The sequence below is a fragment of the Chlorogloeopsis fritschii PCC 6912 genome, from assembly GCF_000317285.1.
Taxonomy (GTDB): Bacteria; Cyanobacteriota; Cyanobacteriia; order Cyanobacteriales; family Nostocaceae; genus Chlorogloeopsis; species Chlorogloeopsis fritschii.
Window position 1 is genome coordinate 115,343 of record NZ_AJLN01000100.1, and the last position, 57,671, is coordinate 173,013.

A 57,671-nucleotide genomic window follows, 5' to 3' on the forward strand; every position below is an offset into this window, starting at 1 on the left:
GATTACTGGTGTTAACATTATTTGGTTTAGCAGCAACTAATACTTGACCGTAGCTACCTAATTTTGCTAATCTTGCCCATTCTTGCAGCGGATCTGGCGTCGGTGTTGGGGTGGGTTGAGTATTCGCTACTGGGGATTGGGGTGGGGATGGTGGCAACTGGGGAATTACTGGTGGCTGTGGAGTTTGCGGTACTTGAGCGGGGCGTTCTACTACCCTAGTCACGTAAACTGTTCGCACAGGTGTTGGTGTTCTTTGCAGTGCTACGTTTTGTCTTGCTCTGGGAGTTGGTTGAACTGGCGCTGGTGTTGGTGATGCTGGTTTGATATTTCTAAGTTGTTGTTGTGCTAATTTGACTGCCTGTGCTTGTTCGGCAAGGGCTAATTTAGTTTTGAGAGTTTCTACTTCTCCTTCGAGTTGTTCTAAGCGAGTTTCTGTGGTTGGTTGCGATCGCGTTTGAGGAGCAACAATATTATTTCTGCTTGGTTTTTTAGTACTACCATTCATTAACTGCGTTAAGAATATACCGGCAAACAGCACCAAAATCAGAGTACCAGTTCCGACTAAAGCCAACTTAGCAAAAGGATTGGATGAGAGGGGTTGCTCGGTGGGATCGGCTGGTGCTGGTTGTACTGGAGAAGGAGTTGGCTTTAAGTTGGGTGAATCTTCTACTTGTTCAGTCTCGGTAGGTGGAATTTCTTCTTCAAAACCAACCAATCTTGCCATCCGTAATTCCCAATCGGAAAAATCTATTTCTGATTGGTAATTTTCGGTGGTGGAAGTCACTAGATTTTCTGGGTGAGTGTCTGAAGGAATTGAATATCGAGTCATAATCAAGTGCACTTTGATTTAAGAACAATTTTGAGCTTTGATATCACAGATATTGTAAATTTCTAGTCTGGCTTCGCCTAGTCGATAAGTTGCTAGGTGCCAAGGAAGTGGTAAATCGGGTAGTGAAGTGGCTTGCGTTTCTGTGGATTGAACTAAAATTTGCTTGTTAAATGGGATTGATTTTCCTAGCTTGTCGGAATTACTAAAAATTAATTGATTTGCTTGCATCTCTACTTTCCACTTCCCATCCTCAATTTTAGTCGGTTGAGAAATTCGTTGTACAATCAAAACACTTTCAGCACCTCTATTTGCAAATTGGTTTGCTGAATTTGAATTCATAACTTCTGAGTGAATTTTTTGTTTGGCGTCGGCAGCCAACAATTGAGAACTAATTTCCCATACCGTTTCTGGTGGTTGTTGCTGTGACCAGGTTAGCATTAAGGTCATGCTTTGACCGACAAAGCGCCGAATTGTTTCTGGATAACGTTCTAAATTTTGACTTGGATCTACTGTGATTGCCCTACCGTCGGCAAGTTGCACTAAACTTTGAGGTGTTAAGCGCCGACTTAACTGCTGCAACAGGGTGCCGTGGAACATGAGTAATAGTAGGGTCAAAATATGTAAACTAAAAGTTCCTACCGCAAACAGTGGTAAGATACTTTTTTGATTATTTTCCCGCTTTAGTAACTGCATTAATAATTCACTCAATAAATTTATATAGACTTAATAAGCTAAAAAATTATCTTGTAAAGTTTTCTGTACTTTGGTTATTTCCGCACCGCTGCAATTGCTCAGAACTGAGATTATTATATTCATCCAGCAAGCATAAATTTCGCATTTCATAAATTTCTAGTCTCTCAGTACGAACGCCATAAATTGCTTTTTGGAGAACGCTGCTATTACTGTCTAACGGATAAGCAAAATAATCGACTGCACGGACAAGTAAATCTTTATTAAACGGAACGATAACTTTTCTATTATCTGCTCGTTTTTGTTGAATTAAATCGGCTACTATCCCAACTCGCCATTTCCCATCGGCAATTTTTTCGGGAGGATAAACCCGCTTGATATTTATCTGCGCCGACATGGCTTGCTTGGGATTCCTAGCGAAAACTTCTGGTGGTGTCATCGCCGCTATTTCGCTCAAAAAACCTTTGCGAAAATCTTCTGATAAAGCAAAGCTGGCAATCCAACTGCTGGTGGTAACTCTTTGACTATTGCCTTGTGGTGTTTTAATCAGTATTCCCAAATCTGGTTTGGGTTTTGTTGCTTCTTCAATATTTTGTGGCGGAAGTGTCCCAGACCAGTTAAACATAGATGTAATCGTCTTACTGACAAATTGGCGAATCGTCTCCGGATCTCTTTCAGTATCATCTACCGCTGCTACTGGTTGCCCATCTACTAACTGTACGAAGGCAGGGGGCTTTCTCAAGCTGAGTTGGCGAATGGTTAAGCCTTGAAATATCAAAAAAAATAGAGCCAACGCGTGCAAACCAAAGGTGGCGATCGCAAAGGTTGTCAAAAGGCTGACTGTTCGCTGTTGTTTTTGTAATAAACGCACCATTTACCAATCTCTCCTGCTACTAGTTATATTCTCTCCCTCGTCCAAGAAGTCGTGTTACTAACTGCATTAAACACTGCAAATCCCCCAGCACCAGCCAAAAGCAAAGATAAAATTGGTGCCAAAATTCCCATAAAAATCATGAACCACATCAAGTCGGGATCGGCACTCGCATTTTCTCCAGGGCCGTTTACAATCACTGTAGCCGTTAATACGGCAATGATGTTGAAGGAAATTTTGGCAATTGCTAGCGATAAAAACCCTGTCAGCCAAGCAAAAATTGGTTTTCCTGCGATCGGTAACAAAGAACCACCTACAGCCAAGGGGCCTAATGCGGCTATCAGTAACATCGTAGCTTCAATTAAATTTTGGAATGCGTATTGTAAGGAAACTAAAAAGTTTTTGATACTAGTTTGAACTGTGGAACCCAACAAAGCATTAAACGTATTTTCTGATACACTTCCGGTACCGTAAGCTATCTGATTTACCTTATTTTCCAATCTGTTAATCCAATTTCTATCCCCGTATAAATTTCTATACTCTTGCCAAAGAACTTCGATTTTTTCCCTAGCTCTGACAAAGCATTGATTTTGTTGTTCGCCTGTTAACGATTGGCAAGGGCGCAGCGCAGAACCAGCCACTTCTTCAGCTACACCCATATTCAATGCTTGCTGGTAATTTCTATTGGCATCTGCTGTAGTCACTACTTGTTGGTTGACTGTATTGAGGAAATTCCGTACTCCTAGTGTTAGATTTGCTAACACGCTGCCATTTCCTGTATTAGTTAATAGGATGACGACGATAAAAGGCCAAATCAAAGCCGAAATGGGGCGGGAATAATCCTCGTGTATAACATCTCTCAACCATTGCACCATAAAAAACAGCAGAGTTCCTACTGCAAAAAATATGCCTAAATTTGTCAGTGCTGCATACAAATTTTCACTGCTATTATTTTGTAATAAATCTATCCATTGTTGATCCCAACTTTCGGTAATACTTTGAGCAGTGGTAACACCATTATCGAGAATATCAGTAATACCAGCTTGGGCAAAAAAAATTAAATTATCAAGCTGCATTTTTCATCCAGTGGCTTGACTTTAAAAAGTGGTAAAAGGACTTTTAGAATTGACAATCACACATAAATTTTATTGATTATTGAGCTTAGTTTTCTTCCGTTCGCCCAAATAAATCAATTTGAGAAGTGGTTCGCAATAGCCGTGCTGCCTCTGCGGATGTATCTACTCTGCGAGCGCGGTTTGCTTCTTCCACTTGTTGAGAAATATTAGCCAAGTTTAAATTAGAGTATTGCATAAATTGGTTCATCTGCATTGTTTGCCCTAAATTTTCACCTGTTATTTTTAGTTGATCGCGTTGAATTCTAATACTTTGCTGTTGTAAGGTAGACTGATTGATACCAAGAAGTGCTGATATCTGACCTAGAGGAGTAGTATTCGCGATAGTATTAGCAATATTTCTCGCTTCTTGGAGCAAGTCATTACTAATTTTGTCAGTTTCTTCAGAATACTCGTCAACTTCTCTCAAGTTTCTTTCTGTTTCTTCTAATTTTGTTTTTAATCTAATTTGTCCATCTTCACCCATCACACTGGCAACTGCACCACGAGTAATTAAGCGATTCACTTCATTACTAGCTAAATTTGCTCTGACTGTCGCATTATTGTCGAATTTGTCTGAAATATAGTACCAAACCATGCCATCGCGAACATTTTGTCCAGCAGCGATGGGGTTAGGTATATTCAATTCTCCTGTAGCATTATTAATGGCACTTTGAGCTTCTGATTCTATGGGTTTTAATGTGTCTGTAAGATTATTTGTCAGATAAGTTTGTAAATCTCCAGCGTAAGATTGAAAATCAGTCCAAACCGATCCTAGTTGTGCCGTTGCTGGTAAAACGACCAAAAATGTGAGGGAAATAGTTAGAAGAGTTGTTTTGCGCATAATAGTTCTACCCTCAAAGGTAAACAATTTTTTCCATTAACCACGTAGCGAAGCAATTAACTGACGTGCAAATTTAGAAATCGCTTCATATTTATCGCTGTATTGCAACATGGCTTTTTGACGTGCAGTTTGCTCTTGCGGATTATTAGCAACTACTGCTAATTGTTCGTAACCTGGATAATAGCGACAGAATGTGTAAATACCGTTGTCATCTAATAGCCATTGACTGTAAATACCTTCTTTGCGGGGGAAAAAACTTTCTGATGCATTGCGAGCAATAATTTCGCGGGGATATTTTAAAATTTCTTCAAAACTATCAACTGCAACTGGTTGAATACGACCTATTAAGCGTGTAGTTAAGTTTTGTAATATTTTTGATGCCGCTTTGGATCTGGCGATTGTATCAGGATCTTGTGCTGATAAGATGACTCTAATTCCAGCTTTTGCACCGTTAGCACAAATTCTGCCTACTAGGTCAGAAATTTGGTCAAATTCAAACAAAATTGGTGCTTCATCGATGAAGAATATGGAAGCTGGGCTGCTTAATGCCCGTCGCAGTGCTGCTGAATAGGCACTTAAAGACAGCACCGCAGCATCTTCGTTATCTGAGAGGTTGCGCAGAGCGAACACTAAAAGCTGGGCATCAGTGGGAAAGCTAGAGGGGGCAGAAATCGCTTTACCTACGCGGCTAGAAAGCCAAAATCGCAAGCGCAGCTGAATTTGATTTAAGGCATCCTCAACCCTGCCTCCGATAGATTCCAACTGCAAATGTTCAGGTGAGCAGAAATAGAGGAAATCTTGTAAGGTAGGGGTTCTTTGCCAAGCTAGACTGCCAAATCCTCCTGCCATCGCTTCTCGATATCGCTCTTTGATACTTTCATCGCTAAAGAAAGCTCCTAAAGCCAAGTTGAGAAGCGATCGCACGGTTTGGGAGAGCAGTTGATTTTCACTCGATGAACCTAAAACCATTGTCATTAAAGCTGATTCTAGGAACGAGACATAATCGAGCATCCGATCGCGCTGTTGTTCTGGACTTAAAAAGCGCAAATCTGGCTGCTCAAATAAGTTATTCGATTGTTTAGAAATATCAAAATAGGCTCCATTTCCTTCCATAAACTCCGTATAGTCGGTGAAGGTAGATGTGCCATCAGGTTTAGGAAAGTCCAACGCCACGACAGGAATCTTATGTGCCAAAGCCTGAGTTAAAATTCCCGATACCAATACCGATTTACCAGCACGAGTTGTGGCAAACAGTGCTAAATTTTTATGCTGGTTAAATAAATCCAGGTGGATTGGAGTTCCTCCTTCTTCGGCAATTAACTCAAACCCTTGGCGATCGCCTTCTCTTGTGAGTATCAAAGGCATTAATCCCGGCACTTCACTTGTCAAATACAACTGACGGCGATTGAAGGGTTTTGCTAACAAACCTTCCCAAACAATCGGCAGGGTTTGCAACCAAATTTTCCAGGCATACTCTGTTTCCCTAATCACACTTGCTGGGCGTTGGAAACAATTTTCTATATATCTTGTTGCCTCATCTAATTTCTCTACACTGGGACGATGCACTAAAATTACAATCCCTGCATAAATTGGCACTGCTCCTTCATATATTTGCTCTTGTGCTGCCACTGATTTTTTCAGCTTTAATTGAGCACCAACATCGATGGTTCTACTTTTTTCTTGTGCTAACAAAGCTGTAACATTTGACTGCTTCAGCACTCGTTGCAGGGTAGTTTTGACTATTGCCGGGTTTGCCGCAGTCAGCTGACAAAAAATTTCTGTATCTACTACGCTTTCTCTAGCTAGCAGTTCCCACAAATAACGTAACTGACTAGATTTATTTAGCCAACCACCAGGTTTTTCCAGAAATGTCAGCGCTCCAACGTAGTTGTTGTTAACATTGATCCAACGGCGATCGGCACGAGGTACTCCAGACTCTACTAATAAAGTCGTACTGTGAATATTTTCTACAAGTAATTTGGTACTAGCTAAATCTGAATAAACTTGTTCGTGCAGCCCATTCTCATCTAAAGTCATTAACTGTGGGATTTCTATTGGCTGTGAATCATTAAATCTTCTCCAGACTTCTCCCCACAGTTCTTCTGCACTCAAGGGCTTGATATCCAATCCCATTTTGTTAGACAAAAGTTGTTCCCAGCGACAAAAGCCATTTTTGTATGCACTGGCAATAATTGTTTCGATACGCTGGTTTTCAACTTCTGCAAAATCACCTTTAAATTTCGACCACCACAGTTCACCTTTAGCCAGCATTTTCTCGATCCAATCATCTGTGTTTGTGGTATCTGGTTCAATGGTGTAAGTTACATAAATTCGCAGAAATTTCGGCTTGCGAATACCGGAACGAGTTAATTCTTGTACCCTCGCTCGTTCTGACATTAATAGATATTTAATATCAGGTGAACCTGTGCTTTTTACCAAAGCAGCTAGTTCTTTTTGTCGCTGTCTATCCGAACTAAAAGACCCCAAATGTAACGTCATTCTTTCGCCATTTGGGATGTCTTTTAAACCAGCTTCAATATTATTAAAAATAGTGTTTATTTGTTCTGGTCTTAAAGTTGTATGAATACCTCGACAGTCAAAACCAAAAACAAAGCAGAACCTATCTTTTTGGGTTCCTTTTGTCAAAATGTAAGCGCCAATATCACGTCCGTCGAGCGAGACACGCAGCATTGTCGCTAGGTGTAAAGCATCTTCAAACGGTGTTAATCTTGTTTCGCTTCCTGCGATCCCGACGCTTTTTTTTCCGATTTTTTGTTTCATGGTTAACTTCCAGCAAGCTTTGATAACGAGCAAAGCCTCTAGTCCAAGTGGGTACTCCAATAAATTTACTTAAAAAGCGCCAACTCCTACCACCTGTTAATATCCACCAAGTTGCCATCCCCCAACCAGCAATTAGTAATGTCCAAAGCCATTTTTGAAACTCATCTGTAAAAAAACCACCAAAAACGCCATTGATGATAAAGTAGGAAGTTAAAGCAATGATCGTCCAAGGCAGAACTTGATCGGCTGGGATAGGCCCTAAAGAAGGTTGAGTTCCTAAAATTTGATTTACAGGTCTAAATTCTTTTTCTGGCTCTTGAGACATAACAGATATCTGGATTTTTCATCTTTCGTATCAGATGTTCAATTAGTACTGCTATCACCAATGACAAAGCCTGTGAGTACATCAGCAATGGTGACAGCAACAACTACTAATAAAGGAGTTCGAGCTACACTTTGCCAATCTTCATCTTTACGAACTGCGTTAATCACACCAATGAGAGAAACAGCTATATAAAGTAAATAAAGAGCGCGTAAAACGTTGAATATTAAACTAACTGCTGCTTGAGTGTTGCTATCTGCGGTCGCTGCTTGTGTTAAATTATTCTTAAAAAAATCTTCTGCTTTCCTAAAAAACTGTGCTTGTGCTGGATCTGCAAAATAGTCCAACCAAAATGCACACAGGATCACAGCGGCTGCGAATATTTGTAACAAGATCAGATATCGCTTCGGTAAATTTACCTGCTGCCCAATTTGCTGCATCACCACTACTATCAAGCTGCCAAACAGCAAACAAAACAGCAGTATAGGACTTTTTAAACAGATCGCACCCAAAAATACTGTGCAAGCAATTAAAAACGGTGCCGATTTTAACACGCTATTCCAACAATACTCTAGTATGTTCATCAAGCTGCAAGATACTTTCCTTACCTTGTTAGTTATAGACCATAACAAGCTCATTTGACAGGAAAATTGCCGAGGCATTTGTAAAATTCCTTATAGTTCATTCCCATTAGTTAGTTGGCTAATGTATCATAAATTTAACACAACTTAATAAATAATTTTATAGAATATAAAGTAAAACATATTACAAATCTTACTCAGTAACAAAGAAACATTGCTTTTTACTAATGGGTTTTTGATAAATTAATTAATTGATACAATTTTATTTTCATGCCAGCTATTAGTTGTTGTTGCACAAACTACTTTACTACATAAATCTAGATTTAAATGTATGAATACATTTTTGAGATTGCAATTGCATTTAGTCAAAATCTTTACCTTTAATGACAATACTTGGCTTTTATTGACTCTCTTTTTAAAAGAAAATTTTCTAGCAAGTTATGTATCTAAAGTCAAGTTAGATTGCAAGTAAGACATCGCCTATAATCAAGAATTACTCCTGACAGTTTAACAGAATTCTTTTCCGCTGCACCAAATTCAGTTAAATACGTCAGTTATTTGCATTTGCGAGAGTGTAAAAATTAAAACCAAAGAATTTTGATTTGATGAGAACAAAGTGGGATATTAACTATAATCCTGCTTTTAAAGCGGTTTTTAGTTGTATAAGGTGGACATCTTCTCAAAGCACAAGATTGATACCTGTTTTACTTGTTTATCCTTGCTTCTCACTTCTGCTGTATTTTGACAGCTAAAAGTTAAGAGTTTGGCAACTTTGTCAACAAAGAACTCAGAATACAGAAAATTCTATACAACTGGGTGATGAGTAATATGACATAAATGGCATCATATTACGCTTATTATTTAGATTTTAAGAAATATAAATAGATATCTTTTTATAAAAAGGTCATTCTGATAAAAAACCGATAAATATCTCCATAAATAGTTGTTATTTAACTGCTTCTTCACCTGAAGTTAACCGTAGATTGATAGGTTCTGGGGGAACAAAGTGAAGTGAATAGGATAAAAGCACGTGTCTTTCTCGCGACGTAAGTTTTTAACTCTAGCTGGTGTCTCCGCTGCTAGTGTTACAATGGTTTCCCCTCTAGAAGCCTTTTACACCAGAGTTGCTCGTGGCCAAGTTGCAAAGGGAACTGGCTTTGGGTCACTAGAGCCTAAGCTACCTGTGAATGCACCTGAACTCACGAATACTATCTATGGTGACTTAAGCCAAAAACCACTGCTGGAACTTCCCCCTGGCTTTAACTACCGTGCTTTTTCTATTACTGGTCAGATGATGAGCGATGGCTCCCTTGTTCCAGACAGGCATGATGGTATGGCTGCGTTTCCGGGGCCTCGGAATACGACAATCTTGGTTCGGAACCATGAATCAGGTACCTCTTCCCCATATCCAGTTTCTGGCTCACCAAGATATTCGGCAGGTGCTCAAGGTGGAACAACCACATTGGTGATTGGGCCTAACCACGAAGTCATTAAGCACTTTGCTTCTCTTGCCGGCACAATTCGTAACTGTGCAGGCGGGCCAACGCCTTGGGGTAGCTGGATTAGCTGTGAAGAAACTTTCTCTGTCAGTACCAATGTTCTCACAGATGATACCAAGCATGGGTATAACTTTGAAGTTGTTGCTGATGCTAACAGTGGTTTAGTAACTCCAGTTCCCCTCAAAGATATGGGACGTTTTAGTCATGAAGCGGTTGCGGTAGACCCCAAAACGGGCTATGTCTATGAAACTGAAGACCGGGGTGATAGCTGCTTTTATCGATTCGTACCTAAAGTCAATGGTAAGTTGGCTGAAGGTGGTAGTCTCTGGGCTTTAAAGATTAAGGGTGCAGAGAACTTCGCTTTAAACACAACTAACAACCCAAATCTTGGTGGTCAGTTGGGAAGAGTACAGGTTGGTCAAACTTTCGATGTAGAGTGGGTCAAGATCGATCAGCCCGATCCAGAAACTGATACAGTTCGCAAAGAAGCTCAGTCTAAAGGAGCAGCTATTTTCTTCCGGGGTGAGGGAGCTTGGTATGGTAATGGTCTAATCTACTTCGTTGCCACCCAAGCTGGGCCTCCGGCTGTTGATGCTACTAATGGTAGGGGTAATGGTCAGGTTTGGATTTACGATCCTGGCAAAGAAAAACTGACATTGTATGTTGAGGCATCATCAAGTGGAGAACTGCTGGATGAGCCAGACAATGTTACAGTTACTCCCTTTGGAGACATCTTTTTGTGCGAAGACGGTGGCGGTGTTCAATATGTTGTAGGGGTTAACACAAAGGGTGAACTGTATCAGTTTGCGAAGAATGTTGTCTCTGATGCTGAATTTGCTGGTGGCTGCTTCTCACCAGACGGTAGAACATTCTTTGTGAATATTTATAATCCTGGTATCACCTGTGCCATCTGGGGGCCTTGGCAACGTAGCCGCTCCTAGATGAATAAATTTTCATTGGAAAGCTGGCGAGAATACTAACGGAAGCTCAGAGACAATCTAGACGCTTTCATGCGATCGCGTGAATTCATAACCAACAATTAGAGTTCTCGTCATCTAGAACCCTTATTATCTGGAGGAAGAATATGAAAACTCGGTTGAATAGGCGTTTATTTTTGGCTCTGAGCACGATTAGTGCCAGCTTAATTCTGGGATCTAAATGGCTTGAACCAGCTTTTGCAAGATTCTCTTTTGGACAAAGCGATCCAGTTCAGTCAGGAGATGTGACTGACACCAGTGCAACAATCTGGGCACGGAATAATGATGAGAAGAATGCTCATCTTGTGGTTAGAATTTCTAAATCGCCTAATTTCCAAGGAGCGGTACAGATTATCAGGGGTTCTTTGGTAAGTACAGCGACAGACTACACTGGCAAAGTGAATCTTACAGGATTGCGCCCGAATCAAACCTATTATTACCGAGTATTTTGGGAGCAAAGCCTGTTTAAAATCCGCCCAGGTGGAACTGGTAGTTTTCGCACTGCGCCTGCTCCAGAACAAGCACGTCCTGTTCGTTTTGTTTGGGGAGCAGATTTGGCTGGACAAGGTTGGGGTCGCAATCCTAATTTAGAGATTACTGCCTACGATGGTGATGTGATTCGGGGAGGATACGTCATCTTCGATGTGATGCGAAAGTTCAAGCCTGACTTTGCTATCTTTGCTGGAGACATTATCTATGCTGATAATGAGATTCCATCTGAAAAAGAAATCCCGGCGGAAGTAGGCGGTGGCAAGTGGATAAACAATCCAGCAAAGGATTTTAAGGCAGTTAAAATCGAAGAATTTCGGGAGAACTGGAAATATAACTTGGGAGATGACAAGTTCCGACGTTTTCTAGCAGAAACTCCCATCTATTCTCAGTGGGACGATCATGAAACGGTCAATAACTGGTATCCAGGTGAGATTTTAACAGAAGCACCTTACAACGGATTGTCTGCTGATGTTCTAGCAGCAACAGCCAAGCAAGCATTATTTGAATATAATCCAATCCGGGGAGATAAGATTTACCGTAGATATCAATACGGTAAGCATCTAGATCTGTTTCTACTAGATGAACGATCCTATAGAGGGCCAAATCCTGATAATAGTAATCCAAATGGGCTAGAAATGCTTGGTCAGGAACAGTTTGAGTGGCTCAAACAAAGTCTAAAAAATTCCCAAGCTACCTGGAAGGTAATTTCATCGCACGATCCACTGTCTATAGTTACAGGAGGAGAAGGCGATCGCGATGCTTGGGGGCAAGGATTACCAGAAGTGTTAGGTCGTGAAGTCCAACTTAGTCAATTGCTGCAATTTATCAAATCTCAGGATATCAAGAATGTCGTCTTCATTACAGCAGACGTACACTATCCGGCAGCAATATTTTATGAGCCAGCACGGGCATTTTTTCAGGACTTCAATCCTTTCTGGGAGTTTGTAATCGGGCCTATCCATGCTGGAGCTTTTGGCCCTAACGATCTCGATCCTAGCTTTGGCCCCAAGTATGAATTTCTTCAGGCTCCAGGCACCCAAACACCAAAGCTTCCTCAAAATTCACCACCGCCAAATGTTCATTCTTTCGGTTCAGTAGAAGTGAATGCTCAAGGTGAATTGACAGTTTATATTCACGATATCACTGGCAAGGTTTTGTACAAGAAGGTATTGAATCCAGAAAGGTAAGTAAAAGGCAGATAGCAGAGGAGCCACTACGCCCTTGGAGGTTCCCTCATTGAGTGCAAGTGGCGTGGCAGATGGCACAAGGGAAAAGACTGGCAGCTTTACGTTAAATTGTCTCGACTTAACTTGAAAAGAAAAAATCCTCTACCTGCTAACTGAGGGGAAGAATAGATTCCCTCAGTTTTTCTTCTTTTTCAACTGCGTATACTAGGGACTAGGAAAAAATCTTTCCCAATCCCCTTAACTTTAGGCGATCGCTGACCTCAAAGAAGCGATAAGTGTGTACACTTTCTTCACAACCACTCTTTTCCTTGGCGACTGGAAGTCGCAGCTAAACAAACCTAGTCCGCGTAGGCGGACTATAGAATAAAAAGGATAATTTAACCGGATTTGGTATAACATCTTCTTTGATAGCTTTAGGGGAAACAAACTTACTTTACGATCGCTCCTACTGATGTGATGATTTTCGTATAGTCATTTCTAAAAAATTCCCAGTTATGACTGTTATCGTCTTTGGCAGCATTAATATAGATTTGGTGGCAACAGTATCTCGCTTACCACTGCCTGGAGAAACATTGCTGGGGCGTGATTTTTTTCAAGCACCAGGCGGTAAAGGTGCAAATCAAGCGGTAGCATTAGCGCGGTTGGGAATTCCTACTCAAATGGTGGGACGTATTGGTGCAGACAATTTTGGTGCAGAATTGGTTAAAAGTTTGCAGGCATCTGGCGTACAGACTGAAAATGTGTTTGTGGATCAAACAGTTAGTTCTGGTGTCGCCGCGATCGCTGTTGATGATGCTGGTGAAAATCAAATTATTGTTATACCCGGTGCTAACGGATGCGTTAATCAAGACGATGTTGAACGCTTATCGCGTTTGCTACCACAAGCTTCAGCCTTACTTTTACAATTTGAAATTCCCATGTCTGCGGTAGTTGCTGCTGCACGAGCGGCAACAGAAGTGGGAGTCAGGGTAATTCTCGATCCTGCACCAGCACAGTCTCATGTACCAGATGAACTTTATCAGTTGGTTGACATTATTACTCCCAACGAACTAGAAGCAAGCCAGTTAGTTGGTTTTTCTGTGACTGGAGCAGAGTCGGCAAAAAAGGCAGCGCTGCAACTGCGGCAAAGGGGAGTAAAGAATGCGATCGTTAAATTAGGCGCACAGGGGGTAGTTTGTGCCACCTCTAACGAAACTTTCTTTGTGCCTGCATTTCCAGTAGATGCAGTTGACACGGTTGCCGCAGGAGATGCATTCAATGGTGGTTTAGCAGCTGCACTTTCAGAAGGACTTTCTCTACATCAAGCAGCGATTTGGGGTGCGGCAGCAGGTGCTTTAGCAGCAACCAAACCGGGTGCTCAACCTTCACTTCCAGATAGAACCACGTTCGATGCGTTTCTGAAAGAAAGGGGAATGATGAGAAGGCTAAAGTGTGAAGGATAAAGGATGAAATTTTTATTAATTCAAACTACCTTCCGGGAAGTCACTTTAACAAACGTCTACAGACTTCATACTTCATACTTTATTTACCGATATCCTCGTTCCACAATTCGGGATTCTCCTTAATAAACTTTGTCATCATTTGTTTACACTCATCCGAGTTTAAATCAATTACTTCTACGCCGTGAGATTCCATAAATTCTTTCGCACCAGAGAAAGTTTCCGATTCTCCAGCAATAACTTTTTTAATACCAAATTGTACTACTGCCCCTGCACACAAATAGCATGGCATTAAGGTTGAATAGAGTGTTGTTCCTCTGTAGCAGCCGATTCTACCAGCATTACGAAGGCAATCTATTTCGGCGTGAGTGACTGGATCGGCGTCTTGTACGCGCTTGTTGTGTCCTCTGCCAATAATTTTGCCATCCTTAACAAGCACAGAACCAATGGGAATTCCACCTTCTTGTCTGCCTTGTTTGGCTTCGTCTATAGCAGCCTGCATAAATTCGTCCATTTATTAAATCTCCTCTTATGTTTAAACAACTTGTGTTAATGGATCATGATGGTGGTGTAGATGATTATCTTGCAACTATGCTGCTGATGACGATGGATCATATCGAACTTCTCGGTGTCATCGTCACTCCTGCTGATTGTTATGCACAACCTGCTGTTAGCGCTACACGCAAAATTCTCGATTTGATGGGAGGTTCGCATATCCTCGTTGCCGAAAGTACAGTGCGTGGCATTAACCCGTTTCCCCGTCTTTATCGCCGTGATTCTTTTGTCGTGGATCATTTCCCCATTCTCAATCAAAGCGAAATTATTCGCACGCCTTTGGTTGCAGAACCTGGTCAAGATTTTATGATAAAAGTGTTACGAGAAGCAGCAGAACCAGTAACTTTAATGGCAACCGGGCCATTAACAAACATTGCATATGCACTAGACAAAGCACCAGATATTGAAGCAAAAATTCAAAAAATTGTTTGGATGGGAGGTGCATTGAATGTCCCTGGAAATGTTGAGAAAAATTGGGAACCAGGGCAAGATGGTTCGGCAGAATGGAATGCTTATTGGGATGCAATTTCTGTAGCGAGAGTCTGGCAAAGTCAGATAGAGATAATTATGTGTCCTTTGGATTTAACTAACAATGTCCCTGTGACATCCGAGATAGTCAGAAAAATGGGACGACAACGTCACCATCCAATTTCTGATTTGGCAGGACAATGTTATGCGCTGGTTATCCCTCAAGATTATTATTTCTGGGATGTATTAGCAACAGCTTATCTTGCTCGTCCAGAAATATATCAATTGCGAGAGTGGGAAACAGAAATTATTACTACTGGTTCAAGTCAGGGACGTACAAAAATTGTGTCTGGAGGTCGTAAGATTTTCGCTATGGATAAGGTAGATAAGGAGGCTTTTTATGCTTATATTTTGCAGCAATGGGCAAGATAGATTCTAGATTAGAGCTTTGAAAAAAACAAGACCCCTGACTTCTCAAAAAGTAAGCGATCGCAACCTTTCAAAGTCTACTGGATTGGCTCAGAGTGGATAGGTTGGTTATTTTATTTCACATCTTGCTGCAATCCACAAATCCTCGTTACCAGGTTCAACCTGGTAACGAGAACTAGAGCAAGAGTGCTTGTAGGGCAAAACCATTACTGTAGGGTATGGTGCAAAATATTAGTTATCTTTCCGATTTTTATTGCCTGCCACAACACCAGAAGTTTAAGAACTGATAGCACCTAATAGCAATTTGTGATCTACTATTTGCAGTAGCACCGAGTTGATAGAGAGATTGAGAAAATGCCTCTTCTCAAAGGAAATGACAACGTTATGCGTGACGTGTTAGCACGGGCGAAAGTTATAGCAGTTGTTGGCCATTCTGATAAACCAGAGCGCACCAGTTATCAAATCGCCCAATTTTTAAGGAGTGTGGGTTATACAGTTTACCCCGTCAATCCTACTGTAAAGGAAATCGATGGTCAACTCAGTTATTCTTCGCTTCAAGAAATTCCAGAAGCAGTAGATATTGTCAATATATTTCGTCGCTCTGAGTACTTAGGTGAAATAGTTGATGAAGCAATAGCCATCAACGCTAAAACTGTATGGGCACAACTGGGTATCTCAAATCAACAGGCAGCACAAAAAGCCCTGGATGCCGGACTAAACATCGTTATGGATGCTTGTATTAAAGTTGAGTATCTGCGATTGGGGATTGGTTAAATTAGGTAGTACTAGCCAAAGAACGTAGACTATTTCAACTTATAGTTTTTCGCTTCGCACTATGAACTTTGTACACCTGGACGACCATCCTCAACAACAAACGAAGCCAAAGTATAGACAGAGGCATCTGGACGACTTACAGTTGTGACGATACGTAAGTCCGTCTGCCAGCGTTGGTGATTAAGGTTAACCCGGAAGTAGCCACGGCGATCGCCATCGAAAAATTTAATGTGTGGATTCTCTGGAATCATTGGGCCGTAGTAAGGGCCATAAACATTCGCATCACCATTGCTTGTAAGTGAGGGAGTGACGAATTCTGTGGCGACAGTAGGAGAGTTAGGATCTTTGAAGTTCAGTTTTAGATCGTTAACAAACGTAGAGTGCCAATCTCCAGTAATCACAACTGGATTAGTTATTTGCCTAGTTGTAATGTGGCTTAAGACGCGATCGCGTGCAAGAGGATATCCATCCCAGGAGTCGTTCCAAAACACCTCCCCTGAACCGATTTTGTGATCTAGCTCTGCCATCAATATTTGTTGGGCAAGTACGTTCCAACGTGCTTGGGAGCGATCGAGACTGTCAAGCAACCAGCGCTCCTGCTTTTTACCAAGCATGGTTTTCGATGGATCTAGCGCAGCCGAGCAACGGGGTGTCTCACCATCTCCACAGGGGTGATCGCTGCGGTATTGGCGTGTGTCAAGTACGCTGAACTCAGCCAAATTACCAAAGGTCAATCGACGGTATAGAAGCATATCTGTTCCCTGTGGTTGGGAAAACTGGCGCAGCGGCATATGTTCGTAGTAAGCCTGATAGGCGGCTGCACGTCTGTTGAGAAACAACTCTACCGGATCGTTTTTTTCGGATATCTCATTAGTGTAGTCGTTGTCCACTTCATGGTCATCCCAAGTTACCACAAAGGGGAATAGGGCGTGAGCTTTTTGTAAGTCTGGATCGGTTTTGTATAAGGCGTACCGAAGGCGATACTGTTCGAGTGTCTGCGTTTCTTGAGAGAACTGCTCTGGTAAAGATACTTTGCGCGCACCACCTGTAGAAGGGATGCCATATTCGTAAATGTAGTCGCCCAGGTGGAAGACCAAATCTAAATCTTCTTCGGCAAGGCGGCGGTAAGCACTATAGTAACCATCCTCCCACTTTTGGCAGGTAACAAACGCAAAGTTAAGTTGATTAATTGGAGCGCCAATGGCTGGAGCGGTACGGGTGCGACCAATCGGGCTAACTTCATTGCCTACCTTAAACTGATACCAATACCAACGCTCAGGTTGCAAACCACGTACATCTACATGAACAGAGTGTGCAAATTCGGGAGTTGCCATTGCCACGCCCCGTTGTACGACTTTTCTCATGTTTTCATCCAAAGCAACTTGCCACCGCACTGGTACTTGCACGTGTGGCATACCACCGCCATTTAACGGATCTGGAGCCAGCCGCGTCCATAGCACTACACTATTTGGTAAAGGATCGCCAGAAGCAACACCAAGATTGAAGGGATCGGCAGAAAATCTCGGTTGTGCAACCACTTTGTGAGTCCAACTAGCGATCGCACTTGCGGCTACTGTTCCAGCACCAATCAGAAAGCGTCGCCGTTGTGCTTTGGTGGATAACAAGCGCTCGAAATGAAAACGCTCCATAAATATCCTTTGTGAAATTTTTAGAATAGAAGGGAAATAACAAGCTAACTAAATAGTTGCTAAAATAATTGACTATCAAATCCGGTTTAAAGAAAGTCTAAGAAATGATTAATAGTAGAATAAATGTTCAACAAAAAATAGGAAGATTTTAAAGAATATTCATACTAATCTATTTTAATAACTTATTCTTTGCTGACAATATTAATAACTGATATCTTGATTGTTCTAGTTCTTGTTATCAGGTTGAAATTGGTAAAGAGTACTTGTGGATTGCTACATTTAGGCTTTGGGAACTAGTATAAAATGTTAATATAGTAAATTTATATATTTTTATTTATTTAAGAATATAAATGTATTTTTAATTATTTAATATAGCAGATTAACTTTTAGTGAAAAGAACTTTCTCGTAAAATAGTGAAACTTTAACTAATAATATCTATTTTAGATAGAGATTTTCATCTTTCCATAAATTATCTTTAATATCCACGTAAAATATATTTAAATTACTAGATACATCTATTTTATATAAAACTTTAATGCTTTCAGATTCTAATTTATTTTTATGTTCAGGAACATACGCTAATAAATTGCCTTTAGAATCTAATATTCTATGTATTGGATAATTCAAAGTAGAAGTTTTTTTAATGTACATAGGAATAGCTCGCATATAGCTATTATCTACTCCTATGGCTTTGATAATCTCTTTATAAGTCACGACTTTCCCATGAGGAATTTTGATGATAAAATCTAGAAAACGTTGATAGGGATTTTCAGATAATGCTGGAAACTGATTAGTTTGAATTTGAAATTTACTACCAACTTTAATTTTACCTGATGCAATAATTACACCTAAAATTCCTCTTTTACGTTGAATAGTTTTTACTGATTCTACTAAGCGAGCTATGCGTTTACACGGTTCGCAGTAAAAAGTGAGACGAATTGCAGCACCGCTTTCAAATTTTATCAAAGAGCCAGGTACGAATTTCTCAAGTTGGATGCCTGCAACTACGAGATTTTCTCGTAACTCACCCGGTTTAATAGAAAACTCTAAAATATCTTCGTATCTGACAATTAAAACTTGTCTGGGGCTGAGAGGATTAGCATTAATATCTCCTTCTATACCATGACCCACTTTTAAGTTTAATGTTGTCCGCTCTACCATTACATCACCTTGTTTTAGCTTAGTAAAAAGATGCAGGACAAAGCCATATTCACTAGACATAAAATATCTTGTTTACATCAATAAAAGTTAATAAATTCTATCTTAAAGATTAGAGTAAGACTACCATGCCGAAATAACAATTACAATTGCAATCACAAACCGCCAGGGTACACTACCGCTGGCGGTTTTATTGTATTATTTAGACTTTTGTAGATAACACCCTGGTGCAAATAGTACTACTGCCTAAAAGCTAGTTGTAGTATGTTTTTTCTGCTTCTAACTGACGAAGCAAGTTTTCATCTCCGTTAGTTTTAGCAACTTGTAAACGATGCTCTAAGCTTTTTAGGATGTTAGCACGATGAACATCAACCGCTGTTTGCAAGCGTTGTTGTGTATTCCTTTTCATGGCTATTGCTGATACCAATGCTCAACTTTTATGTATCAATTCCTAATTCTGATGCTGCCCGATGCAACATTGTTTGTTGCCGATTTTGCAGCTTATGACGGCTTCGGCTCATCAACAAACGAGCTTGTGCACTGATTAGCCTAGATTTGTCATCAGATTGTGTATCGAGATAGTTTGATTTCATGTCGCCTCTTTCTGGTTTATGTACTGTTGAATGAGGCGCGTTCCTTCAGGTAAACTTCCCTTACTTCCGTCTCTCAACACGAGAGATGAACGATTTATCCTTTATTCATACTATATTGCTCTTGTGACAATTTTAGCTTCTGTCGTTAGAGGGAAAACCGTAATATTCTTGTAAAGATTTACCCCAAGGGAAATGGCAGAGGTGACGGGTGAATAGATGATTTGGTGTGAGGTGAACCGACAACTCGCGGCGGGCAACCAAAATGACCGAAAATAAGGGAAATGCTATTCAAGCCTTGAGGAGTAAATTTATAATGTCTCGTCTGTTAACAGCGATCGCGCAGCGAATCCTGTGGAGTATCGCCCTTGCAATATTTCTAACCATAACAATACTTCCTGCTGCTACTTGGGCTTCTGGCTTGGGAGTTTATAATGGTCATCTTAGTTCTTGTCCAGCTTCAAACAACTGTGTTATGAGTCAAGATGCCGATCCCAAACACGCCATTGACCCGATCGCTTATCATGTAGATCAAGACACAGCACTCCAAACCTTACTAAAAGTTCTCAGCGTTGTTCCCCGTACAGAAGTTTTAGAACAGACTCCTAATTATATCCACGCTATTTCTAAAAGCCGCATTTTCAAATTTGTTGATGATGTAGAGTTTTATTTCCCTGCCAATGAGTCAGTAATTCACGTGCGATCGGCATCTCGTGTGGGAGAGTCGGATCTCGGTGTCAACCGCAGACGAGTTGAGCAAATTCGTCTGGCTTTACGTGATTTAAATATTTGATTTTAAGAAATTAGTTGAATTCGTAGTGGACTGACACAGCTAAAATAGTGCATTAAACCTCTTGCACTCATTCTATTTTCAAATAAATCGACCACGGATGCACACAGATGGACACAGATAAAATCTATGTTTATCGGTGTGCATCTGTGGTTGTAATTAACAATGCTCGTAATTGCTGCAAGAAGTCTAGGATATAGGTAGTCAAATTTTGTTCAAGCCTTTTCCATGGCATCATTTTAGTTGTCTCAATCTACTACTTAATAAACTACCCCAGAAAATTTAATCCTAGAAAGAGAGCAGCGACAGTACCTGCAACAGAAATTTCCCCTTGGGTGATTTTATCTAAAACTGATTCTATAGGAATCAAAACAATTTCTATTTCTTCTGTAATGTCTAACTCTTGTCCACCTACCTTGACCACATTTTCTGCTAAAAATAAATGTATTTGATTAGTCTCTTTACTAGGCTTATCGTAGAAAGTGGCGATTTTTATTATTTTTTCGGCGCTATATCCTGTTTCTTCTTGTAATTCTCTTTTTGCTGCTGTTTCAGCGCTTTCTTGAGTTGGATCGAAGCTTCCCGCTGGTAATTCTATGAAAAACTCTCCGATCGCATGGCGATATTGACGAACAAAAACAATTTCCCTGCTGCTAGTAATTGGTAAAACTAAGGCTACTTCTGGCTTAATATAAACAAAATAATCATCTATGATGTTTCCATTTGGTAATTTTATTTCATCCTGCCTCACTTTGCACCAATAATGGTCTATAACTAGCTTGGATTGCAGCAGTTGCCATTTTTCTAAGTTTTTCATAGAGAAATAGGATGCTCTAGTCAGTGACAAAGCAATAATTAAAATTAAAGGGTGTGAAAAAGTATAACAAAGGCATAATCTCGACTCAAAGTTGAGATTAAACTTAAACTTGCCTTAGACCATCTCAAGTATACTTATGCAAATTGAGGCGGAAATCTTTACAGTTAACAAGCGGTTCCCCTTAACAATCAGTCGTGGTACGACAGCACAGACAAAAAATGTGTGGGTAAGGATCGTCCATGATGATATTGAAGGCTGGGGAGAAGCTTCTCCGTTTAGTGTGGGTAGTCATCCGCAATCGACGGAGCTGATCAAAGATTCTTTGCAGCAAATCACGCCGTCTCTGGAAGCATTCAGCCCGTTGCAGCGACAGCAAATAGAAGGCATTTTCACAGAAACCCAAATTCCCTCTGCGGTAAAAGCAGCTTTGGATGTGGCGATGCATGACTGGTTGGGAAAGCGTGTGGGGTTACCGCTGTGGCAAATATGGGGATTGGATAGAAATGCTATAGTACCAACTTCGGTGACTATTGGTATTAATTCACCAGAAGGGGCAAGGACAAGGACGCGAGATTGGTTAGAATTTATGGATGTCCGTGTTTTGAAGGTGAAATTGGGTAGCCCAGATGGTATTGAGGCAGATCGGAAAATGTTAATGGCGGTGCGAGAAGAAGCACCAACGCAAGATTTATATATTGATGCCAACGGGGGTTGGAGTTTGGAAGATGCAATTGAGATGTGCAGTTGGCTGGCAGACTTGGGGGTGAAGTATGTAGAACAACCGCTGCCACGGGGAAAGGAAAAAAGTTTAGCAGAATTAAAGACGCGATCGCCTTTACCCATTTTTGTAGATGAAAGTTGTTTTACGAGCAGCGATATTCCCCAATTGGCAAACTTGGTTGATGGCATTAATATCAAGCTAATGAAATCAGGGGGGTTAACCGAGGCAATACGGATGGTACATACAGCTCGTGCCTGTGGATTGCAAGTGATGTTCGGTTGCTATTCCGATAGCACGCTTCTGAATACAGCGGCGGCACAGCTTGCACCACTAGCTGACTATTTGGATTTAGACAGCCACTTGAATTTAATCGACGATCCCTTTACAGGAGCATTCGTGCAAGAGGGAAGAGTTTTGCCAAACAATTTACCAGGCTTGGGGGTACAACGCAGTGCGTTTGCTGCTTGATCGACGGATAGCTATTTTATTACACGAAGGAATTCGCGGAACTCATGGTAAAACTGGGTTGTCACTTCTACGTTACAGTGAATCTCCAATTGTAGCTGTAATTGATCGCGAGTGTGCAGGACAATCTTTGTCAGCATTAATGGGTATTAAGCGTGATGTGCCGATAGTCTCCTCAATGGCAGCAGCGTTAGACTACAATCCGGAAGTCTTGATAATTGGCATTGCCACCAAGGGGGGTGTTTTACCAGATGATTACTGGCATGACATCAAAGATGCGCTAATGGCAGGAATGTCCCTAGTCAACGGTTTGCACGTACCAATGTCAAGTATGCCAGATTTAAAGGCATTGCTGAAACCAGGACAATTAATTTGGGATGTGCGTCAAGAACCACCGAATTTAGGAATTGGTACTGGCATGGCACGTACCCTTTCCTGTCGGCGAGTGCTAACTGTGGGAACTGATATGTCAGTCGGCAAAATGTCTACTAGCTTGGAGTTAGATTCGGCTTCACGAGTGCGGGGCTTACGTTCTAAGTTTATAGCGACGGGACAAACAGGTTTGATGTTAAAAGGAGATGGTGTGGCATTGGATGCGGTGCGAGTAGACTTTGCTGCTGGTGCTGTAGAAAAAATGGTTATGCAATATGGCAAAAACCACGATATTGTGCACGTTGAAGGACAAGGTTCATTACTACATCCCGGTTCTACAGCAACTCTACCGTTGATTCGTGGTTCCCAACCAACGCAGCTGATACTTGTACATCGCTTCGGGCAAACTGAAGTCGTCGAGGGAGTACCCATTCCGCCTTTACCAGATGTAGTCAAGCTTTATGAAATGGTTGCCAGTGCTGCTGGTGCTTTTGCACGAGTACCTGTTGTGGGTATTGCACTGAACACCTGGCATCTAAATGAGGAAGCTGCGAAGGGGGCGATCGCTCAAGTTGAAGACGAAACAGGCTTGCCTTGTACCGATGCAGTTCGTTTTGGTGCCCAGAAATTATTAGATGCGATTATTCAGGGATAATACGGAAGTGCGTGGCCCTGTCGCTGCTGTAATCTACAAGTTGAAAATTCTGTAGCTGTTTTTTAGGAAATTTAAACTGAATTATTCCCATTTTATCCTAGTCCTAGATCAGATCTGATACCAAATTGGTATAAGGAATCTAATTTCAAAATTCTGGAAAAATCCAAACCCTCGTTACCAGGTTCAACCTGGTAACGAGAACTAGAGCATTCTGGCTCTTCTTGAACACGGTGCAAGACATTCATGAGCAGAGTTCACAACAAAGAAATGAAAGTGAATCTTTCCCTTCTGCCTACCTACTTCTATCCGCTCCGCGTCTACTACCACGCCAGTCGCTACAACGCGCTTAACCCGCGCAACGAACCCGCTGGCTCCTCAGCATAGCTGCCTTTCAAGACAGATAGCAGAGCAGGAGGAATCTGTTCTCCAACATCTTGCTACACGTTAATCTCTTCCTCATGTCATCATCTGCAGTCATCTGAAGGAGAACCTTGTTATTATGCGTATTTCAAATGTTATCTATGCATTAGTTTTATTTTATACAATAATTATACGAAATAATTAGTATTTAGCTTCGCATTTTAAATATTCAAATTAGTTTCATATTAACTGTATTCAATATTACACAGATAGAAATATTCGACTTCTATTTTAGAGTAAATAAATTACATCTGTTTATCAAAATAATACGCAATTAGCTTATAAAATACTGATATAATTTTATACTAAAAATGAAATCACATCTGTATTAATAGCTTAATTTACCGTTTTATTGACATATATATACTTAAGCAAATTCGTAATTAATCACACTTATATGTCGAAGATTGAAATTAATGCTGCTGTTTAATTTATCTTAAATCAGAAAAATAATACTTAAAAAGTATCAAAGATATGCTATTTCTGTATACAAAAGCGAAGTCATCATATATACTCATAGGCTGTATATAGGATTTACGTAAAACATATAATAAATTCCTATCTGCTGTATATTTGATGTATATAAACCATATAATTGTTCTAATGGAAAACGTATGTATACAACTAGATGAAAAAATAGTAACTTATTTGCCTAAGTGTAGTTTAAATTACATCCCATTCTGAGCAGTCAAACTAAAATGAAACACGAATTTGATTGCTTCGAGTGTTGAAACTAATTAAACATAGTTTCTGCAAGTCCAGTTACATTAATTGCAGTACTTGTTTATAAAGCTCAAATCAGGAATCAATTATTGTTATGAGGCTTTGACAGTGAATTACATTAGACACAAATTAAATCGAAATAATCCGAGCATCAATCAATCGTGTAGTCGTGAAGGTCTAATTCTCATAATCTTCTGTTAAAATTATTCTGAAACTAGTACAAATTTCTCAGTTGAAACGAGAATTAAAAATAATTAAATTCGACTTTTTTAATACTGATGGAGTAGAGCTTTGACGGTCTTTTGATCTCAGTTCCTCCACCGTAACCGTCTTCTGTGCTGCTATATGCTTGTAGCTAAAGATGGTCGCACTACAGGAAAACTGTCACTAAAATCAGCAACTTTTCAAGCAAGCAGCAATTGCTCTCCAAAAAATCTTTACTACCGGATTCAGTAATAAATTTAGATTAAGTAACGCTTAATGACTATTGCTGTACCAACTATATTAAGCTTTAAATTTTTGTCCACGTTTATTATTTTTTGATTAGTTTACTTAAGGGATGAAACCTTAAACTGTAGAGTGCTTTACGGCTAATTCTCATTGTTCTTAAGCTCTCAAATTATGGCGTCGTCGTAACATATTTACCATTTATCAACAGTGCCCTATTCTCTATTTTCAAGTGAGTTAATTGTGAACAATTGATGTTCCTGTTGTGTTACCTGCTTCCTAGTCTTGCATCTACCCATTTTAAGGAGGCTTAATTGCAAAGAAGGTGTGACCGAAATCGCAAACGCTCAAAGCGTCGGGCTATCTACTGTCCAGTTCATGGATGCCATCTTGATAGCGTAAGTCAAAAATATCCGTTGTTTGCCGATCGCTCAGGACAACTCCAGCAGCGAGGGATGGGACGACAGAGTGCTTTACTATTGCTAGCAAGCAAAACAGCAGTTTCTTTAGAAGGTGAATGGTTGGAAGCTTTTTGGTGCGATCGCTGTCAAGAAACGAAATGGTATCACGTCCAATGCCACCTTAGCAAAGATACTCCTCAGCAGATTCGCGCCTACAAAGCATCAGTAGCGTCTCCAGAACTTTGGCAGCAGGCGATCGGGGTACTTCATCCCGACGGAAACCCTTCCGTGAGTGAATTTACTCGCAGACACGCAAGGATGGTTAGCCATAAAAGCAGCAAAGATTTTAGAACTGTCAACTAAGCGACTTGCGATCGCGCGTAGACATCTAGCAGCAACTCAAATATAGATTTGTACTCATAAACTATGGACTCAATCAAACATACTCATTCTTTAGAAGAGATAGATTTCCAAAAGTACTGGCTTGTGCTGCAACGACGCTGGCTACCAGCAGTGGGAATTTTTGGAACTGTCTTAACCCTGGCTTCAGTATATGCATTCTCGCTCAAACCTTACTATCAAGCACAAGCAAGCCTGTTAATTAAAACTAATCGTACTTCTTCTCTCACAGGATTGGGTGAAGATTTAGGAAGATTAGAGGCTTTAGTAAGTCAGAGCAGCCCAGTTGACACTCAGGTAAAAATAGTAACTTCTGTTCCTGTGTTACAGGAAACCATTAAAGCTCTAGATCTTAGGGATAGTTTAGGCAATCCCTTGAGGATTGAAGATTTAGCCGCAGCATTAAGCGTAGTGAGTGTCAAAGGCACAGATCTTTTGGAAATTTATTATGCAGACTCCGATCCGATCATGGCTGCGAAAGTAGTCAATAAATTAGTTGAAATTTATATAAAGCAGAATATACAAACTAACAGAGCAGAGGCAGTTTCGGCTCGGAAGTTTATGTGGGAACAAGTGCCCAAAACCGAGCAAGCAGTTAAGCAAGCAGAGGCAAACCTACGCAAATTTAAAGAAGCAAACAAAGTAGTCGTTCTGCAACAAGAAGCTGCCGAAGCAGTTAGTACTATTTCTAAGCTAGAAGATAATATTGCAACAGCCCAAGCTCAGTTAGTTAACGTCACAGCGCAATCGCAAAAGTTAAAAGAGCAGATAGAAGTTGAATCCCAAAAAGCCATCACCTATGCTGAGTTGAGCCAAATACCTGGAACTCAGCAGTTACTCAGTCAACTTCAAAAAACACAAGCTGATTTGGAGGTGGCACGAACCCGTTTTCAGCCCGAACATCCTCAGATTGTTAATTTAGAAGAACAAATTTCTGCTCTCAGCCAGGTATTGCAACAACGGGTAGAGCAAGTAGCTGGCAAAAACCAGCAAGTTTCTCTCAAGAATTTGCAAATTGGAGGGGTGCGACAAAATCTAATTCAAGATTTGGCTAACACAGAAAAAGTACGTCTTGGTTTAGAGAAACAAATTGCCGATCTAAACAATACTCTGTTTGAGTATAAACAACGAGCAAATATTTTACCCAAGTTAGAAGAAACTCAGCGGGAGTTAGAACGAAAGGTAAAAGCAGCGCAAACAACTTATGAAAATCTCTTGACAAGGATGCAAGAGGTAGATGTGGCAGAAAATCAAAATGTGGGTAATGCCACTATCATCTCTCCTGCATTGATACCAGATAAACCGAGTGGCCCTCGCAAGACATTGCTCATCGCTGCTGGAGGAATTTTAGGCATCTTGTTAGGGGTAGTTGCTGCCTTTAGCTTAGAATTGGTAGACCAATCTGTGAAAACACTCAAAGAAGCTAAAGAGTTATTTCAGTACACTCTGTTGGGAGTCATTCCTAATTTGAGTCGGTATGGCAAAACTCTGACAGGAAGGTTAGATCGGCCAACACCCAGAGTCATAGGTAGAGATATTCATTTGTTTGCGATTCGCGATGCATATCAAATGCTGCAAGCAAACTTAAGGTTCCTTTCAGACAAACAACTAAAAGCGATCGCTGTCACTAGTTCTGTCGCCAAGGAAGGAAAGTCTGAAGTTTCTGCTAATTTAGCCGTAGTTATGGCACAAGTCGGTCGTAGAGTGCTGTTAGTAGATGCCGATATGCGTCGCCCATGCCAGCATCACATCTGGGGATTAACCAATGCTCAAGGTTTAAGTAATGCGATCGTTGACGATCAAATTCCCTTGAATACAGTAGTACAGGAAGTGATGCCCAACCTGTATGTACTTCCCTCTGGAGTTATACCTCCCAATCCACTCGCGCTCCTAGATTCTCAACGCATGACGGCATTAGTCACTATCTTTGCGAGAAGCTATGATTGCGTCATTTTTGATACGCCTCCTCTAGCAGGAACAGCAGATGTTTCAGTTCTAGGTAAGTTAGTTGATGGCCTTTTACTGGTAGTCCGCCCAGGCGTGGTTAACGCTGCTAACGCTAATGCCGCGAAAGAATTCTTGACACAGTCAGGTCAAAAAGTGTTGGGAATGGTAATTAATGGCGTGAATGTGAAAAACGAACCTGACAGCTACTTCTATTACACTCAAGAATCGCCTGAGTCATTCAGTATTTCTCAAGATTCTGCACGTGTTCGACAAAAACGAGAAAAGGGTACTGGCTACTAGGGATTAGGTACTGGACAATTCAATTTTGGATTTTGGAAAGTTAAAACTTCCTCTCATGCAATCATCTAAAGAATCATCAAATTTGCGACAAAAGGCAGTAAAAGGTGTAGTTTGGTCTGCAATTCAGAGCTGGGGTAGCCAAGTAATTTCCTTTGCTGTCTTTTCTCTACTTGCTCGCCTACTTAGCCCTCAAGATTTTGGATTGGTAGCAACAGCTGGTGTTGTTGTTACTTTCATGCAGATTTTTCTAGAGCAGGGGTTTAGTGAGGCGATCGTACAACGGGATGAACTAGAATCAGAACACCTTGACACTGCTTTTTGGACAATTCTTGGCATCGGCACATTACTAACAATAATTGGCTTTTCATCCGCAGACATAGTAGCTAACTTCTTCAATCAACCACAGCTAACATTAATTGTTCGTTGTTTATCTTTTAACTTCTTATTCAGCGCTCTAAATAGTGTTCAAGCAGCAATTCTCTCACGCCAACTTTATTTCAAAGCTTTGGCTATACGTTCGCTATTAGCTACGTTAGCTGGTGGTACAGTTGGCACTGTGATGGCATTTCGAGGCTTTGGAGTATGGAGTCTTGTCTGTCAGCAATTAAGTTTTGGGTTAGTCGCAGTTATAACTTTATGGCGAGTAAGCGATTGGAGACCAGGGTTTAGATTTTCTAAAAAGCATTTTCTGGAAATGTTTTCCTTTGGTATCAACATTGTAGGTTTTAATTTTCTCAACTTTTTTAGTCGTCATGGTGATGACTTGTTAATTGGATATTTTCTTGGTGCGATCGCGCTGGGATATTACAATGTCGCCTACCGTATATTATTGGTAATGACACAGCTTTTGGTTCGGATCTTGACTCAAGTTGCATTACCTACATTTTCAAGATTAAAGCAAGAGCCAGAGAAATTAAGAAATGCATTTTATAGTGCTACTCAGTTATCAAGTCTGATCTCTTTTCCTATTTTCATTAGCGTAGCTGTGTTAGCACCTGAAATAGTTAGAGTTGTTTTTGGAAATAAATGGGAATCAAGTATTCCTGTGATGCAGGCTTTATCTCTTGTTGGCCCTCTTCATTGCATTTTTTTCTTCAATGGTTCGTTGATGATAGCTATGGGTAAGCCATCTTGGAGATTGTGGGTAACTTTTATAAACAGTGTGAGCAACTTTATTGCTTTTTTCTTGGTAGTTAAATGGGGAATTTTAGCTGTAGCAATGGCATATGTAATTCGCGGTTATCTACTTGCACCTATCCCATTACTCTTACTTCGTAAATTAATTAATCTTGATTTGGTTATTTATTTCCGTCAATATTTAACACAAGTATGTGGTTGTGTAGCTATAGTAGCGATTGTTTTAACATTTAAATACTTGTTTGCAGCATCAATCAGCGCAAATATAACGCTTGCTATTTGCATACCACTTGCTGCTGCAACTTACATAGCTGTTATTGCCTTACTCGATAATCAACTCTTTAAAAAGTTAAGTGAATTAGCAAAATTAGCTTTGTACAAGCAAAAAAATATTAGCAAAAAAGGTGTGTAAATAGGACTGATTGTATAGGTAATTGAGTTTGTATATTAAGAAATTTGTAAATAAACAACACTAATTACAATAAGGAAAGCTATATGAAAATCGGAATTTTGACTTATCATCATACCCTCAACTATGGTGCAACACTTCAAGCCTATGCTTTATATAAAACGCTTGGGCAGCAAGGACATGATGTTGAGATGATTGATTACCGTCCGCGTGTAGCAATTAAATTTTATTCCAAACAATTTTACCCCATTTGGCGTTCAAAATATAGATTTTCCTTCAATCCCTACTTTATAGGTAATCTAATCAAGTTTTGGAAAATGAGAAAATTTTTATCTTCCAAAATGACACTAAGTAGTAATAGATTTTCTTCCAGAAAGGAACTAAAAACATTTAATCATCAGTATGACGCTGTTATATGTGGAAGTGATGAATTATGGAATATCAACTCCTTTCGTGGCTTCGATCCCTCATTTTTTCTAGATTTTGTTACTAATCAAAATACTTTAAAATTGAGCTACGCAGCAAGTTTTGGTAATACTGAATCATTAATGGAACTAAAAAATGATATCTATAAATTGATTAATGATTTTGATGTAATTTCAGTTCGGGATTCAAATAGCTTGCGTCTAGTTTCAGAATGCGATCGCCAAGCTCTAAAAGTTCTCGATCCAACGTTTCTTGCTAAATATAATGATATTATAGTAACTCCAAGTATCAAGCAAAAGTACTTACTTATTTACGGTACCGAACTTTCAGTTAAGCAAGAAAATTTTGTTAAATCAGTAGCTACTGTTAAAAATTTAATACCTATCTCTATTGGTTATTACAACAAAGTAGCGCACTACAATTTCATAGGAGTTAGTCCAGAAGAATGGCTGGGTTATTTTGCGCAAGCAGAATATGTTGTCACAAGCTTTTATCATGGAACTATATTTTCTCTAATATTTAGAAAACCTTTTACTGTATTCGCCAAAACATATAAAGCACATAAAGTTCAAGATTTGCTAAGTAATCTGGGTTTAGAAAAACGAATTTTTACAGATTCAGAAAATGCAGAGTTTAGAAAAGAAGATTTATTTTCTAATATTTACTCAGATACATTTAACGATAAACTACAAAAAGCCATAGCAGTATCCAAAAATTATTTATTTCAAGCTCTAAGTAATCAATCTTCTCTATCTGTATAAGCTGGAAAATTATAAAAAGTTTAACACTAACTAAGTTGTCTAATCTAAGAGAAGATATCAAAACCCAGAACTCAGAAATAGAGGTAATTACAGTAGATTTAGTGTGTATCTGGTAAATTCATGTTTACACAAATGCAAAATCCTTTAGTCTCTGTCATAATTCCAGTTTTTAATGATTCTCAGCGACTAAAACTTTGTTTAGACGCTTTAGAAAAGCAAACATATCCAAAGCATTGCTATGAAATTATCGTTGTCGATAATGCCTCCGAAGAAAATACTGAGGATATAGTTAGTCAGTTCAGCCAAGTTATTCTCGCATATGAAAGTAATCCTGGTTCATATGCTGCCAGAAATAAAGGTATATCTCTTGCTAATGGTGAAATTATCGCCTTTACAGATTCAGACTGCATTCCAGCCCAAGATTGGATTGACAAAGGAGTGACACGACTACTTGAAGCACCAGACTGTGGATTAGTCGGTGGGAAAATACAGCTTTTTTTTAGAAATCCAGATAAATTAACACTCGTAGAACTGTATGAAAGTGTAGTTGCTTTTCCACAAAAGCAGTATGTTCAAGAAATTAGGTTTGCAGCTACAGCAAATCTCTTTACTTTTAAGAGCGTACTGGAAAAAGTAGGCTATTTTGATAGCAATCTTAAATCTAGAGGAGATTTGGAGTGGGGGCAACGGGTTTTTCGTGCAGGTTATAAACAAATTTATGCAGATGATGTTTGTGTTCTGCACCCTGCTAGATATACATTCTCTCAATTACATCAGAAAATTCAAAGAGTAGCTGGTGGAATTTATGATTTAAAGACAGAAAAGAGTGTGTTAAAAAATTTTAAAGAAGTTTATAGGGATTTAAGACCACCTATAGAATTCATTTTTAAATATCTACCAGATATTAAACTTAATGGAATCAATAAAAAAGTTCAATTTCTCTATGTTGTTTTATTTATTCATTATGTTAAAGCTTGGGAAAATATGCAGCTGAGGTTAGGTGCTAATTCTAAAAGATAAGGATAAGTTTTTTGAAAATTTGAAGTAATTTTGCTTATGAATACTCCTATAGCTTTTATCATTTTCAAGCGGCCACATACTACTGAGAAAGTATTTGAAATAATTCGCCAAGCAAAACCACCAAAGCTTTTTGTGATTGCAGATGGGCCACGTAGCGATCGCCCTGATGAAGCTGAAAAGTGCGAAGCTACTCGTGCAATTATTGAGAAAGTTGATTGGGATTGTCAAGTATTAAAGAATTACTCTTCTATAAACTTAGGATGTGCAAAACGTGTATCTAGCGGACTAGATTGGGTTTTTAACAACGTTGAAGAAGCAATTATTTTAGAAGATGATTGTATTCCCCATCCTAGCTTTTTTCCATTCTGTGAAGAATTACTAGAAAAATATAGACATGATACTAGAATTGGCTCAATAACTGGACAGAATGTGCAATTTGGGCGTGAACGAACTAATTATAGTTACTACTTTTCACGCTATAATCACTGCTGGGGTTGGGCAACATGGAAAAGAGCTTGGCAGTACTTTGATTTTCAAATGCAACTATGGTCTGAGGTAAAAGAGAAAAATCTTCTAGAAGATATCTTACAAAGTACTGAAGCAGTTAACTATTGGCATAACATTTTACAATCTACATATGAAGGAAAAATAGATAGTTGGGCATTAAGGTGGACACTCGCTTGCTGGTTGCAAAGTAGTCTTTGCATAATTTCTAATCTTAATTTAGTTTCAAATGTTGGTTTTGATCAAGAAGGAACTCATACTTTAAGCAAAAAAAGTAAGTTTGCCAACATACCAGCAGAGGAAATGAGTTTTCCTCTCAAACATCCTCCTTTCTTACTCCAGAATCGCCAAGCAGATATTTTTACACAACGTACTTTGTACAGTAAACCTCTAATCGTATCTTTAAAAAAGAAAGTTAAGCAGATGATAAATGTAGGCTAATTATGAATGTTCTACATATTAATATATCTGACATTAATGGTGGTGCAGCTCGTGCTACCTACCGCTTGCACAAAGGTTTAGAAAACATTGGTGTAAAATCACAGTTACTGGTGCAGGAAAAATACAGCGATGACAAAATGGTAATTGCGCCAACAATTAAATTATCTCAAGGCATAGCGCGAGCAAAACAGTCAATAGATGCTTTACCACTCAAGTTTTATCACAAACGAATTGGAAGTACTTTTTCTCCTCAATGGCTACCGGATAAAGTAGTTTCTAATGTTACTCAAATTGCTCCGAATGTTATCAATATGCACTGGACTAATGGAGCGTTTATGCAGATTGAGACAGTTACTAAGCTGAAGCGCCCTTTGGTTTGGACACTTCATGATATGTGGGCGTTTACCGGAGGTTGTCACTACAGTGGAGAATGCGATCGCTACACTTTATCCTGCGGTGCCTGTCCTCAACTTGGCAGTAATAAAAATTGGGATTTGTCTCATTGGATATGGCAGCGCAAAGCCAAAGCATGGAAGAATGTCAATTTCACCATAGTTGCCCTCAGTTCCTGGATGGCTCAATCTATTAGCTCTAGCCCTCTATTCAAGGAATCACGAATCGAGCTAATTCCCAATGGACTTGATACAGAAAAATACAAACCAATTAATAAACAATTAGCACGAGAATTACTTCACTTACCTCAAGATAAGCAACTCATTCTATTTGGAGCATTAAAAGCCACTAGTGACAAAAGAAAAGGATTTCATCTGTTGCAAACAGCACTACAAGAATTGAGTAAAACGGAGTGGCGAGAGCATCTAGAATTAGTTGTTTTTGGGGCTTCTCAACCTACAAATCCCGTTGATTTTGGTTTTAGAACTCATTATCTAGGGCATTTACACGACGATATTTCATTAGCACTTGTCTATTCAGCAGCAGATGTCATGGTTATTCCCTCAATTCAAGAATCTTTTGGGCAAACTGCTTCTGAATCTCTGGCTTGTGGTAAACCAGTCGTTGCCTTCAATACAACTGGATTAAAAGATATTGTTGAACATCAACAAAATGGCTACCTAGCCCAACCTTTTAAAATTGAAGATTTAGCTCAAGGAATAACCTGGGTGCTTGAAAATCAAGAGCGGTATCAAAAGTTGTCACATCGTGCCCGTGAAAAAGTAGAACAAGAATTCACTACAGAAATACAAGCTAATCGTTACTTATCTCTTTATACCGATGTTCTAAAAAAAGTTACTCGCTAAAAATATCAACCAAAAGCTAGAGTAAAACATGAACAATAAATCATTTCAGCGTTTGGTAACTTATTTAGAAATATGGCTCACTGGCTTACTACTTTTTTATTTCGTTAGTCCTCGTTTTTTTCCTGAATTAATAGCCAAATTTTTTGATGTTTTCAGCTATGCAATAGTTGCATTTCTGATTGTTTTACGCTGGAAAAAATTTGTTTATGTAGCAACCAGAGATATACCTCTATTATTATTATTCGGTATGGTTGCAATCTCAGGTTTATGGTCGGCTTTTCCAGAATTAACCTCAATCACGTTTAAAGCCATGTTACGCACAATCTTGTTTGGAATGTACTTGGCAACACGCTACAACATTAAGGAGCAGATAAGGTTATTGACTTGGGTATTTGGTATCACAACTCTTTGCAGTTTGATATTTTCTCTAGCTCTCCCTAGTTACGGAATATACAGTAATGGTGCATGGAGAGGTATATTCCCTTATAAAAACCATTTAGCCGTTCATATGGTTTTGTCAGCTATGCTTTTTATGTTCGCTGGCTTTAATAAGAGCAAGTTACGCTGGATAGCTTGGATTGGGCTTGCTATTGCAACAGCTCTTGTTTTTCTAAGCTTAAGTAAAGGGGGTTATGTAATATTTGTTACTGCACTTTATTTACTCCCTCTCCATAAATTTGTAAAGCAGCAGTATAAGTCACGGGCAATTCTTCTTTTCAGCGCACTTGCAATCAGCACGATCATATCATTACTAATCTTAACCAATGAGAAAACTATATTAGTTAATGTTTTGGGTAAAGATACTGAATTGAACGGAAGAACACCAATATGGATGTTATGCATTGAGCAGGCTTTAAAGCGACCTTGGCTTGGTTATGGCATTTCAGGATTTTGGGGTTCTAATCAGTCTATTGTTATCCAACGTACCACATGGGCAGGAAATCATTTATCAATCCATGAGTTTCAGAAATTCAACTCTCACAATGGCTATATAGAGATATTTCTGCAATTAGGCTTTTTAGGTTTGTCCATATATTTATTAAACTTTTTCAACACCTTATTTAGGGTAATTTATATATGGATGGCAACAGCCACATTAGAAAGTTTTTGGATGTTTCAAACTTTAATAATAATGCTTTTATATAATTTTAGTGATAGTGGTGGAATTCTTTCAAGAGGCACAATATGGATAATGTATGTATCGATATCTCTGTCATCTGCTGTGTGGCTAAAGAGAATTAAAAACAACCATCAATTACAGATGAATTCTTCTCAGAATTTAGCTAATTCTTCATTATAGAATACTTAATAGAAATGCAAAAAACAAACTTTAGTAAAAATAGCTTACTAGAAGTCGAGCAGTCAATAAAACTTCCAATTATTTCTATTGTTGTGCCAAATTACAATGGAGGTGCAACTATCGGCGCAACTCTACAAAGCCTGATCGAGCAAAATTATCCAAAACTTGAAATTATCGTGGTTGATGGTGGCTCGACAGATAACAGCGTTGAAGTAATAAAGCAATTTGAGCCATATATTAATTGGTGGGTTAGCGAAAAAGACAATGGTCAGTCTAACGCAATTAACAAAGGTTTTGCTAAGTGTTCTGGAGAAGTTGTTAATTGGCTATGTAGTGATGATTTGCTTGTACCTGGAGCTTTACACACAGTTGGAAAATACTTTGCAGAGTCATCTAATATTGATGTTTTAGTTGGCTGTGGCAAAATTGCGTTTACAACTGAAAATCATGCTCTACCAAATGAGAAAATTAACTTTTGGCTGACTTTGTTTGGACGACTTTTGAGGTTAGGGAAAAGAACCATAATTCAAAATACACAGAATAAACAGACATATATTAAAGCTCCTACATTCAAACAAATTGTTTTGATGTCTGCTTGCAATCCAATTGCCCAACCAAGCTGCTTTTATCGACGCAGTTTGCTCAATAGACTTAAACCCATAGACGAAAGTTATCAATATGCAATGGATACTGAACTTTGGAACTATTTTCTATCACAAGGAGTCCGCTGGAAATGCATTGACGATGTGCTGAGTGTATCTATCCAAGATGGTCAAAATAAAACTAGTACAGGCGGCTACAAAGTTACCCTTGAATTGGAGCGTATCTATAAAACTTACACGCAAGAGTGGATACCTTTAACCTTTTGGCACAGAAGATTACGTTACCCTCTAGAACAATTTCTGGCTCGTCATCCAAGTAAAGTATGGTTATACGTTATTGGCCCGATATGGATTGTAATGACATTTCTGCTAGCTCCATTTTATGGACTTGATAAAGTCTGGGCTATGAGATGGAAGCGTTGGGTTTAATCATATGCATTAATTCAGACAATAAGCATCTTTTTGAGCAGAAAAAAATGAAGCAGTTATTTATCGCATGGGTTCCTTTTCAACGTCGTTCCATTTCGATGAGGAATTACTTTGATTATGAACTGAGATTTTTATCATTTGCTTTCAAAAACCGCTTTTTTAGACCACTTGAGTATATATTCAAGGCATGGAAAACACTACTGTTATTTTTGCTCCAGCAGCCTCAAACAATCTGGATTCAATTACCTCCTACTCTCCTACTTCATATAGCTCACTTGTATAAGATTTTATTTAATCGCAAAGTTAGAATTATTGCAGACTGTCATAATGCTACTTTTCGCTGTCCTTGGATTAATATTCCTGGAACAGTAACTCTTCTTAATAAATGTAACTTGGTAATTATACATAATGACTCTCTCCAAGAATTAGCTGTAGCAAATGGTATCAATTACAAACATTTATATGTTTTGGAAGATCCACCAGCATTAGTGGAAAATGGGAGCATACAAAATCAAGAATTATTTCCCCATCCTTGGGTTTTATGTCCCTGCTCTTTTAACGCCGACGAACCTATTGAAGCGATTTTGGGTGCAGCTCGTTTCGCCCCAGATATTACTTTTGTTTTAACTGGAAAAGCAACTAGAGCAAAAGGTATTCACGACTTGAATAACATACCCCCCAATGTAAAATTACCTGGCTTCCTCCCAAAATCAGAATTCGATAAATTGTTGTGTGATGCAGATATAGTTTTGGGTTTAACAAAATTAGATGGTATTCAGCTTAGTGTTGCTAATGAAGCTGTAGGAGCTGGAAAGCCAATGGTTATTGCTAATACTAATCTCCTCAAAAAACTTTTTTATAAAGGAGCCATTTATGTAGATGCTTTTAGCTCAAAATCGATTGCTCAAGGTTGTAGAGAAGCCTTAATCAGAAAAGATGAATTAACAAAAGAAGTTCATGAATTAATGTCGGAACGAAACGAGAAGTGGTTGCTTCAAGCAGCCAAGCTAGAATATAGTTTCTCCTCAAACACTTTACTTATTTAATTCGAGACAATCAATAATCTGTCCCAGTAATTCAGCACCAAGCCCAAACGACTGGAAGTCGTGACTATATAAACTTAAGTCCGCCTGCGCGGACTAAATAAAATCAAGGTTTTTGCAGCCTAGTAAGCAGGGTTTGCTTGTGTCGCCGTGATTTTAATTATTAGGTGCAAGTTGTCAGTATACCTAATTGAATTGAGAACTTAGATTGCTATGACTTCTCTAAATAGAGTGGATAAGGTACTAATCGTTGTTGAAAATCTTCCCGTTCCTTTTGACCGACGGGTATGGATGGAAGCCACTACTCTACAAAAAGCAGGATACCAAGTCTCTACTATTTCTCCTAAAGGAAATGGCTTTGAAAAGGATTACGAAGAAATCGAAGGAATTCATATCTATCGCCATCCTCTTCCCCCAGAAGAGAGTTCTGTAAAAGGGTATCTTCGAGAATATAGTTGGGCTGTTTCTTGGCAGTTTCGCCTAGCGCAACGAGTCTGGCAAGAACAGGGCTTTGATGTGATTCATATTTGCAATCCTCCAGACTTACTCTTTTTGGTCGCAGGATGGTACAAAATTTTTCATGGTGTAAAAGTCATCTTCGATCACCACGATCTCAGCCCGGAAATGTATATAGCAAAATACAATCGCCGAGATGTTTTCTACTACGGTCTACGCTTGGCTGAACGTTTGACTTATGCCACGGCAGATTTAGCGATCGCAACGAACGAGTCACACCGAAAGATAGCTTTGACTAGGGGAGGTAAAAACCCAAAGCAAGTTTTTGTAGTTAGAAGTGCGCCTGACCTTTCACGCTTTCACTTCATATCTCCAAACCCTAGCTACCGCCAAGGTAAAAAATACTTGGTTGGTTATATGGGAGTGATGGGGGAACCAGAGGGAATTGACTATCTGTTGAGAATGGTACGTTATCTAGTCACAGAAAAGAAACGCAAAGATATTCACTTCATGCTAATTGGGAGCGGGCCTGCTGCTGAAAAGCTCAAAGCCCTATCTAAGAAGTTAGAAGTGACTGAGTTTGTAGAATTTACAGGATTTAAAACCGGGAAGGAACTGTTAGAACGGTTATCTAGCTGCGATGTTTGTGTGGAACCATCTCCAAAATCTGCTTATAACGAAAACTGCACTATGAACAAAATCCTAGAGTATATGGCACTAGGAAAACCTATTGTTCAATTTGATCTGCGAGAGGGAAGACGTTCTGCAGAGGGAGCATCTTTGTATGCCAAACCCAATGATGAGATAGAGTTCGCCCATAAAATCATTGAACTTCTTGATTCTCCTCAACTGAGAGAAAAAATGGGGACTGAAGGACGACACAGGATGGAAGACATACTTGAATGGCGACATCAAGCTCCTACATTGTTGGAGGCTTATGCTGAAGTTCTGCAATTTTTGTAGGTTTTAGCAAAGAATATTTTTGACTAATGAGGTAATTTAATCGAGGTTAAAACGGCATATGCTCAGTCAAGTTATAGAAAAAATTTACGACCATCGTAGATCTGATTCATTAGCAAACGATTTAAGGAGAAAGCGTTTTGCTTTGTTCAACTCTCTAATTAAATCAACAAGAACTCCTTTAAAAATTCTCGATGTTGGAGGTAGACCTAGCTTTTGGGAAAATACAGGACTTTTGAATCAAGAGGGTTTAGAGTTAGAAATTACTCTACTAAATATAGAGCAAATCAATCATCCAAAGTTTAAATGTGTTGTGGGTGATGCCCGAAATATGTATCAGTTTAAAGATTTAGAATTTGACATAGTTTTTTCTAATTCTGTAATTGAGCATGTCGGAGACTATAACGATCAGCTTCAGATGGCTAATGAAGTAAAGCGAGTAGGTAAAAAATACTTTATTCAAACACCGAATCTTTACTTTCCCATTGAGCCTCATTTTGTTTTTCCATTCTTTCAATTTCTTCCTGTAGTACTTAGAGTATGGTTATTAACTCACTTTAATTTAGGTTGGAGGAAAAAGACTCCTGACAAGCAAAAAGCTCTAAGTTCAGTGACTTCAATTAAATTATTGAGTAAGCAAAAATTGATGAGTCTCTTTCCTGAAGGAAACCTTTACCAAGAAAAATTTTGGTACTTTACTAAATCTTTTATAGTTTACGGTGGTTGGTAAATCTTACTGTTGTCAGTTCGCTCTCCACATTTTTTTTAATCAACTTAAGTCAAATAGAAAATAAGTTCTGAGGTATAAAATTAGATATGTTAATTTATTAACCTATGAAAATTCTATTTTTAACAACTATTATTCTTAGCAAACACTGTAATGGTGGTGAAATTGCTTCCCAGTGTTTTATTGATGCCCTCAAGAGTCTAGGTCATCAGGTTACAGTTGTTGGTTATCTTCGTAAAGGCGATAAATTTGAACACAATCCCCAAGAAACATTTATAGTTGATGAACGATATACAGAAACAAAAAAGTCAAAGTTTTACGCTTTGCTTTGGTTGGCTCTTAGCTTTTGGAAAGGTTTGCCATATTCATCAGCTAAATATTATTCTCACGCATATATTAATTTAGTTAATAAACTTCTCTTGAATGAAAATTATGACAGCATAATTATTGAACACGCTCAGATTGGTTGGATTGAGGCTTATATCCAAGATAAAAGTCAAATTATTCTTCTAACACAGAATGTTGAACATGAGATGTATGAAGAGCAATTTCAAAGAGTTAGTAACTTGATATCAAAATTGCTTTACAAGCGAGAAGCTAGATTAATAAAATTACAAGAAGCAAGATTAACAAGTCTATGCCAGCAAATTTGGACTTTAACAGACCATGATAATAAATCTTTTTCTCGCCTTGGTAATGTAAATAGAATTATGACGTTTGGGATAGCGCCTAGTTTCAGAAAATTACGAGATAAAACGGTTGAGAAGCGCTTTGATATTGGTATCTTAGGTAGTTGGACATGGAAGCCCAATATAGAAGGGCTTAAATGGTTTATCAAAAATGTTTATCCTGTTTTACCAGTTAACTTTTCAATTTATATAGCTGGTAAAGATGCTGATTGGCTCAATGGTAAATATCCAAATATTCATTATTGTGGAGTTGTACCTGATGCTCAAGAGTTCATGGCTCAAGCAAAGGTAGTTGCTATTCCGACATTGAGTGGAGGCGGCATACAAATCAAAACTTTGGATGCGATCGCTTCTGGTTCTCTAATAGTCGCAACTCCAATTGCTTTACGAGGAATTACTCATCCACCATCAACGGTTAAAGTTGCTGAAACGCCACAGGAGTTTGCCAATCTGATAATTTCAGCAGTAAATTCAAAATTCATGTCAACAACTTGCGATGAAGCTATAAATTGGTACAGTGGCAGGCATGAAAAATTCCTCAATGATGTTGCTATTGCAATTTCAAGTACGTAGTTGTGTGACTGGACTAATTTAGTGCATAAATATAAATCTTATGGTGTGAATAACTAACTTGTCCGCACCGGAAGAACTGGAGGCTCCGAACAAAAATATGAAAATCTCTATTATTACTCCTGTATATAATGCAGTTAGTTCAATTGAAAAAACTATACTCAGCGTTATTCAACAAGAAATAAAGTCAGAGTTAGAATATATCATTATTGATGGAGGCTCTAATGATGGAACTTTAGAGATAATTCAACGTTATGCAGATAATATTAATATTTTGATTTCTGAGAAAGATAATGGTATTTATGATGCTATGAATAAAGGTATATCTTGTGCCAGTGGAGATATTATTGGTATTATTAATGCTGATGATTGGTATAATGACAAAGCTTTACAAAATATAGAAAATATTTTTCTGCAAGAACCAAAAATTGATATTATTTATTCTCCTTTGCATAACTATTACAATGGAGAATATTTAAATACTTTTATTCCAGGTGTTTTAAATAATTTAATATTCAAATTTACTCTAAATCATCCTAGTTGCTTTGTGAGAAAGACGGTTTATGAAAAAATAGGATTATTTGATTTAAGCTATTCTATAGCAGCTGACTATGACTTCATTTTTCGAGCTTATATACACGGGTTTGATTTCCATTATGTTGAAACACCTCTAGCTTCTTATTCACTCAACGGTTTTACTGGAGAACCCTGGAATAAATTCAAAGAAATTAGTGAAAGTTGGAGAGTAGGCTCTGGCTTTGCGAAGCAAACGGCAAAAGATTTAATTATTAAACGGCAACGATTTTACTTAGTTTGGATTGCAAAAGAATTATTAACCTTTTTACCTAAGCAATTTATTAAACCACCAATAGCTAGAAGAATAAAAGATAAATTTAGAAAAGCGATCGCAGGATTGCCATCCGATCAGTTTGGTGTATGGTAAAAATTTATTAAAAATACTAAGTAGTTCAACAAAAATAAAGTAAAAACATAGATCCCCAGCTTCTTAAAGAAGTCGGGGATCTAACAAAATCCAACATGAAGGCATAAATAGCAGTCACTCAGTAAAAGAGTATATAGTAGTGACTAATTAAAAAATTATGAGTTTAATAAGTAGTAAACAAGAATTTGACGAAGTTGCATTATTGGGGATTAGATTTCACAAGCTAAAAGTCTATCAACTCATAGACTATATTATCAAGGCGGCAAAATTAAAAAAAAAACTGTTGTGGGCAACGTGAATATTCGAGCCATGAATTTTGCATATGAATTGCCTTGGTATAGAAAATTTATTAATGAATCAGATTTAGTATTTTGTGATGGTTTTGGTGTTTTATGGGGAGCAAAACTTTGTGGATATTGTATTAAATCAGACAACCGCATGACTTGTCCAGATTATATCGAAAATTTGGCACTAGCTTGTGAACAGGAAAATATATCCTTGTTTCTTCTTGCGGGTAAGCCAGGTACAGTAGACAAAGCGATCGCCAAACTCAAAGCGATCGCACCAAATTTAAAAGTTAAAGGACATCACGGTTATTTTGAAAAAATCGGTGACGAGAATGAGGCGATTATTAATGAAATTAATAAATTTCGACCAGATATTTTGTATGTTGGTTTTGGTATGCCATTGCAAGAACGTTGGATTCTTGACAATTTAACTCGAATAAATGCAAAAGTTTTTTTGCCTCTAGGAGCCTGTCTTGATTATTATACAGATGCTGTATACAGAGGCCCGCGTTGGATGACTGATCGCGGTTTTGAGTGGTTAACTAGATTAGTTATAGAACCCCAACGTTTATGGCAGCGCTATCTTATTGGTAATCCGTTGTTTTTCTATCGTGTCTTTCGAGCATTGATAGCAAGTTCTTGGAAAAATTACTCCAAAATGTCAAAGTTTTGGAGAACTTAGAATGTCTGTAATTAATATTAAAACCAATAATTGTTTTTTTGTAATACAACTGATTTGGCTATGCAGTTTTGCTAAGTGAAGTACTGATTGAAAATGTTTAATCACCCAATAATCGCTAGGCGGCACGCTATCAAACTGGGTTTAGCTGGTTTGCTAGGCATGACAACTGTGACAACAACAGAAGCAATCAATCGAGGCAGGCAAACTCCAGTACGCTATCATCCGAAAAGAGACTTTACAGTAGTTGGGCAAGCTTCTTTAAAAGAGCGTGCTGCTGCTAAAGGGTTAATTTTTGGAGCCGCAGCTGATAAGCACATACTCTTAAACACCCTATTTGCAAATACTTTTACTAAAGACTGCGGGATGTTGGTGGCAGAAAACGATCTGAAGTGGCGTACTATTCGCTCCAATCCCCATACCTTTGACTTTAGCAAAGGTGATTGGTTAGTAAAGTTTGCTCGCACTCACGGTATGTTATTTCGGGGAACTCCTTTAGTGTGGGAGTTGGGATTGCCTAAATGGTTTAAGAAAAAGGTTAATCATAAAAATGCAGAGCGATTTTTAGTAGAACATATTACGAAAGTTGCCAAGCATTACGCTGGAGTTGTTCATTCCTGGGATGTTGTCAATGAAGCAATCGCTGTTTCACGCAGCAAGCGCTCAGATGGTTTAAGTCGCTCACCTTGGTTGGAATTTCTTGGTGAGGATTATATTGAGCTTGCTTTTCGCACGGCGGCAAAAGCAGATCCGAAGGCAATGCTCGTGTATAACGATCGCTGGCTAGACTATGATACTCCTGTTGGTAATGCTCAAAGAGCAGCTGTATTAAAGTTGCTAGAACGTTTAAAGTCGAACAAAACTCCCATACACGCTCTTGGTATTCAAGCTCATTTAAAAGCCAGAGAAACTCGTTTCAATGCTGAGAAAATGAGAGGTTTTCTCAAAGATGTTGCTAGTCTTGGCTTAAAAATTCTAATTACCGAATTGGATGTACAAGATGAAGGATTACCTGCCGATGTTATGGAGAGCGATCGCATTGTCGCCGCTGCTTATGAAGACTATCTTTCAGTGGTATTGGATGAAAAAGCAGTAATTGCAGTATTAACTTGGGGATTAAGCGATCGCTACACTTGGCTTTCAAGAAATAGTAGACGTCCTTTACTATATGACTCATATTTTCAACGCAAGCTAGCATGGAATGCCATGGCGAGAGCTTTTGAGCAAGCCCCTAAACGCTAAATGTAGTTAGGTTGCTATTTGAGTCATGAGAACTTACTTTAAAAGTCATTGATGTTTAAATTGGGAGCAGATCTCAATTACCGTAAGGTGGGCACTTTCCACAACGTAAAAATAAGAATTTGAGGAATACTACGCAGTGCCCACCCTACAAACAAGATATGAAGAAACGCACCCGTTGACGTTTTTAATTCCTATCAATAAGTTTACTTTATATTTTATTAATAAATAAATTTTAATTCCTTTAAAAAATGAGTTTAGAAGAGGGAATTATTTGTCATTTTTTTTAAGCAAGTATTCACTCTAATCTCATGTGAATTAATCTACATAAACATGAATATCAGGAGCATCGAAGATTATGACTGTTAAATCTATGCCCGTTGTCAGTTTAAAACCGGATTTAAGATCCGCCCAGGGTACAAGAGTCCAAAAAGGAATAATTATCAGATTTTTCAGGGTAATATCACTTGTCTTCTTAGATATTACTTGTCTGGTTTTAGCATGGAATCTAGCTATTTTCTATGGTGAAGACTTAGATGATCCTTGGGCGAAAAAAGAATCGTTATTAGTACTAACTATTGTTTTACAAATAGGAATCATCGCTGTTAAAGGTTTATATAAAGGAGGAATTAATCGGCGTAATTATTCAAGTTTATTCAAAGCAATATCAACCTCGCAAATTTTTCTATTACTCATTGCTTTCCTTTACGAATCAAATTACTACATTTCTCGTTCAAGTTTTATAATTTTTTGGTTTTTGTCTGTCATCTTTTTATGTGTACAACGCTATATATTTGACGTTGTCACTAAGCATTTGCGTAGAAAAGGAGTAATGCGTCATTCCGTATTTTTGATTACTGATTCAGCAGAAAAGGAGAACCACATTAAAATTATAGAACAAGAGAATTGCTACACTGTACAAGGAATTGCCGATTCTAGTTGTCTAGATTTACGTAACCGAGATAAGACTTTTGAATATCTTCGCCGACAGGGTATTGTAGAGGCGTTTGTTTCTTGGAACGCAATCAAAAATCGTCTTTATCTTTGCTGGCATTTCTATACAGCTGGTATTACCTTGCGCATACTGCCAACAAAAAGTGAACATTGCCATCCAAAATCCACACTGTTGGTAATTGGTGGAGTTCCTTGTATGACAATTTCAGCACCATTTATTATTGGTACTGATTTTTTGGTAAAACGGTGTTTTGACCTTTGTTGTTCTATTGTTTTGCTATTACTACTATCTCCAATTTATTTATTAATTGCTCTATTAATCAAGCTCGATTCTCCTGGCCCGATTTTCTTTAGACAAGAAAGAATTGGTTTACATGGTAGAAAGTTTAAGATTTGGAAATTTCGTACTATGGTTGCAAATGCAGAGAAATTGCAAGCATCTTTAGAAGCAAAGAATGAAATTAAGGATGGTGTTCTATTTAAGATGAAAGATGACCCTCGTGTCACTCAAATTGGCAAATTTTTGCGCCTTTACAGTTTAGATGAATTACCACAATTATTTAACGTTTTTCTAGGGGAAATGAGTCTTGTTGGCCCGCGCCCTCTTCCTCGCCGAGATGTAGAAAAGTTTACTAGCCATCACTTTGTCAGACAAGAAGTTCTTCCGGGAATCACTGGTTTATGGCAAGTTTCTGGACGTTCTAATATTGATAATTTTGAAGATGCTGTCAAACTAGATATTACCTATATTGAGAATTGGTCACTCTGGCTCGATCTAACAATTTTGCTGAAAACCGTGAAGGTTGTTGTGCAAAAAACAGGTGCCTACTAAGTAGGGTGGTACAAATAAAGTTAACTGGTTAAGGTTATTATTGGTCATTAGTCAATTAATTAACTGCTTTTTTGACGCAAGTAGAGAATTAAAATCCCCGCCAGCTTGTAGGTGGGGATTATTTCAGCTATTATCTTTGTTAAAATAGTTGCTCTTCTTCATAAAAGAAAAGTTCTGCTAAAAGCGCTAAACCAATAATCCAAAGAAAGCAAAAAAGTGATAACCAGAGTATTCCCATCATTGCGCTCACCTCTCACAAAATCTTTAGTTGACTTTGCCCGATCGCCTCAGAAAAATTAGTCTTATAGCCAATAGCGCACTTCATCTCAAAAGAGACTAGCTCTCTTGTGTATTTCAATTATTCGTTTATACCCAGTTGTACTTGTAATCCGTCATTGCCGTTAATAGATTGAGCGGGTTGAAGAATCACTGGTGAAGTATTTGTCGGTGATAATGGTTCATCAACCCTTTGCAATTGAACTTTATCGCTGATTTGCCATACACCTAAGTAGGGATCTACTACATCACCTGTATTTTCTCTAACATTGCTACCAGTTTGGTTGATAACATTTTTTTCTTGAAGAAAAAAATTTACAAAGTCTTCGTTGGCTGTTCTATTATTGATTCCGGTTAGGGAATCACCAGATAAAGTATATTGTCTTGTATTGGAGATTGGAACTGACGGTGACTGAGCTTGAACCCTACTACTTAAGCCAGAAATAGCCGCCACTATAACCAAAGCAGCAAAAGTTTTGGCGTTCATTTTGATTATCCAAACTCTATATATATTTATAATGCAGTTGTATTTACTACGGTTAGATTTTCAACTTCTCTTTAGCTTAATTTTAATACAGTTCTATCTGAAAAAAGTCTTTTTACATACGTATCTTAATTAAGTATTGATTCTCTGACTAAAAACAATCAGTTGTTAGGTCATGCAATTTACACATTGTGTCATTTGTAAAACGAAGGAGAAAGGACAAATGACTAATGATGTTCATAAATTAGACTAAGTTGTAGTTAGAAAAGAAATGCCATACTGAGCAAAAAATATTGCAGGCAAGCATCTGAGTAACCTATTAATTTAGGTGCCTTACGGCTAAATCTCACCCTCCTAAACTCTTGAATTCTTGCATAGCCGTAACATACCCTATTGCCTACTGATGACTCTCGGCTATTAGCCAAACTGCTCAGAATGACATGACTAGTCTCATACACGAGAAAATATCTTCTCAAACTGCCCAGATTTTTACTAGGGTGCTTGATTCTGCGGAGCTTCTGGAGTAGTTTGAGTGTCGGGAGTTGTTTGCCCAGGTACTGCTGGAGTGGTTTGAGTGTCGGGAGTAGTCTGAGTGTCTGGAGTTGTTTGCCCAGGTACTGCTGGGGTGGTTTGAGTGTCGGGAGTAGTCTGAGTGTCTGGAGTTGTTTGCCCAGGTACTGCTGGAGTAGTCTGAGTGTCTGGAGTTGTTTGCCCAGGTACTGTTTGAGTTGGCTGCTGTTCTAATCGAGAGGCGATCGTTTGGCGCAACTGTGGAGGAAGTAGTACGCGATTGACTGCGTGGATTACTCCATTACTAGCCTCTATATTCGGTTCGACGACACTGGCGTCATTTATAATTACTCGTTGAGGAGTAACACGAACTGCTAAACCACCACCAAGGGTTTTTACAGTTCCAGTTTTTAACTGGTCAGAAGTCACTTCACGGGGTACAACATGATAGGTGAGGACTTGGCGTAACAGATCCTTATTTTCTGGCTGGAGTAGAAATTCCACTGCACCTGTAGGTAAAGAGGCACTAAAGGCTTGATCTGTAGGTGCAAAAAGAGTGTATTCTCCACTAGATAGCTTTTCTGCTAGTCCTGCTTCTTGTACAGCTTGTGTTAGGGTGCTAAAGGAACCGCTTGATTGTGCAACTTCTACCAAGTTACCTGTGGTAGCAGCACCAGGAGTAGGTGTAGCTTCTGGGGTTGGGGTAGTAGCTGGTGTGGTTGCAGGTTCTGTTGGAGATTCTGTTGTATTGTCGGGCGTTTGGTTAGATTGAGCTATGACTGGAGTGCCAACTAAGGCACTTACACCAACAATGCTAGCAATCACAGCCACTTTTCTAGTTATCTTATTAAGGTAGTTAGTGTTCATGACAAAATGTTTGCGGGCAAATTTTGATTTATTTTTTAGCTTATTTAAGTTTTGTAAAATTTCCCTCTTATCTAAGAGGTAGATATTTGGACATATAAAAAAGTTATTGTCTTGCCAAGATAATCTAGCCAATGCAATTTGATACTCAGTTATTACCCCGAAATCATGGCAAACCATTACGGGATAATGGTCAACAATATTACATGGATGACAAAGGAAATCGCTTTCCTAGCGTTACCACAATACTTAACGCCACTAAACCACAAGTAGATCGTGACAGATTATCAAATTGGAAAGCGCGTATTGGTACCGAAGAAGCTACTCGTATTTCCACAACTGCTAGTCGTCGGGGAACACAAACTCACAAGCAAATTGAACGCTACTTACTTGGTGAAAATCCTATTTGTTCTGAAGCTAGTCATCCTTATTGGGAGAGTATCAAACCTGTTTTAGAAAAAATAGATGCTGTTAGACTTGTTGAGGGTTCTGTTTTTCACTATGATTTGAGCTATTCGGGAAAAGTTGATTGTGTCGCTAGTTACAAAGGTGTTCCCTGTATTTGCGAGTGGAAAACAGCAGATAAACCTAAGGGTGCAGTAGAGCGTTTATATGAATATCCACTGCAATTAACTGCCTACTTGGGCGCAGTGAATGAATATTATCGAGATTATGGTATTGATTTGAATCATGCCTTATTAGTTATCGCAATACCAGAAATAGAGGCAGAGGTATTTTGGTTTGAACCACAAACTATGAATTCTTTTTGGCAGAAGTGGGAACAAAGAGTTGCTGAGTATTGGCAAAGAAGACAGTATCGGGGTTGGTAATAAAAAATCAAAAATTTCAATCGTAAGGTGGGCACTGTTCCAAATCTAAAAATAAGGTTTTGAGGAAAGTTAGGCAGTGCTCACGCTACAAAAATTGCAAATCGCTGTTACTAAGTATGAAGCTCTAACCCAAGATAAACTAGCGCCACGATGAAAAGAATGTAATTTAATTTTGTAATATTTTAAGAGTATTTGTCTGAAAAACAGCCTGAAACAAAGCGTTGACAGATGTTTAAATTTGAATTTCAAGAGTTTTTCTCGTCCTTTTTCAGCTTTCTCAAAAAACTGCTCTTTACTCACTGGAGTTCTCTACTACTCTTATTAATTGGAGTGTATTTACCTTTGCAAATCTTTAGGCTACTAGCATTAGAACTCCGGGAAAATGAAGGCGGTTTCCCTTTTGATTTACCAATTTTGGTAGCTATTCATACAACATCGCAACCATATCTTGATGCGATCGCGCTCAGGCTAACTAAGCTGGGATCAGTTTGGACTGTATCACCGATTGTCGCGACCATCGCACTAATATTATTATTTTTGAAACGATGGCGATCGCTCGTTTATCTACTCACTACTACAATTGGCAGCGCTATCATCAATCTTACTGCTAAAGAAATTATGCATAGAGTGCGCCCTCAACTTTGGAACTCACCAGCCCCAGAGTTAGATTATGCATTTCCCAGCGGTCATGCAATGACGAGTATGACATTAGTAGCAGTTTTGGTAATTTTAACTTGGGGAAGCGTATCGAGTTGGATAATTCTTTTCTTGGGAAGCTTGTTCGTGTTAGCTATTGCTTGGACACGCCTATACTTAGGAGTTCACTTTCCTAGCGATATTGTTGCGGGCTGGATGGTTTCAATTGCTTGGGCAATCGGAGTTAGTTTAATTATCAAACCTAATTTGACTAAAATACTTCCCGTGACAGAAACTGCACCCGTGGAAGAGACTTCCCTACTTCCTGAAGAAACACAGTTAGTAGGTGAAGATTAAAAGGGAACAGGGTTGGGAAAAAATGCCCCTTCCTTGTATCTAGGAAAGGGCTGATTTGGGAATTGTAAGCAATCAAGCAGATTTGGGATAAGTTTAGCGGCTAACGGCTAATTGCCTTTTGACTATTAACTGTTAGCGTTCAAACAATTTTCACATCCCAAACAAGTGCGATCGCTATTTTTGTGAAAACTTAACCCTAAAGAGTTTGATCCCGCTTATCAACAACTTCGACTACGGGATCTGTAGGAGTAGCGGTAGTAGTAGTGGTAGTAGTAGTGGTTGGAGTAGTTCTCTCTTGATACCTCTGTGTAGTGCGATCAACACCCATAGTATCAGCTACATTACCAGAGACATCGTAAACAGCCCAATGACGAATACCTTGATTGCTTAAAATCGATGCAGCACGCTCAATTTCATTCTCGGTGCCATCTACAATCACTAAGAATTCTCCTTGGGATACCCGCTCACTATAAGCTCTGGCTTCTTCTTCCGGAATACCCAAACCAGTCAATGCTCCTACTAATCCACCTGCTGCTGCACCAATACCAGCACCAGCCAAAGTGGTTGCGATCGTTCCAGCTGCTAAAAAGGGGCCTACTCCTGGAATAAGCAAAGCTTCCAAACCTACGAGTAAACCACCAATACCACCCAAAACAGTACCCGTAACCGCACCGATCCCAGCACCTTCTTGAGCCTCGGTATCACCGCGATCTGTCATTTCGGATCTATCTCTGACATTAGCTCCACCAATTTGCTCGTTGCGATCTGTGTCTTTTGCCAATACAGAAACCCGATCCATAGGGAAACCCGATTCTCTAAGTCTATTTAGCGCATCTTCGGCTGCCTGGCGATTGGAGAATGTACCAACTGCCCGCTTATATCCTTGAATTGCCATTTTTCCCTCCTGGATAAACTACAAATGTGTTTGCACATATGTAACTTCTAGTTTCTCTATTGGCATTAAGTTATTCATCAGCCCATAGGTTTACCTGGTTATCCGTCAGAAGAGGGGAAAACCTTTGTAAGTAGAAGGCAGTCGTTATGAAACAAGTTTCACTGCCAGGCATGAAAGTGGAATTTTTACTGTTCCCTGTTAAGATTTCCCCCAACCCGACTTTCAAGACAGAGCGCAAACGGCAGAAGGTGAGCCACTGCGGTGGACGGGTTCCCCGGCATAAAGCAAGTGGCGAACCCGAAGGGTAAAAAACTGTTTACATCTGCTGTCCAGAAATTGGTTTTTTACATTTAACTATGTCCGTCTACTTGCTAGACTAATGCTTGTACAAGAAAGGAATTAAACTTTTGAGAGCAGATTTTGCAACTTTTGAACTAAACGTTCAGCTGGCATTAAATTCTCAGTTCGCTCTTCCTCAATTCGCCCTACAAGTTGACCATTTTTAAACAGTAACATTGTTGGTAAAGGATGAACGTGGAACTGAGAAGCCAAATCAGAATCTTTTTCACTATCAATTCTGATAATCTCTAGTTGCTGTTTCATCTGCATACTTACTTGCTTCAAAATCGCATCCATGAGGTGAGAAGGGCCACACCAAGGAGCATCAAAAACTACTAATACTGGTAGCTTGGAACTAGATAATAGCTCTTCAAATTTTTGAAATCGGTCTTTGACTAACATAAAGACTCCTATGAAATATTAACGCGGGGACGCAAAATTTAATTTTCATTTTTGTAGCGAAATCACCGCCACAATTAACTCACTTAAAATTAAAATCCAACCTAATAATTTTTATATGGTTTCTTGGTAAATAAAATTATTCCGTTTACCTCTAAACTCCAAGAACAGACAAGTAATCTTAATCCAGTTAATTAATTTTTAACCTCAGTATATTTAAGGTAATCAATCTCGCTTTTTTAACTTATAAATTAAGTATAACGCCTTTTATATAGAGGGAGAAGTTAGGATCTCGCCTGAAAATAGCGATTAGGGGCTAATGCGATCGCACGCCCTTGGCAGCCATAAGTAAAGTCTGCTCATGTCATCTCAGACTTTTCTTCAAAAAACTGGTTGTTTTGTTGTGCTGCTTTGTCGCCTAAGGTTGTTAAAGCAGAAGGTGAGAAAGAGGATGTACTGTCTTTTCCTTGAGCGCGATCGCTACCAATACCACCCGCTTCTGGTAAGAATCTATTTACCCAACTGAGAATTGTAGAGGTAAATCCGGGAAATAGGGCATGAAACTTAACACCAATCTGTGCTGGAATTGATAGTACAACTTCTGCATCTCCTCGTTTGATAGCTGAAATAATTTGATTTGCGGCACTTTCCGCACTCATAGAAAGTATGGGCAAGGAATCACTAATGCTAAACCAAGTGTATTCTTGACGATTGTTACCTTTAAAGTAAGCGTTATATGCACTGCCTGTACGCATTAAACCAGGGCAAATGGTAGTGACAACAATCCCATCTTTTGCTAGTTCTGCTCGCATTCCTTCTGACAGCCCCACTAAAGCAAACTTGCTGGCGCTGTAGGGTAATAGATGCGGTACGCTGACTTTACCGCCAATCGAGGAAATGTTAACGATCCGTCCCTCGCCCCGTTGGCGCATTTGCGGCAAAACAGCAAAAGTTGTGTAGAGTGGTGCCCAGAAATGGGTTTTGATGGCTTGTTCAAAGTCGTCGAGAGTCATCTCTGCGATCGGCCCTACCTGGATAATACCTGCATTGTTGATCAACACGTCAATTTCGCCAAAGCGATCGCGCACTATGCGAATTGTTTGTTTGACTTCAAATTCATCAGTAACATCGCAAGGTACAGCCAGTACTTCTCCACCGCGCTGTTCCAAATCCATACGCGCTCTTTGTAATTCTTCCGCGTTCCGGGCACAAATTACTACCCTTGCTCCTTGCTTTATCAACTGGCGTGCTATGACTAAACCCAGCCCCCGCGAACCACCTGTAATCATTACAGTTTTGGCTTTGAAACTATATTGCTGCTCTCGCCACCATCGCCCAATTGCTTGGATGAGAAAAAATACACCTATAGCAATGACAGCCAGAACAATTGGATTTTGATATTTAATATCCATAATATTCATAGTTGCATCTCCTTTGATTAGCGATGGGTTACTAGAGAGAGAAAGGATATGTCTCTGGTGCTTCACCAACTTCCCAATGGGGAGTACGATCTAACGGTTGTACCCCTTTGGTGTCATCAATGTGGATGACAAAGTCAAACTGTTCGGGAAGTCGAGCGTAGAAGTAGTGACTGACACGCTCTGTTTCCGGCAGATAGATGACTCCGATCGCCCGCTCTAATTTTGGTGTTTCCAGTCCTTTGATTGCCTGGTTTTGTTGCCGCAGATCCAGCAAAAACCAAGGCATACCCGTATCGTGGAATAAAGCTTCGTAGCTGTTTGGCAATGCCGGGCGAACTTGTTTGAGTTGCGTTACACCACCCCAAGTAGAAGCAGCAGTAACTGTACCCGTATAAGTAGTAAAACCGATCAAAATTGCATCATCAGCATATCGTTCGCGCACCAGTTGTCCGACATTCAATTCACCCGCAGCGCCCATGTCTGTTGCGCGTGCATCACCCAAGTGAGAGTTATGTTCCCAGATAACTACTTTAGTACGGCTTCCTTGACGATCTAGATGTTCAACGAGGCAATCTAGAGTTTCTGCCATGTGGCGATCGCGCAAATTCCATGACGAGATCCGCCCTTTAAACATGGAACGGTAGTATTCCTCAGCATTCTTCACTAATCGGGCATTCTGTTCCGCGTAGAAAAACTCGTCTTCTGCGACTGTGCTATACTCCTTCATCTTATGTTGCAACTCTATTAATTGATTTACTGCTTCTTTCTGACAAGAGTCGCTCAAACTAAAATTGGCAGCATAGCCATAGGCTTGTGTATCTTCACCAAAGTTTTCAAAGCATGAGTAGCGATCGCGTGCCCGTTTCGCAGCTTCTGGATCAACTTTTTCGAGATAAGCTAAAACTGCTTCTATAGAAGAATACATACTATAAAGATCAAGCCCATAAAAGCCAACTTTGGTTGCATTGTTCGGCAAAGCATCATTGTAATCACGCAGCCAACCCACAAAACTCACTACATCTATGTTTCGCCACATCCAGGTAGGAAAACGCTGAAATCCATTTAATGCTTCATCAGGTGTAACATCTTTACTAATTCTATTTATGTAGCGATTTACACGATATGCATCAGGCCAATCTGCTTCTACAGCTACAGCCGTAAAGCCTTTTTCTTGAATCAAACGTTTGGTAATTTCAGATCGCTGCTCATAGAACTCATGAGTACCATGTGATGCCTCACCAATTAATACGAAACGAGCATCACCAATTAGCTCCAAAAGAGAATCGTAATCTGTGGATGCACCCGTTAGTGGATAAGCTACTTCTTTAATTGCATCACTTAGTTTTGTTTTTGTTGAATTTGTCATAACTTTATACCTCACCTAAAAATAGTGTTGGGGTGATAGGTTACAGGGTTGGGATCAGAGAAACTTTCATGTTTTGTTGTGAACTTTAGTACATGGAAGTCTGTCTTGAAAAAGACACAGATAATTCAACTTTGGATTTTAAATTTAGCCATTTTTGTGGATGAATTATGAATATCAAACATTAAGAAATTACAATTTAAAATTAGCCGCTATAAAGGTTTATGAATAATTTTGATGATATTTAAGCTTAAAGTTTTACTAGATTGGAATTTCTAGCGCAATGAATGATACATAATTTATTCAGTGTTAGAAAATTTGTTATGATATAAAACTATGTTAAAAAATTAAAAGTGCTTTCTCCTCTTTCTATGGTCGTGTTACTTTAATTACTTACCTGCCAAAAGGGTGAAACCATTCAGATCACGAACGGCAAAAATCCCGACTTCCCAAACAAGTCAGGATTCTGAGTTTCTCAATTTTCACCAATCAAGTTTTGTAGCGACTGTATTGCAATTCAAGCGATCGCAAGTCGCCATGAACAAACAACAAAATACTGGCTATTCTGTCAATTGGCTAGCTGTTACAGGAGTTAGCAAGCCATTCGTTTCTCCCAGGGATTGAGCAACAACAACGCGATCGCGCCCGGCTTTTTTAGCAAGGTATAGTGCAGCGTCAGCAGCTTCAATGACTGCTGCACCAGTCGAGCCATGATCTGGGAACATTGCTACTCCCACTGATAAGGTAATGTTGCCAAGTTTCTGACGCTGATGATACACATCTAGATGCTTAACACATTGCCGTATGCGCTCGGCTCTGTCTTGACAAACTTCTAAGCCTGCTTCCGGCAGAATCAACAATAACTCTTCTCCCCCATAACGACAGGCAATATCAGCTTTACGAATATGTTTTCTTAAAAACATACCGAGTTCCCGCAACACGATATCACCTGCTTCATGACCGTAGGTATCATTGAAGCGTTTAAAGTGGTCTACGTCAATCATAATAATCCCTACAGATTGTTGATTGCGCTCGGCTCGGCTGACTTCTCGTTCGAGAGACTCTTCTAGATAGCGGCGATTAAATAAACTGGTGAGGGGATCGCGGATACTTTGCTGTTGTAAAGCTTCATTTAGTCTTAAGTTTGCCAATGCCAAGGCAATGCGTTCCGCAACCGCAGAGGCTAGCCTTTGTTTGGCAATTGTCAATTGTTCTTTTTCTTGGGAATGCAAGTGCAGCATTCCTAAGGCTTCCCCTTGTGCCATCATCGGCACGCAAAGAGCTTCTCCTGTTTCCTCAATATGGCTACACTGCAAACCATGAGCATCAGCTACTGTAAAATGCGATCGCCCACGCCGTAGTGCCCAACATTGCTTGGGAGAAAACACTGTCTTAAAACCAACATTGACATCACCCCAAGTTGTCACAGCTTCAACCAAGTGTTTTGACGCACTAATAATAAACACTCCACCAGAGGTATTAGGAAACAAAGGTTGAACTAATTGAGCAATTACCTTATATGCTTCTTCAACTGTTAGGCACGCTTGCAGGATGTCGCTCATTTCACTGAGTAAGGCAATTTCCCGATTGCGCTGTTCTAGTTCTTGCACCCATCCCGTTAGTTGCTGATTAGCTTGCTGTAAAGCGGCTTCTACTTGTTTGCGTTCTGTAATATTGCGGTTGACACCAATCGTAGCACTAGGCTGACCGTGTTCATTGTACAACGGTACAACTACTGTTTCGCATACGCCTTCTGTTCCATCTTTGCGAATAAAGTTAATTTCCCCACTCCAACGACCAGTACTAAGTAACTCATCCAATATTTGCTGGGTTAATACACCAGACTGTTGGGGTTTGTGCAAAATCCCCAATTTTTTACCCAATACCTCTGCTTTGGCATAGCAAAACATTTTTTCTGCGGCTTTGTTCCAATCTAGGATTTGACCAAACAAGTCCGTTACAATTACACCATCAGAGATATTTTCAAAAATACAAGCTTGTTGTCGTAGGGTTTTTTCTACTTCTTTGCGCTCGGTAATATCTTGAATTTGGGCGATCCAGTACAATGGTTGACCGTGAACGTTGCGCACTAGCGATGTACTCAACAGAACCCATACTATATGTCCAAATTTGTGTATGTATCGCTTTTCTATGTGGTAACAGCGAATCTCACCATTCAGCAGTTGCAATATATAGTTAAGGTCAATATCTTGATCGTCTGGATGGGTGATTTCTTGACAAGTTGTAGATAGCAATTCTTGTTCTGAATAACCCATAATTTCGCACAAAGACCGATTCACTTGCAACCACTTGCCATCTAATCCCACCAATGCCATACCAATTGCTGCATAGTCAAAGGCATTGTGGAAGCGTTCTTTGCTTTCGCGCAATGCTTCTTCTGTAAAATGGCGTTCGGTAATTTCTAGTTCTAGTTTTTGATTGGCTTTTTTCAGTTCTATCAGGCTGGGAGTACTCAGAACTTGAGGAAGCGATCGCATCATTAACACAGCTGTACCCAATGAGCCAAAAGCTGTAATGGCTTTAATCATCCCCAAAAACCAAGAAACTGGATGCCAAAGCGTCCAAATTTCTACTATATGAAACGTTCCAGCGGCTACAATCCATACCGCAATTAACCGGAATATCCAGTTTAAGGGAAAATCTTGCCACTTGCGAATAAAATAAACTAACACTATGGGAATTAAATAATAGGCGAGAGCGATCGCAGAGTCGGATAAAATATTTAGCCACACCAATTCTGGCTGACATTGATAACAATGCCCGTATTGCTGATACACCGAACGCACCTTTGTCTAAATAATAAGTGAAAACACGTAGATATTATCTATTTCTTTGGGTAGATGCGTAAATTTTATACCCAGTGTATCTACGACAAACGAAATTTTAACTTTTTCTTTAGGCAGAATGTAGTAATTGCAACTCCAGAAAATAAGCGTTGGTGCTGATTTAGGGGAGTGGGAACTGGGGATTGGGTATCGGGAATTGGGTATCGGGGATTGGGCGATTCGATTTTGGATTTACGATTTTGGATTGGAATTTAATCTAAAATCCAAACTCTAAAATTCCCAGTCCCTAGTCCCTAGTCCCTAGTCCCTAGTCTCTAGTCCCTAGTCCCTAGCCCCCTGTCCCCTGTAACCTATAACCTATAACCTATATACCCTATTACCTCATATATTTAATAAACCATGAATCAGGGACAAAAAACGGCTATAGAAGGTATATATGAAGTGTGTATAGGCGTACCAGAGCCAAATTCTGCCATTCAATATTGGGAGCAATTTGGCTATCGCCTTAGTCAAGAGGGAGAATTACCTAAAGCTATAGCTAGACAGTTATATGGTGTAGACTCATCTTTACGCTCGATTCGCCTTGATCACCAAGATACGGATCATGGTTTGATTAGACTAATGATTTGGCAAAATCCCATCAATCAAGGATTGGGGATAAAGTCAATGAAAGCGAGAGGAAATCGCTGGGCAACGACATTAACAGCCGACATTTTAAACATCCTCAACCATGTAGAAGAAGCAAAAGCTGCAGGTTGGGCGATCGCGTATACTCATCCACACTGGGAAGTGATCTATAACAAGGAGAGAAAAAATCGCCCATTTCTCGATTCTATGGTAGGGGTGCGAGAAATGCTGTTATTGCAACCACTGACGCGACAAGTTTTGTTTCAAAGATTTGGCTATACACTCCCCGATTATGGAAAAATTAACAGCAATTCTCTGCTCAAGACAAGCCAGTTTACCCATATGGGGATGGTAATTCAAGATGACAGCAAAGAAACACTGAAATTTTATGACGAAGTTATGGGCTTGTTGCGGGTGCGTGATGATGTAGAGACTAGCTACGAATCATCACTTGCCGGGCGAGAAATTTTTGGACTTCAACCTGGTGAAAA

General features: G+C 39.3%; 49 protein-coding genes and 1 riboswitch (2 of these 50 running past the window's edge). Of the genes, 28 read left to right on the plus strand and 21 right to left on the minus strand.

All coding sequences use genetic code 11. The annotated features are described in order from the left end of the window. From UYC_RS0119895 to UYC_RS0119930, 8 genes are all read right to left on the minus strand, one after another. Window positions 1-829, minus strand: the 5' portion of a protein-coding gene (locus tag UYC_RS0119895) for a TrbI/VirB10 family protein (protein ID WP_016875557.1). The gene continues 794 nt to the left of window position 1, outside the view; only the first 829 of its 1,623 coding nucleotides appear in the window; its start codon is at window positions 827-829; its stop codon lies off the left edge, out of view. An 18-nt stretch (window positions 830-847) separates the two neighbouring features. Next, window positions 848-1,522 (minus strand): hypothetical protein, encoded by a 675-nt coding sequence (locus tag UYC_RS0119900; RefSeq protein WP_016875556.1) that lies wholly within the window; start codon window positions 1,520-1,522, stop codon window positions 848-850. Between the two features lie 46 nt (window positions 1,523-1,568). Then, complete coding sequence (locus tag UYC_RS0119905) at window positions 1,569-2,393, minus strand: hypothetical protein (protein ID WP_016875555.1); 825 nt, start codon at window positions 2,391-2,393, stop codon at window positions 1,569-1,571. A gap of 23 nt (window positions 2,394-2,416) precedes the next feature. Then, entirely contained in the window at window positions 2,417-3,466 is a 1,050-nt protein-coding gene (locus UYC_RS0119910) for a hypothetical protein (RefSeq protein WP_016879624.1), read from the minus strand. A gap of 85 nt (window positions 3,467-3,551) precedes the next feature. Next, window positions 3,552-4,346: a hypothetical protein gene (locus UYC_RS0119915; protein ID WP_016875553.1), complete on the minus strand. Its 795-nt coding sequence runs from the start codon at window positions 4,344-4,346 to the stop codon at window positions 3,552-3,554. 36 nt (window positions 4,347-4,382) lie between these two features. Then, complete coding sequence (locus UYC_RS0119920; protein WP_026087515.1) at window positions 4,383-7,127, minus strand: hypothetical protein; 2,745 nt, start codon at window positions 7,125-7,127, stop codon at window positions 4,383-4,385. Continuing rightward, entirely contained in the window at window positions 7,060-7,452 is a 393-nt protein-coding gene (locus tag UYC_RS0119925) for a hypothetical protein (protein ID WP_016875551.1), read from the minus strand. The genes UYC_RS0119920 and UYC_RS0119925 overlap by 68 nt, the downstream gene beginning before the upstream one ends. 38 nt (window positions 7,453-7,490) lie before the next feature. After that, window positions 7,491-8,033: a hypothetical protein gene (locus tag UYC_RS0119930; RefSeq protein WP_016879625.1), complete on the minus strand. Its 543-nt coding sequence runs from the start codon at window positions 8,031-8,033 to the stop codon at window positions 7,491-7,493. Between the two features lie 1,027 nt (window positions 8,034-9,060). On the opposite strand from UYC_RS0119930, the gene UYC_RS0119940 reads away from it, so the two are divergent. The 3 genes from UYC_RS0119940 to rbsK all read left to right on the plus strand — a co-directional run bounded on the left by UYC_RS0119940 (window position 9,061) and on the right by rbsK (window position 13,627). Then, a complete protein-coding gene (locus UYC_RS0119940) occupies window positions 9,061-10,470 on the plus strand; it encodes an alkaline phosphatase PhoX (protein WP_026087513.1) in 1,410 nt (469 codons plus the stop codon). Between the two features lie 143 nt (window positions 10,471-10,613). Continuing rightward, window positions 10,614-12,185 carry an alkaline phosphatase D family protein gene (locus UYC_RS0119945; RefSeq protein ID WP_016875548.1) on the plus strand — a complete coding sequence of 524 codons (1,572 nt, stop codon included), beginning with the start codon at window positions 10,614-10,616 and terminating at the stop codon, window positions 12,183-12,185. Window positions 12,186-12,679: 494 nt separating this feature from the next. Continuing rightward, window positions 12,680-13,627, plus strand: a complete 948-nt coding sequence (rbsK, locus tag UYC_RS0119950; protein ID WP_016875547.1) for a ribokinase — start codon at window positions 12,680-12,682, stop codon at window positions 13,625-13,627. Between the two features lie 79 nt (window positions 13,628-13,706). Here rbsK and UYC_RS0119955 read toward each other — a convergent pair whose 3' ends face one another. Then, window positions 13,707-14,138 (minus strand): nucleoside deaminase, encoded by a 432-nt coding sequence (locus UYC_RS0119955; protein ID WP_016875546.1) that lies wholly within the window; start codon window positions 14,136-14,138, stop codon window positions 13,707-13,709. Window positions 14,139-14,155: 17 nt separating this feature from the next. Here UYC_RS0119955 and UYC_RS0119960 point away from each other — a divergent pair, with 17 nt between their 5' ends. Then, window positions 14,156-15,079 (plus strand): nucleoside hydrolase, encoded by a 924-nt coding sequence (locus UYC_RS0119960; protein ID WP_016875545.1) that lies wholly within the window; start codon window positions 14,156-14,158, stop codon window positions 15,077-15,079. Between the two features lie 351 nt (window positions 15,080-15,430). Continuing rightward, on the plus strand, window positions 15,431-15,850 hold the full coding sequence (locus UYC_RS0119965) for a CoA-binding protein (RefSeq protein WP_016875544.1): 420 nt from the start codon (window positions 15,431-15,433) through the stop codon (window positions 15,848-15,850). 59 nt (window positions 15,851-15,909) lie between these two features. Here the strand turns inward: UYC_RS0119965 and UYC_RS0119970 are convergent, their stop codons facing one another. From UYC_RS0119970 to UYC_RS39010, 4 genes are all read right to left on the minus strand, one after another. Beyond that, the gene (locus UYC_RS0119970; RefSeq protein WP_016875543.1) at window positions 15,910-17,499 is read right to left on the minus strand and encodes an alkaline phosphatase D family protein; all 1,590 of its coding nucleotides are present in this window, start codon (window positions 17,497-17,499) and stop codon (window positions 15,910-15,912) included. A 436-nt stretch (window positions 17,500-17,935) separates the two neighbouring features. Beyond that, window positions 17,936-18,721 (minus strand): MGMT family protein, encoded by a 786-nt coding sequence (locus UYC_RS0119975; protein ID WP_016875542.1) that lies wholly within the window; start codon window positions 18,719-18,721, stop codon window positions 17,936-17,938. A gap of 190 nt (window positions 18,722-18,911) precedes the next feature. Continuing rightward, window positions 18,912-19,067 carry an arginine synthesis PII-interacting regulator PirA gene (gene pirA / locus UYC_RS39005; protein WP_016875541.1) on the minus strand — a complete coding sequence of 52 codons (156 nt, stop codon included), beginning with the start codon at window positions 19,065-19,067 and terminating at the stop codon, window positions 18,912-18,914. 28 nt (window positions 19,068-19,095) lie between these two features. Beyond that, complete coding sequence (locus tag UYC_RS39010; RefSeq protein ID WP_016875540.1) at window positions 19,096-19,251, minus strand: hypothetical protein; 156 nt, start codon at window positions 19,249-19,251, stop codon at window positions 19,096-19,098. Between the two features lie 34 nt (window positions 19,252-19,285). After that, window positions 19,286-19,345: riboswitch (Glutamine riboswitch) on the minus strand. A gap of 219 nt (window positions 19,346-19,564) precedes the next feature. Between UYC_RS39010 and UYC_RS0119990 the strand changes: the two genes are divergently transcribed. Beyond that, the gene (locus tag UYC_RS0119990) at window positions 19,565-20,041 is read left to right on the plus strand and encodes a DUF1499 domain-containing protein (RefSeq protein ID WP_016879628.1); all 477 of its coding nucleotides are present in this window, start codon (window positions 19,565-19,567) and stop codon (window positions 20,039-20,041) included. A gap of 265 nt (window positions 20,042-20,306) precedes the next feature. Here UYC_RS0119990 and UYC_RS0119995 read toward each other — a convergent pair whose 3' ends face one another. Next, on the minus strand, window positions 20,307-20,855 hold the full coding sequence (locus tag UYC_RS0119995; RefSeq protein ID WP_016875538.1) for an NUDIX hydrolase: 549 nt from the start codon (window positions 20,853-20,855) through the stop codon (window positions 20,307-20,309). Between the two features lie 136 nt (window positions 20,856-20,991). On the opposite strand from UYC_RS0119995, the gene UYC_RS0120000 reads away from it, so the two are divergent. The 19 genes from UYC_RS0120000 to UYC_RS0120100 all read left to right on the plus strand — a co-directional run bounded on the left by UYC_RS0120000 (window position 20,992) and on the right by UYC_RS0120100 (window position 45,372). Then, window positions 20,992-22,044 (plus strand): dipeptide epimerase, encoded by a 1,053-nt coding sequence (locus UYC_RS0120000; RefSeq protein ID WP_016875537.1) that lies wholly within the window; start codon window positions 20,992-20,994, stop codon window positions 22,042-22,044. Further along, window positions 22,028-23,068: an N-acetyltransferase DgcN family protein gene (locus tag UYC_RS0120005; protein ID WP_016875536.1), complete on the plus strand. Its 1,041-nt coding sequence runs from the start codon at window positions 22,028-22,030 to the stop codon at window positions 23,066-23,068. Before UYC_RS0120000 ends, UYC_RS0120005 begins: the two co-directional genes overlap by 17 nt. Window positions 23,069-24,972: 1,904 nt before the next feature. After that, on the plus strand, window positions 24,973-25,422 hold the full coding sequence (locus UYC_RS35660; RefSeq protein WP_026087794.1) for a hypothetical protein: 450 nt from the start codon (window positions 24,973-24,975) through the stop codon (window positions 25,420-25,422). A gap of 63 nt (window positions 25,423-25,485) precedes the next feature. Further along, window positions 25,486-27,705: a GumC family protein gene (locus UYC_RS0120020; protein ID WP_016875533.1), complete on the plus strand. Its 2,220-nt coding sequence runs from the start codon at window positions 25,486-25,488 to the stop codon at window positions 27,703-27,705. A gap of 55 nt (window positions 27,706-27,760) precedes the next feature. Then, window positions 27,761-29,254 (plus strand): oligosaccharide flippase family protein, encoded by a 1,494-nt coding sequence (locus tag UYC_RS0120025; RefSeq protein WP_016875532.1) that lies wholly within the window; start codon window positions 27,761-27,763, stop codon window positions 29,252-29,254. 83 nt (window positions 29,255-29,337) lie between these two features. After that, window positions 29,338-30,438: a polysaccharide pyruvyl transferase family protein gene (locus UYC_RS0120030; RefSeq protein ID WP_016875531.1), complete on the plus strand. Its 1,101-nt coding sequence runs from the start codon at window positions 29,338-29,340 to the stop codon at window positions 30,436-30,438. Between the two features lie 120 nt (window positions 30,439-30,558). Continuing rightward, complete coding sequence (locus UYC_RS0120035) at window positions 30,559-31,458, plus strand: glycosyltransferase family 2 protein (protein WP_016875530.1); 900 nt, start codon at window positions 30,559-30,561, stop codon at window positions 31,456-31,458. Between the two features lie 36 nt (window positions 31,459-31,494). Continuing rightward, on the plus strand, window positions 31,495-32,403 hold the full coding sequence (locus UYC_RS0120040) for a hypothetical protein (protein ID WP_016875529.1): 909 nt from the start codon (window positions 31,495-31,497) through the stop codon (window positions 32,401-32,403). A 2-nt stretch (window positions 32,404-32,405) separates the two neighbouring features. Continuing rightward, window positions 32,406-33,662 (plus strand): glycosyltransferase family 4 protein, encoded by a 1,257-nt coding sequence (locus tag UYC_RS0120045; protein WP_016875528.1) that lies wholly within the window; start codon window positions 32,406-32,408, stop codon window positions 33,660-33,662. Between the two features lie 28 nt (window positions 33,663-33,690). Further along, window positions 33,691-34,962, plus strand: coding sequence for an O-antigen ligase family protein (locus tag UYC_RS0120050; protein ID WP_016875527.1), 1,272 nt, complete (start codon window positions 33,691-33,693; stop codon window positions 34,960-34,962). 14 nt (window positions 34,963-34,976) lie between these two features. Continuing rightward, complete coding sequence (locus UYC_RS0120055) at window positions 34,977-35,993, plus strand: glycosyltransferase family 2 protein (protein WP_016875526.1); 1,017 nt, start codon at window positions 34,977-34,979, stop codon at window positions 35,991-35,993. Between the two features lie 47 nt (window positions 35,994-36,040). After that, complete coding sequence (locus tag UYC_RS0120060) at window positions 36,041-37,039, plus strand: glycosyltransferase family protein (protein ID WP_016875525.1); 999 nt, start codon at window positions 36,041-36,043, stop codon at window positions 37,037-37,039. Between the two features lie 210 nt (window positions 37,040-37,249). Next, window positions 37,250-38,455: a glycosyltransferase family 4 protein gene (locus tag UYC_RS0120065; protein WP_016875524.1), complete on the plus strand. Its 1,206-nt coding sequence runs from the start codon at window positions 37,250-37,252 to the stop codon at window positions 38,453-38,455. A 58-nt stretch (window positions 38,456-38,513) separates the two neighbouring features. Next, a complete protein-coding gene (locus tag UYC_RS0120070) occupies window positions 38,514-39,182 on the plus strand; it encodes a class I SAM-dependent methyltransferase (RefSeq protein WP_016875523.1) in 669 nt (222 codons plus the stop codon). A 104-nt stretch (window positions 39,183-39,286) separates the two neighbouring features. Further along, window positions 39,287-40,441: a glycosyltransferase gene (locus UYC_RS0120075; protein ID WP_016875522.1), complete on the plus strand. Its 1,155-nt coding sequence runs from the start codon at window positions 39,287-39,289 to the stop codon at window positions 40,439-40,441. A gap of 97 nt (window positions 40,442-40,538) precedes the next feature. Further along, window positions 40,539-41,381, plus strand: a complete 843-nt coding sequence (locus UYC_RS0120080; RefSeq protein WP_016875521.1) for a glycosyltransferase family 2 protein — start codon at window positions 40,539-40,541, stop codon at window positions 41,379-41,381. Between the two features lie 309 nt (window positions 41,382-41,690). Further along, a complete protein-coding gene (locus UYC_RS0120090; protein WP_235082974.1) occupies window positions 41,691-42,350 on the plus strand; it encodes a WecB/TagA/CpsF family glycosyltransferase in 660 nt (219 codons plus the stop codon). A 93-nt stretch (window positions 42,351-42,443) separates the two neighbouring features. Beyond that, window positions 42,444-43,589: an endo-1,4-beta-xylanase gene (locus UYC_RS0120095; RefSeq protein ID WP_016875518.1), complete on the plus strand. Its 1,146-nt coding sequence runs from the start codon at window positions 42,444-42,446 to the stop codon at window positions 43,587-43,589. 355 nt (window positions 43,590-43,944) lie between these two features. Further along, complete coding sequence (locus UYC_RS0120100; protein ID WP_016875517.1) at window positions 43,945-45,372, plus strand: sugar transferase; 1,428 nt, start codon at window positions 43,945-43,947, stop codon at window positions 45,370-45,372. A 358-nt stretch (window positions 45,373-45,730) separates the two neighbouring features. Here UYC_RS0120100 and UYC_RS0120110 read toward each other — a convergent pair whose 3' ends face one another. Then, window positions 45,731-46,135 carry a hypothetical protein gene (locus UYC_RS0120110; RefSeq protein ID WP_016875515.1) on the minus strand — a complete coding sequence of 135 codons (405 nt, stop codon included), beginning with the start codon at window positions 46,133-46,135 and terminating at the stop codon, window positions 45,731-45,733. A 489-nt stretch (window positions 46,136-46,624) separates the two neighbouring features. Further along, on the minus strand, window positions 46,625-47,509 hold the full coding sequence (locus UYC_RS0120115; RefSeq protein WP_235082973.1) for a fasciclin domain-containing protein: 885 nt from the start codon (window positions 47,507-47,509) through the stop codon (window positions 46,625-46,627). Window positions 47,510-47,640: 131 nt separating this feature from the next. Here UYC_RS0120115 and UYC_RS0120120 point away from each other — a divergent pair, with 131 nt between their 5' ends. Continuing rightward, complete coding sequence (locus UYC_RS0120120) at window positions 47,641-48,336, plus strand: PD-(D/E)XK nuclease family protein (RefSeq protein WP_016875513.1); 696 nt, start codon at window positions 47,641-47,643, stop codon at window positions 48,334-48,336. Window positions 48,337-48,564: 228 nt separating this feature from the next. Next, on the plus strand, window positions 48,565-49,329 hold the full coding sequence (locus UYC_RS0120125) for a phosphatase PAP2 family protein (protein ID WP_016875512.1): 765 nt from the start codon (window positions 48,565-48,567) through the stop codon (window positions 49,327-49,329). A 196-nt stretch (window positions 49,330-49,525) separates the two neighbouring features. Here UYC_RS0120125 and UYC_RS0120130 read toward each other — a convergent pair whose 3' ends face one another. The 5 genes from UYC_RS0120130 to UYC_RS0120150 all read right to left on the minus strand — a co-directional run bounded on the left by UYC_RS0120130 (window position 49,526) and on the right by UYC_RS0120150 (window position 56,544). Continuing rightward, complete coding sequence (locus UYC_RS0120130; protein ID WP_016875511.1) at window positions 49,526-50,224, minus strand: general stress protein; 699 nt, start codon at window positions 50,222-50,224, stop codon at window positions 49,526-49,528. A 399-nt stretch (window positions 50,225-50,623) separates the two neighbouring features. Next, on the minus strand, window positions 50,624-50,965 hold the full coding sequence (locus UYC_RS0120135) for a thioredoxin family protein (protein WP_016875510.1): 342 nt from the start codon (window positions 50,963-50,965) through the stop codon (window positions 50,624-50,626). 356 nt (window positions 50,966-51,321) lie between these two features. Beyond that, a complete protein-coding gene (locus UYC_RS0120140; RefSeq protein ID WP_016875509.1) occupies window positions 51,322-52,383 on the minus strand; it encodes an SDR family NAD(P)-dependent oxidoreductase in 1,062 nt (353 codons plus the stop codon). Window positions 52,384-52,414: 31 nt separating this feature from the next. Then, window positions 52,415-53,749, minus strand: a complete 1,335-nt coding sequence (locus UYC_RS0120145; protein WP_016875508.1) for an erythromycin esterase family protein — start codon at window positions 53,747-53,749, stop codon at window positions 52,415-52,417. A 557-nt stretch (window positions 53,750-54,306) separates the two neighbouring features. After that, on the minus strand, window positions 54,307-56,544 hold the full coding sequence (locus UYC_RS0120150; RefSeq protein ID WP_016875507.1) for a diguanylate cyclase: 2,238 nt from the start codon (window positions 56,542-56,544) through the stop codon (window positions 54,307-54,309). A gap of 408 nt (window positions 56,545-56,952) precedes the next feature. Here UYC_RS0120150 and UYC_RS0120160 point away from each other — a divergent pair, with 408 nt between their 5' ends. Then, on the plus strand, window positions 56,953-57,671 hold the 5' portion of the coding sequence (locus UYC_RS0120160) for a hypothetical protein (RefSeq protein ID WP_016875505.1). The gene runs 310 nt beyond the window's last position; only the first 719 of its 1,029 coding nucleotides appear in the window; the start codon lies at window positions 56,953-56,955; its stop codon lies beyond the right edge, outside the window.

What these genes read in the sequence shown, in the direction of transcription:
- pirA (WP_016875541.1), bottom strand. Translation starts at nt 19,067, where the DNA reads ATGAAAAGGAATACACAACAACGCTTGCAAACAGCGGTTGATGTTCAT.
- UYC_RS0120140 (WP_016875509.1), bottom strand. Translation starts at nt 52,383, where the DNA reads ATGAATATTATGGATATTAAATATCAAAATCCAATTGTTCTGGCTGTC.
- UYC_RS0120145 (WP_016875508.1), bottom strand. Translation starts at nt 53,749, where the DNA reads ATGACAAATTCAACAAAAACAAAACTAAGTGATGCAATTAAAGAAGTA.
- UYC_RS0120025 (WP_016875532.1), top strand. Translation starts at nt 27,761, where the DNA reads ATGCAATCATCTAAAGAATCATCAAATTTGCGACAAAAGGCAGTAAAA.
- UYC_RS0119945 (WP_016875548.1), top strand. Translation starts at nt 10,614, where the DNA reads ATGAAAACTCGGTTGAATAGGCGTTTATTTTTGGCTCTGAGCACGATT.
- UYC_RS0119905 (WP_016875555.1), bottom strand. Translation starts at nt 2,393, where the DNA reads ATGGTGCGTTTATTACAAAAACAACAGCGAACAGTCAGCCTTTTGACA.
- UYC_RS0119965 (WP_016875544.1), top strand. Translation starts at nt 15,431, where the DNA reads ATGCCTCTTCTCAAAGGAAATGACAACGTTATGCGTGACGTGTTAGCA.
- UYC_RS39010 (WP_016875540.1), bottom strand. Translation starts at nt 19,251, where the DNA reads ATGAAATCAAACTATCTCGATACACAATCTGATGACAAATCTAGGCTA.
- UYC_RS0120055 (WP_016875526.1), top strand. Translation starts at nt 34,977, where the DNA reads ATGCAAAAAACAAACTTTAGTAAAAATAGCTTACTAGAAGTCGAGCAG.
- UYC_RS0119915 (WP_016875553.1), bottom strand. Translation starts at nt 4,346, where the DNA reads ATGCGCAAAACAACTCTTCTAACTATTTCCCTCACATTTTTGGTCGTT.
- UYC_RS0119920 (WP_026087515.1), bottom strand. Translation starts at nt 7,127, where the DNA reads ATGAAACAAAAAATCGGAAAAAAAAGCGTCGGGATCGCAGGAAGCGAA.
- UYC_RS0120070 (WP_016875523.1), top strand. Translation starts at nt 38,514, where the DNA reads ATGCTCAGTCAAGTTATAGAAAAAATTTACGACCATCGTAGATCTGAT.
- UYC_RS0119900 (WP_016875556.1), bottom strand. Translation starts at nt 1,522, where the DNA reads ATGCAGTTACTAAAGCGGGAAAATAATCAAAAAAGTATCTTACCACTG.
- UYC_RS0120120 (WP_016875513.1), top strand. Translation starts at nt 47,641, where the DNA reads ATGCAATTTGATACTCAGTTATTACCCCGAAATCATGGCAAACCATTA.
- UYC_RS0120115 (WP_235082973.1), bottom strand. Translation starts at nt 47,509, where the DNA reads ATGAACACTAACTACCTTAATAAGATAACTAGAAAAGTGGCTGTGATT.
- UYC_RS0120100 (WP_016875517.1), top strand. Translation starts at nt 43,945, where the DNA reads ATGACTGTTAAATCTATGCCCGTTGTCAGTTTAAAACCGGATTTAAGA.
- UYC_RS0120060 (WP_016875525.1), top strand. Translation starts at nt 36,041, where the DNA reads ATGAAGCAGTTATTTATCGCATGGGTTCCTTTTCAACGTCGTTCCATT.
- UYC_RS0120040 (WP_016875529.1), top strand. Translation starts at nt 31,495, where the DNA reads ATGAATACTCCTATAGCTTTTATCATTTTCAAGCGGCCACATACTACT.
- UYC_RS0120075 (WP_016875522.1), top strand. Translation starts at nt 39,287, where the DNA reads ATGAAAATTCTATTTTTAACAACTATTATTCTTAGCAAACACTGTAAT.
- UYC_RS0120135 (WP_016875510.1), bottom strand. Translation starts at nt 50,965, where the DNA reads ATGTTAGTCAAAGACCGATTTCAAAAATTTGAAGAGCTATTATCTAGT.
- UYC_RS0120050 (WP_016875527.1), top strand. Translation starts at nt 33,691, where the DNA reads ATGAACAATAAATCATTTCAGCGTTTGGTAACTTATTTAGAAATATGG.
- rbsK (WP_016875547.1), top strand. Translation starts at nt 12,680, where the DNA reads ATGACTGTTATCGTCTTTGGCAGCATTAATATAGATTTGGTGGCAACA.
- UYC_RS0120095 (WP_016875518.1), top strand. Translation starts at nt 42,444, where the DNA reads ATGTTTAATCACCCAATAATCGCTAGGCGGCACGCTATCAAACTGGGT.
- UYC_RS0120065 (WP_016875524.1), top strand. Translation starts at nt 37,250, where the DNA reads ATGACTTCTCTAAATAGAGTGGATAAGGTACTAATCGTTGTTGAAAAT.
- UYC_RS0119910 (WP_016879624.1), bottom strand. Translation starts at nt 3,466, where the DNA reads ATGCAGCTTGATAATTTAATTTTTTTTGCCCAAGCTGGTATTACTGAT.
- UYC_RS0120030 (WP_016875531.1), top strand. Translation starts at nt 29,338, where the DNA reads ATGAAAATCGGAATTTTGACTTATCATCATACCCTCAACTATGGTGCA.
- UYC_RS0120110 (WP_016875515.1), bottom strand. Translation starts at nt 46,135, where the DNA reads ATGAACGCCAAAACTTTTGCTGCTTTGGTTATAGTGGCGGCTATTTCT.
- UYC_RS0120125 (WP_016875512.1), top strand. Translation starts at nt 48,565, where the DNA reads ATGTTTAAATTTGAATTTCAAGAGTTTTTCTCGTCCTTTTTCAGCTTT.
- UYC_RS0120080 (WP_016875521.1), top strand. Translation starts at nt 40,539, where the DNA reads ATGAAAATCTCTATTATTACTCCTGTATATAATGCAGTTAGTTCAATT.
- UYC_RS0120130 (WP_016875511.1), bottom strand. Translation starts at nt 50,224, where the DNA reads ATGGCAATTCAAGGATATAAGCGGGCAGTTGGTACATTCTCCAATCGC.
- UYC_RS0120035 (WP_016875530.1), top strand. Translation starts at nt 30,559, where the DNA reads ATGTTTACACAAATGCAAAATCCTTTAGTCTCTGTCATAATTCCAGTT.
- UYC_RS0119995 (WP_016875538.1), bottom strand. Translation starts at nt 20,855, where the DNA reads ATGAAAAACTTAGAAAAATGGCAACTGCTGCAATCCAAGCTAGTTATA.
- UYC_RS0119955 (WP_016875546.1), bottom strand. Translation starts at nt 14,138, where the DNA reads ATGGACGAATTTATGCAGGCTGCTATAGACGAAGCCAAACAAGGCAGA.
- UYC_RS0119925 (WP_016875551.1), bottom strand. Translation starts at nt 7,452, where the DNA reads ATGTCTCAAGAGCCAGAAAAAGAATTTAGACCTGTAAATCAAATTTTA.
- UYC_RS0119960 (WP_016875545.1), top strand. Translation starts at nt 14,156, where the DNA reads ATGTTTAAACAACTTGTGTTAATGGATCATGATGGTGGTGTAGATGAT.
- UYC_RS0120000 (WP_016875537.1), top strand. Translation starts at nt 20,992, where the DNA reads ATGCAAATTGAGGCGGAAATCTTTACAGTTAACAAGCGGTTCCCCTTA.
- UYC_RS0120045 (WP_016875528.1), top strand. Translation starts at nt 32,406, where the DNA reads ATGAATGTTCTACATATTAATATATCTGACATTAATGGTGGTGCAGCT.
- UYC_RS0119975 (WP_016875542.1), bottom strand. Translation starts at nt 18,721, where the DNA reads ATGTCTAGTGAATATGGCTTTGTCCTGCATCTTTTTACTAAGCTAAAA.
- UYC_RS0119970 (WP_016875543.1), bottom strand. Translation starts at nt 17,499, where the DNA reads ATGGAGCGTTTTCATTTCGAGCGCTTGTTATCCACCAAAGCACAACGG.
- UYC_RS0120020 (WP_016875533.1), top strand. Translation starts at nt 25,486, where the DNA reads ATGGACTCAATCAAACATACTCATTCTTTAGAAGAGATAGATTTCCAA.
- UYC_RS0119990 (WP_016879628.1), top strand. Translation starts at nt 19,565, where the DNA reads ATGTCTCGTCTGTTAACAGCGATCGCGCAGCGAATCCTGTGGAGTATC.
- UYC_RS0119930 (WP_016879625.1), bottom strand. Translation starts at nt 8,033, where the DNA reads ATGAACATACTAGAGTATTGTTGGAATAGCGTGTTAAAATCGGCACCG.
- UYC_RS0120090 (WP_235082974.1), top strand. Translation starts at nt 41,691, where the DNA reads ATGAATTTTGCATATGAATTGCCTTGGTATAGAAAATTTATTAATGAA.